This is a genomic window from uncultured Ruminococcus sp. (assembly GCF_937915125.1).
Classification (GTDB): Bacteria; Bacillota; Clostridia; order Oscillospirales; family Ruminococcaceae; genus Ruminococcus_C.
The window spans coordinates 1-41,368 of sequence record NZ_CALDMP010000095.1; the positions used below are offsets into that span (position 1 = coordinate 1).

At 47.3% G+C, this 41,368-nt stretch carries 36 protein-coding genes; 14 read left to right on the plus strand and 22 right to left on the minus strand.

From position 1 onward, the window contains the following. Nucleotides 1-97 precede the first annotated feature (97 nt). From ilvD to leuD, 3 genes are read left to right on the plus strand one after another with little or no spacing between them, the layout of a single operon-like run. Complete coding sequence (gene ilvD / locus Q0418_RS09650) at nt 98-1,765, plus strand: dihydroxy-acid dehydratase (RefSeq protein ID WP_298483925.1); 1,668 nt, start codon at nt 98-100, stop codon at nt 1,763-1,765. A 24-nt stretch (nt 1,766-1,789) separates the two neighbouring features. Beyond that, nucleotides 1,790-3,052: a 3-isopropylmalate dehydratase large subunit gene (gene leuC, locus Q0418_RS09655; RefSeq protein WP_298483926.1), complete on the plus strand. Its 1,263-nt coding sequence runs from the start codon at nt 1,790-1,792 to the stop codon at nt 3,050-3,052. A gap of 1 nt (nt 3,053) precedes the next feature. Then, the gene (gene leuD / locus Q0418_RS09660) at nt 3,054-3,548 is read left to right on the plus strand and encodes a 3-isopropylmalate dehydratase small subunit (RefSeq protein ID WP_298483927.1); all 495 of its coding nucleotides are present in this window, start codon (nt 3,054-3,056) and stop codon (nt 3,546-3,548) included. 109 nt (nt 3,549-3,657) lie between these two features. Here the strand turns inward: leuD and Q0418_RS09665 are convergent, their stop codons facing one another. After that, the gene (locus Q0418_RS09665; RefSeq protein ID WP_298483928.1) at nt 3,658-4,014 is read right to left on the minus strand and encodes a TIGR04076 family protein; all 357 of its coding nucleotides are present in this window, start codon (nt 4,012-4,014) and stop codon (nt 3,658-3,660) included. A gap of 173 nt (nt 4,015-4,187) precedes the next feature. Further along, the gene (locus Q0418_RS09670) at nt 4,188-4,424 is read right to left on the minus strand and encodes a hypothetical protein (RefSeq protein ID WP_298483929.1); all 237 of its coding nucleotides are present in this window, start codon (nt 4,422-4,424) and stop codon (nt 4,188-4,190) included. Nucleotides 4,425-4,652: 228 nt separating this feature from the next. On the opposite strand from Q0418_RS09670, the gene leuB reads away from it, so the two are divergent. The 4 genes from leuB (at nt 4,653) to Q0418_RS09690 (ending at nt 8,682) form a co-directional block, all read left to right on the plus strand. Further along, nucleotides 4,653-5,735 (plus strand): 3-isopropylmalate dehydrogenase, encoded by a 1,083-nt coding sequence (gene leuB, locus Q0418_RS09675; protein ID WP_298483930.1) that lies wholly within the window; start codon nt 4,653-4,655, stop codon nt 5,733-5,735. A gap of 47 nt (nt 5,736-5,782) precedes the next feature. Then, nucleotides 5,783-6,970 (plus strand): ATP-binding protein, encoded by a 1,188-nt coding sequence (locus Q0418_RS09680; RefSeq protein WP_298483931.1) that lies wholly within the window; start codon nt 5,783-5,785, stop codon nt 6,968-6,970. 28 nt (nt 6,971-6,998) lie between these two features. After that, nucleotides 6,999-8,195, plus strand: coding sequence for a threonine ammonia-lyase (gene ilvA / locus Q0418_RS09685; protein ID WP_298483932.1), 1,197 nt, complete (start codon nt 6,999-7,001; stop codon nt 8,193-8,195). 109 nt (nt 8,196-8,304) lie between these two features. Further along, the gene (locus Q0418_RS09690; RefSeq protein WP_298483933.1) at nt 8,305-8,682 is read left to right on the plus strand and encodes a RidA family protein; all 378 of its coding nucleotides are present in this window, start codon (nt 8,305-8,307) and stop codon (nt 8,680-8,682) included. 166 nt (nt 8,683-8,848) lie between these two features. Here the strand turns inward: Q0418_RS09690 and Q0418_RS09695 are convergent, their stop codons facing one another. Further along, on the minus strand, nt 8,849-10,453 hold the full coding sequence (locus Q0418_RS09695) for a hypothetical protein (protein ID WP_298483934.1): 1,605 nt from the start codon (nt 10,451-10,453) through the stop codon (nt 8,849-8,851). Between the two features lie 39 nt (nt 10,454-10,492). Beyond that, the gene (locus Q0418_RS09700; RefSeq protein ID WP_298483935.1) at nt 10,493-11,845 is read right to left on the minus strand and encodes an MATE family efflux transporter; all 1,353 of its coding nucleotides are present in this window, start codon (nt 11,843-11,845) and stop codon (nt 10,493-10,495) included. A gap of 348 nt (nt 11,846-12,193) precedes the next feature. Between Q0418_RS09700 and Q0418_RS09705 the strand changes: the two genes are divergently transcribed. Continuing rightward, nucleotides 12,194-12,556, plus strand: coding sequence for a hypothetical protein (locus tag Q0418_RS09705; RefSeq protein ID WP_298483936.1), 363 nt, complete (start codon nt 12,194-12,196; stop codon nt 12,554-12,556). On the opposite strand, the gene Q0418_RS09710 is transcribed toward Q0418_RS09705, so the two are convergent. From Q0418_RS09710 to Q0418_RS09735, 6 genes are all read right to left on the minus strand, one after another. Then, entirely contained in the window at nt 12,520-13,794 is a 1,275-nt protein-coding gene (locus Q0418_RS09710; RefSeq protein WP_298483960.1) for a replication-associated recombination protein A, read from the minus strand. The two genes, Q0418_RS09705 and Q0418_RS09710, sit on opposite strands and share 37 nt — an antisense overlap. A gap of 3 nt (nt 13,795-13,797) precedes the next feature. Further along, on the minus strand, nt 13,798-15,054 hold the full coding sequence (gene glyA, locus Q0418_RS09715; protein WP_298483937.1) for a serine hydroxymethyltransferase: 1,257 nt from the start codon (nt 15,052-15,054) through the stop codon (nt 13,798-13,800). Nucleotides 15,055-15,205: 151 nt separating this feature from the next. Then, nucleotides 15,206-16,279, minus strand: a complete 1,074-nt coding sequence (hemW, locus tag Q0418_RS09720) for a radical SAM family heme chaperone HemW (RefSeq protein ID WP_298483938.1) — start codon at nt 16,277-16,279, stop codon at nt 15,206-15,208. After that, a complete protein-coding gene (locus Q0418_RS09725) occupies nt 16,279-16,605 on the minus strand; it encodes a hypothetical protein (protein ID WP_298483939.1) in 327 nt (108 codons plus the stop codon). The genes hemW and Q0418_RS09725 overlap by 1 nt, the downstream gene beginning before the upstream one ends. A 141-nt stretch (nt 16,606-16,746) precedes the next feature. Beyond that, nucleotides 16,747-17,520, minus strand: coding sequence for a dockerin type I repeat-containing protein (locus Q0418_RS09730; protein ID WP_298483940.1), 774 nt, complete (start codon nt 17,518-17,520; stop codon nt 16,747-16,749). 313 nt (nt 17,521-17,833) lie between these two features. Beyond that, on the minus strand, nt 17,834-19,156 hold the full coding sequence (locus tag Q0418_RS09735) for an ammonium transporter (RefSeq protein WP_298483941.1): 1,323 nt from the start codon (nt 19,154-19,156) through the stop codon (nt 17,834-17,836). A 760-nt stretch (nt 19,157-19,916) separates the two neighbouring features. Here Q0418_RS09735 and Q0418_RS09740 point away from each other — a divergent pair. Beyond that, nucleotides 19,917-20,699, plus strand: a complete 783-nt coding sequence (locus Q0418_RS09740) for an A24 family peptidase (RefSeq protein WP_298483942.1) — start codon at nt 19,917-19,919, stop codon at nt 20,697-20,699. A 59-nt stretch (nt 20,700-20,758) separates the two neighbouring features. Here the strand turns inward: Q0418_RS09740 and Q0418_RS09745 are convergent, their stop codons facing one another. From Q0418_RS09745 to Q0418_RS09800, 12 genes are all read right to left on the minus strand, one after another. Continuing rightward, the gene (locus tag Q0418_RS09745; RefSeq protein ID WP_298483943.1) at nt 20,759-24,508 is read right to left on the minus strand and encodes a type II secretion system protein; all 3,750 of its coding nucleotides are present in this window, start codon (nt 24,506-24,508) and stop codon (nt 20,759-20,761) included. Nucleotides 24,509-24,549: 41 nt separating this feature from the next. Further along, nucleotides 24,550-25,599 carry a type IV pilus twitching motility protein PilT gene (locus tag Q0418_RS09750; RefSeq protein ID WP_298483944.1) on the minus strand — a complete coding sequence of 350 codons (1,050 nt, stop codon included), beginning with the start codon at nt 25,597-25,599 and terminating at the stop codon, nt 24,550-24,552. A gap of 19 nt (nt 25,600-25,618) precedes the next feature. After that, a complete protein-coding gene (locus Q0418_RS09755) occupies nt 25,619-27,304 on the minus strand; it encodes an ATPase, T2SS/T4P/T4SS family (protein ID WP_317336593.1) in 1,686 nt (561 codons plus the stop codon). A 15-nt stretch (nt 27,305-27,319) separates the two neighbouring features. Next, nucleotides 27,320-27,889: a PilW family protein gene (locus tag Q0418_RS09760; RefSeq protein ID WP_298483946.1), complete on the minus strand. Its 570-nt coding sequence runs from the start codon at nt 27,887-27,889 to the stop codon at nt 27,320-27,322. 14 nt (nt 27,890-27,903) lie between these two features. Further along, nucleotides 27,904-28,176: a hypothetical protein gene (locus Q0418_RS09765; protein WP_298483947.1), complete on the minus strand. Its 273-nt coding sequence runs from the start codon at nt 28,174-28,176 to the stop codon at nt 27,904-27,906. Between the two features lie 15 nt (nt 28,177-28,191). Then, nucleotides 28,192-28,701: a hypothetical protein gene (locus Q0418_RS09770; RefSeq protein WP_298483948.1), complete on the minus strand. Its 510-nt coding sequence runs from the start codon at nt 28,699-28,701 to the stop codon at nt 28,192-28,194. A 12-nt stretch (nt 28,702-28,713) separates the two neighbouring features. Continuing rightward, the gene (locus tag Q0418_RS09775) at nt 28,714-29,499 is read right to left on the minus strand and encodes a hypothetical protein (protein WP_298483949.1); all 786 of its coding nucleotides are present in this window, start codon (nt 29,497-29,499) and stop codon (nt 28,714-28,716) included. Further along, the gene (locus Q0418_RS09780) at nt 29,496-30,134 is read right to left on the minus strand and encodes a hypothetical protein (protein WP_298483950.1); all 639 of its coding nucleotides are present in this window, start codon (nt 30,132-30,134) and stop codon (nt 29,496-29,498) included. The genes Q0418_RS09775 and Q0418_RS09780 overlap by 4 nt, the downstream gene beginning before the upstream one ends. 18 nt (nt 30,135-30,152) lie before the next feature. Beyond that, complete coding sequence (pilM, locus tag Q0418_RS09785) at nt 30,153-31,058, minus strand: type IV pilus biogenesis protein PilM (RefSeq protein ID WP_298483951.1); 906 nt, start codon at nt 31,056-31,058, stop codon at nt 30,153-30,155. A gap of 6 nt (nt 31,059-31,064) precedes the next feature. Continuing rightward, nucleotides 31,065-32,309, minus strand: a complete 1,245-nt coding sequence (locus tag Q0418_RS09790) for a type II secretion system F family protein (RefSeq protein WP_298483952.1) — start codon at nt 32,307-32,309, stop codon at nt 31,065-31,067. 292 nt (nt 32,310-32,601) lie between these two features. Then, nucleotides 32,602-32,985: an endonuclease domain-containing protein gene (locus Q0418_RS09795; RefSeq protein WP_298483953.1), complete on the minus strand. Its 384-nt coding sequence runs from the start codon at nt 32,983-32,985 to the stop codon at nt 32,602-32,604. Nucleotides 32,986-33,203: 218 nt separating this feature from the next. Next, nucleotides 33,204-33,716 carry a prepilin-type N-terminal cleavage/methylation domain-containing protein gene (locus tag Q0418_RS09800; protein ID WP_298483954.1) on the minus strand — a complete coding sequence of 171 codons (513 nt, stop codon included), beginning with the start codon at nt 33,714-33,716 and terminating at the stop codon, nt 33,204-33,206. Nucleotides 33,717-34,773: 1,057 nt separating this feature from the next. Here Q0418_RS09800 and Q0418_RS09805 point away from each other — a divergent pair. The 5 genes from Q0418_RS09805 to mnmA all read left to right on the plus strand — a co-directional run bounded on the left by Q0418_RS09805 (nt 34,774) and on the right by mnmA (nt 41,090). Next, complete coding sequence (locus Q0418_RS09805; protein ID WP_298483955.1) at nt 34,774-35,856, plus strand: GGDEF domain-containing protein; 1,083 nt, start codon at nt 34,774-34,776, stop codon at nt 35,854-35,856. Between the two features lie 133 nt (nt 35,857-35,989). Continuing rightward, entirely contained in the window at nt 35,990-36,571 is a 582-nt protein-coding gene (gene pduL, locus Q0418_RS09810) for a phosphate propanoyltransferase (protein WP_298483956.1), read from the plus strand. Nucleotides 36,572-36,664: 93 nt separating this feature from the next. Then, nucleotides 36,665-38,806 (plus strand): cellulase family glycosylhydrolase, encoded by a 2,142-nt coding sequence (locus Q0418_RS09815; protein ID WP_298483957.1) that lies wholly within the window; start codon nt 36,665-36,667, stop codon nt 38,804-38,806. A 155-nt stretch (nt 38,807-38,961) separates the two neighbouring features. After that, on the plus strand, nt 38,962-39,579 hold the full coding sequence (locus Q0418_RS09820) for an AAA family ATPase (protein WP_298483958.1): 618 nt from the start codon (nt 38,962-38,964) through the stop codon (nt 39,577-39,579). Nucleotides 39,580-40,010: 431 nt separating this feature from the next. After that, nucleotides 40,011-41,090, plus strand: a complete 1,080-nt coding sequence (mnmA, locus tag Q0418_RS09825; RefSeq protein ID WP_298483959.1) for a tRNA 2-thiouridine(34) synthase MnmA — start codon at nt 40,011-40,013, stop codon at nt 41,088-41,090. Nucleotides 41,091-41,368: the final 278 nt, after the last annotated feature.

The following is a 41,368-nucleotide window of genomic DNA, read 5'->3' on the forward strand; positions in this document are numbered from 1 at the left end:
CTGACGAAAAATCTGACGGCGCATCTGACGTACAATCTTTGTGCGGTATTGCCTAAAACAAAATAAATCTGAAATCCAACTATAAGAGGTAATCAAAATGGATCATAATTTTTACTGTGACGGCGTGGACAAAGCGCCGCAACGTTCCCTGTTCAACGCACTGGGAATGACCAAGGAAGAAATGGAACGTCCTCTGGTAGGCATCGTTTCTTCCTATAACGAGATCGTACCGGGTCATATGAACATTGACAAGATCGTAGATGCGGTCAAAATGGGGGTCGCTATGGCTGGCGGTACGCCGGTAGTATTCCCGGCAATCGCAGTTTGTGACGGCATTGCTATGGGTCACGTGGGCATGAAATATTCCCTGGTCACACGTGATCTCATTGCCGATTCCACAGAGTGTATGGCACTGGCACACCACTTTGACGCACTGGTCATGATCCCCAACTGCGACAAGAATGTACCGGGTCTGCTCATGGCTGCGGCAAGAGTCAATGTCCCCACTGTCTTTGTCAGCGGCGGCCCCATGCTTGCCGGTCATGTCAAGGGCAGCAAGACCAGTCTGTCCAGCATGTTTGAAGCTGTGGGCTCCTATGCTGCCGGCAAGTTCACTCTGGAAGATGTTGAGGAATTCGAAAACAAGGCTTGCCCCACCTGCGGTTCCTGCTCCGGCATGTACACTGCAAACTCCATGAACTGTCTGACAGAAGTGCTGGGCATGGGTCTCAAGGGCAATGGCACCATTCCGGCAGTTTATTCCGAGAGAATCAAGCTGGCAAAGCAGGCTGGTATGGCTGTTATGGAACTGTACCGCAAAAATATCCGCCCCAGAGATATCCTGACAGCTGAGGCATTTGAGAATGCTCTGACCGCAGATATGGCACTGGGCTGTTCTACCAACAGCATGCTGCACATTCCGGCAATTGCCAACGAATGCGGCATCAAGATCGATCTGGACATGGTCAATGAGATCAGCGCAAGAACTCCGAATATCTGCCATCTGGCTCCAGCAGGTCATGCTTATATGGAAGACCTCAACGAAGCCGGCGGCGTATATGCCGTTCTGAATGAACTGACCAAGAAAAACCTGATCCACACAGATGTGATGACGGTTACCGGCAAAACGCTGGGCGAGAATATCCAGGGATGTCTCAACAAAAACCATGATATCATCCGTCCCATTGACCAGCCGTACAGCGAAACCGGCGGCATTGCTGTCCTCAAGGGCAATCTTGCTCCAAACAGATGCGTGGTCAAGAGAAGTGCCGTTGCACCGGAAATGCTGGTACACAGCGGCCCTGCAAAGGTATTCAACAGCGAGGAAGAGGCTATTGTCGCGATCAAGGGCGGCAAGATCGTCAAGGGCGATGTGGTTGTCATCCGCTATGAAGGTCCTGCCGGCGGCCCGGGTATGCGTGAAATGCTCTCCCCCACCTCGGCAATTGCCGGCATGGGTCTGGACAAGGATGTGGCACTGATCACAGACGGCCGCTTCTCCGGTGCAACACGTGGTGCAGCGATCGGTCACGTTTCCCCGGAAGCTGTCAACGGCGGTACCATTGCCTATGTCCAGGACGGCGATATTATCTCCATTGACATCCCGAATTACAGCATTACACTGGAAGTTTCCGATGCGGAACTGGCAGAGCGCAAAAAGACTACTAAGATCCAGACCAAGGAGAATCTCACTGGTTATCTGAAGCGGTATTCCAAGATGGTTTCGTCTGCGGATAAGGGTGCGATTATCAATCAGATGGATTAAGATGAATAAGGAGGAATTTTACCCATGGGTATGACAATGACACAGAAGATCCTTGCGGCACATGCCGGACTGGATTGCGTCGAAGCCGGTCAATTGATCCTGGTGAATTTAGACCGGGTTCTGGGCAACGATATCACTTCCCCAGTAGCCATCCGGGAATTCAACAAGCTGGGCACTGACAAAGTGTTCGACAAGGAAAAGGTGACCATGGTTATGGATCACTTTGCCCCCAACAAAGACATCAAAGCTGCGACACAGTGCAAAATGTGCCGTGATTTCTGCGGCGAACAGGAAATCACTCACTTCTACGATGTAGGACAGATGGGCATCGAGCATGCCCTGCTTCCGGAAAAAGGATTGGTTGTCTCCGGTGATGTAGTGATCGGCGCTGACTCCCACACCTGTACATACGGCGCACTGGGCGCATTCTCTACCGGTGTCGGCTCCACCGATATGGCATGCGGCATGGCAATCGGCAAGGCATGGTTCAAGGTGCCGTCAGCAATCAAATTTGTTCTGAAAGGCGAGCTGAATCCGTACATCTCCGGCAAGGATGTCATCCTCCACATTATCGGCAAAATCGGCGTAGACGGTGCACTCTATCGTTCTATGGAATTCACAGGTCCGGGCGTGGCTTCGCTAACCATGAGCGACCGTCTCACAATGACCAACATGGCAATTGAAGCCGGTGCAAAGAATGGTATCTTTGAAGTAGACGAGCAGACACTTGCTTTCGTGGCAGAGCACAGCGACCGCAAGCCTGTTATCTACAAAGCAGACGAGGACGCAGTCTATGACGAGGTCATCGAAATCGACCTGTCTGAGATCAAGTCCACCGTTGCATTCCCCCATCTGCCAGGCAACACACGTACCATTGATGAAGTGGGCGATGTGAAGATCGACCAGGTAGTCATCGGCTCCTGCACCAACGGTTTCTACAAGGATATCGAGGAAGCTGCTTCTATCATCCGGGGCAAGAAGGTGGCAAAAAATGTCCGTGCCATTATCATTCCGGCAACACAGGCAATCTACCTCAAGGCAATGGAAAATGGTCTGCTGAAAGATTTCATTGAGGCAGGCTGCGTCGTCTCCACACCTACCTGCGGTCCGTGCCTGGGCGGTCATATGGGCATTCTGGCTGCCGGAGAGCGTGCTGTTTCCACCACAAACCGGAACTTTGTGGGACGTATGGGACATCCGGAATCGGAAGTATATCTGGCTAGTCCTGCGGTAGCTGCAGCAAGTGCCATTGCCGGCAAGATCGTTTCCCCGAAGGAGGTACTGTAACATGCAATTGAACGGAACTGTTATCAAATACGGCGACAACGTGGACACGGATGTTATTATCCCGGCACGTTATCTGAACACCATCGACAAGAAAGAGCTTGCCTCCCACTGCATGGAGGATCTGGATACCACATTCACCAGCCGTGTGAAGCCCGGCGATATCATGGTGGGCGGCGAGAATTTCGGCTGCGGTTCCTCCCGGGAACATGCACCCATTGCCATTAAGGAAAGCGGCATTGCACTGGTTATCGCCAAAAGCTTTGCAAGAATTTTCTACCGCAACTCCATCAATATCGGGCTTGCCATTGTGGAGTGCCCGGAGGCTGTGGATGCCATCAACGAGGGCGACACTGTGGAAGCTGATCTGGACAACGGCGTGATCCGTGACGTGACAAACGGAAAGGAATTCCACGTGGCACCCTTCCCGGCGTTTATTCAGACGATTATTGCAAATGGTGGACTGATTGAGTCTATCAAGAGTGGTGCGGTGAAGTAAAACAATAAAAGGAAAGCTGCTATTGGTATAAATTTAAAAAAAAGGAGCTGCTGCACCAACACTATCACGGTGCAGCAGCTCTTTTGCTGTTATATTGCAAATTCAGAATTTATTCCGGTTCTTTCCAATAGCCGCCCTTGTGGAAATTTTCGTTTCCAAGAGGCGTTGCGGTCAGACGAAACATGACACAGCCATCAGGACATACAATATTCTTGCTGTATTTTCCATCACCGCCGAGGTTTTCCAGATCGCCGCCGCTTCTGATCGCTTCCATAAGAGGATACAATAGCATCATTGTTTTACTGCAAATACCATATCCACTATCGTTTACAGGACAGCCATAAGTACAGTGGTACTTGTCCCCGATTTCTTCACCATTACGGCAGTAGCGCTCTGTATGGTCACCACGCAGAAAACCTACCACCTCAATTTCAAATTCATATTCTTCATCATACCATTTTTTCATGGATATCCTCCTCATCCATTGTTATTTGCAATTGAATTCAAAGATGTGATCGTCGATACTTTTGGGTAAACCTCCGTAATTGGTCATTCCATTCGTTTCACGAAAAGCGCTCTTAATTGCGACTTCAATCATTGAACATTTCTTCGTCAAAATTTCAGGCAGTTCAACATGGACTACTGGAGCATTTCCGTATAGAATATCAGGTTCAGGGATATAAAACTCAAATAAATGACCTTTGAAACACATATGAAAAAAACAGGAGTTTCTATTCCGTGCTTGCCGATACAAACTATAAAAATGTCATTATTTCGATCAACACACCATTTTGATAAACCCTCAAAATAGGAATGTCCAGCAATCTTTTTATATAATTCTTTATCTTTTGGGGTAACTTCTTCAACAATAAACATAACGCTTTCACCTATTTATTCCGATTTGTATCATGCTAATTATACCATACCACCCGAAATCTGTCAATTTCTCAGCAAATACCCCAACAACGAAAATCGGAGAATATTTTGTTTACCAGATTTTTTATCAAAAACCTTGTAATTCCCTTTGATTTGATGTATAATAAAGAAGTATTTGCGGAACAAACGCTTTTTCTCCGCTAATCTGAACACAAAGGAGCAATTCTCATGAATTTTAACATTGCATTACTCCGCGGCGATGGCATCGGCCCGGAGATCGTAGACAGCGCAGTTGCTGTTCTCCAGAAGATCGGCGAAAAGTTCGGCCATACCTTCCACTGCACACCCTATCTCATCGGCGGCTGTGCCATTGATGCCACAGGTGTTCCCCTGCCCCAGGAAACCATTGACGGCTGTCTCGCAAGCGACAGCGTTCTGCTGGGCGCTGTGGGCGGTGCTGTTGGTCACAACAAGTGGGATTCCATGCCGCCCCACCTGCGTCCGGAAAAGGCGCTGCTGGGCATCCGGGAAGCATTGGGACTGTTTACCAACCTGCGCCCGGCAAAGCTGTATCCGGCTCTGAAAGGCGACTGCCCGCTTCGGGAAGATATCGTGGCAAAGGGCTTCGATATCATGATGGTGCGTGAACTGACCGGCGGTATTTATTTCGGCGAACGCGGCAGACGGGAAGGCAAGTACGGCGAAGAAGCCTATGACACCGAGTGCTACAGCAGAATGGAGATCGAGCGCATTGCACGTGTTGCCTTTGAGACGGCACAAAAGCGCAATCAGAATGTGATCAGCATCGACAAGGCAAATGTGCTGGAAAGCTCCCGCCTGTGGCGTGAAGTGGTTCACGAGGTTGCAAAGGAGTATCCCGATGTTACCCTGACGGATATGCTAGTGGACAATGCGGCAATGCAGCTGGTAAAGAATCCGAGACAGTTCGACGTAGTAGTTACTTCTAACATGTTCGGCGACATCCTGTCCGACGAGGCATCGCAGATCACCGGCTCTATCGGTATGTTGCCGTCTGCTTCCCTGGGTTCCACCAAGCGTGGTATGTATGAGCCGATCCACGGCTCTGCACCGGATATTGCCGGACAGAACAAGGCGAACCCCATTGCAACCATTCTCTCTGCGGCTATGATGCTGCGGTATTCCTTCGACCTCATGGACGAAGCACAGGCAATTGAAGACGCTGTAGACGCTTATCTGAACGCTGGCTACCGTACTGCTGATCTGGCTGGCGAGGGTGTCACACCCCTATCCTGCACAGAATGTACTGAAAAGATCATCGAACTGTTGTAATAAAACGCCATACAGCCAATTTATAAATTACGAAAGAGATGACCCTTATGACTCCAAGAGAAGAAATCGGATATGGACTAGACGCCCTTGTGATCTTTCGCAGTCTTCAGCACGATCCGGTGATTCGTGCACTGATGCAGTTCTGTCACACAGATTCCGGCAATACACCGGCGCAGATCCGATTTTACAGCGCCATGACTGCGGCACTGTACGAACAGCAGGACGACCTGACAAGCTATCTGGAACAGATCGTCCTGGAGCATGAAAATGTCTATGTACAGCGTGCCGGTGCCGGCGAACCTATTTCCCCCAATATGGAGGCTTGTCTCCACACGGAACTGAAACTGCTGGGCAGAATTGCCATGCTCTCCCCAGCACAGATGCAGGCGGAAATGCAGACCAACATTCCCCTGCCCAGCTGGCAGACGCACAAGACGGATCTGGATGCCATGTACTCCAAGCGTGTGGCGAATATCGAACGCCATGGCTATGGCATTTATGCACGTCATCATATGTTTACCGTGGGTGTAGGCGGCGATCTGATTCCGGTACAGTATCCCGATCCCATCTCCCTGGATAACATGGTGGGCTACGAACGGGAGCGCAGCATCGTGGTGGAAAATACAAAGGCGCTGCTGGATGGAAAATATGCCTCCAACGTACTCCTCTCCGGAGATGCCGGAACGGGAAAATCTGCCACAGTCAAGGCAATTGCCAATGCATTCAAGAATGATGGCCTGCGGCTGATTGAACTGAACAAGGATCAGCTGTGCTACATTCCCCAGATCATGGATCATCTGTGCAAAAATCCGCTGAAATTCATCCTGTTCATTGACGACTTGACATTCTCAGAGGACGACCCGAACTTCGGCACGCTGAAAGCTACGCTGGAGGGCAGCATTGCTGCACGGATGAAAAACACGGTCATCTATGCCACCAGCAACCGCCGCCATCTGGTAAAGGAAACCTTCGACGACGGCAGCGACAAACATTCCAATGATACTGTTCAGGAACGCATTTCCCTGTCGGAACGGTTCGGCATTACCATTACCTACAGCCGTCCCCAGAAAGATCTGTACCTGGAAATCGTCCACGCACTGGCACAGCAGGCAGGTCTCCATATGAGCCAGCAGGAACTGGATGCCCGGGCAGAACAGTTTGTACTACAAAAAAGCGGCAGAAGTGCCCGTGCGGCAAGACAGCTGGTAGACCAGCTGCTGACACAGTACAAATGATATTGTAAAACGAAAGGAAGTCTTATCCATGTTGACTCTGGATAAAATCTATCAGGCAAGCCATGTGCTGCGCAGTGTTATCCGCAAAACGGATCTGATCCAAGCGCCGAAGCTCTGCCCGGACAGTGAGCTTTATCTGAAAACTGAAAATTTACAGGTCACCGGTTCCTTTAAGGTACGCGGTGCTTATTACATGATGTCCCAGCTGACGCCGGAGGAAAAGGAACGTGGCGTTATTGCTTGTTCCGCCGGTAACCACGCCCAGGGTGTGGCACTGGCTGCTGCCAAGAACAATATGAAAGCACTCATCTGTCTGCCGGACGGTGCACCTATTTCCAAGGTAGAGGCTACGAAAAGCTACGGCGCAGAGGTTTGCATGGTCAAGGGCGTTTACGACGACGCCTTCAACAAGGCAGTGGAACTGCAAAAGGAGCACAACTATACCTTTGTGCACCCCTTTGACAACGAAAATGTCATTGCCGGTCAGGGCACCATTGGACTGGAGATCCTCGACCAGATGCCGGATATTGACGCAGTTATCGTACCCATCGGCGGCGGCGGTCTGATCTCTGGCGTGGCATTTGCCATCAAGAATCTGAACCCCAATATCAAGGTATACGGTGTACAGGCAAGCGGTGCGCCCAGCATGTACAAGTCTATCCACGACGACAAGATCACCTGTCTGGACTCCGTTTCCACCATTGCAGACGGCATTGCCGTAAAGGAACCGGGACCTCATACCTTCGAGTATGTTAAGCAGTATGTGGACGAGATTGTCACAGTCACAGACGATGAGATTTCCGCTGCCATCCTGGCACTTATCGAAAAGCAGAAGCTCATTGCTGAGGGTGCCGGTGCGGCATCCGTAGCGGCGGCAATGTTCCACAAAGTACCGGTGGAAGGCAAAAAAGTGGTCTGCTTGGTCTCCGGTGGTAACATTGACGTGACCATTCTTTCCCGTGTCATTAAGCGCGGTCTGCTCATGTCCGGCAGAACTTGTATGCTGAACATTGAACTTCTGGACAAGCCGGGACAGCTCCGGGATGTTTCCCGGATCATCGCAGATATGGGCGGTAATGTTATCTCCATCCACCACGAACGTGCCAACGAGGGCAGCGATGTCAACGGCTGTTTCCTGCGTATTACCATGGAGACGAGAGATTATGCCCATATTCAGGAGATCCGCAGCGCACTGATGAAAGAGGGATTTCATCTCGTAGACTAATCCTTAAAACATTAGCAGAATCCCTCCACCATTGCTGTGCTATGGTTCCCCTCCCCTTTCAGGGGAGGCTTCTACCAATACTTTTATTCCACGAAAGGAAGTCTTTACTATGGAAACCATTTACACCAAAAATGCACCGGATGCCATCGGTCCCTATTCTCAGGCTGTTAAGATCGGCAACATGCTCTACACCTCTGGTCAGATTGCCATTAACCCGGCAACTGGTACCGTAGAAGCCACTGACATCGTCGGTCAGTCCAAGCAGGTCATGGAAAATCTGAAAGCTGTTCTGAAAGCTGCCGGAACAAGCTTTGACAAGGTCGTTAAGACTACCTGTTTTCTCAAGAATGTAGCACGGGATTTCGGTGCATTCAACGAAGTCTATGCAGAAGCTCTGGGTGATGCAAAGCCCGCAAGAAGCTGCGTTGGTGTGGCCGATCTGCCCAAGGGCGTTCTGGTTGAAGTTGAGGTTATTGCTGCACTGTAATTGCAAGTAAACCATTTGCTATATCATACAAATCCTCCCGGCTGCTGTTCGTACAGTTCCGGGAGGATTTTTTATGAGGTCTGAACTGCTGTTAAAAAAACGCAAGATAAAAACGCAGACATTACACAAAAAATGCCTGCGTTTTTCTTTTATTTGATTCTGAAACTTACTTTATGAATTTATCCCATGCAATGCTGCCGCCGACAGATTCAGTTGCATAATACATCAGAATGTGATATGCATCATCGCCGTTTACCGTACAGGAATCCGTTGCCCCTATCTTAGAGCACGTATCAATATCCGCCAGGAAGAAGGTCAGATCTTCCATATGAGGATCTGTGGATGTACCGTTGTACAGCTTTGCGCCTGCACCAACTGAACACTTTGCATAGTAGAGCAGCGCCTCATAGGCATCAGATGCATCTACATTGCCGTCATAGTTGAGATCGCCTTTTTTACCTATCATAATATTCTGAGTGACAGAGTTTCCGGTATCTTTCCATGTCAGCACTTTTCCGTTGAAGTAAAGTGGCGCATTGGGAGAGGAATAATATCCGTTCTGTGCCTGACTGTCAAAAAGCTGTTTCGGTGTTACACCGTAGCAGTCCACCAAACGAGTGATGTCCACATTCGCTTCCGTCTTCTGCGCACCAGTGGTCTCATCGATTTCCGAATAGGTCACATCAGCGAGGATAGAATCCGAAAAGTCCGTAGCCCGAATGTCATGTACATCATAGGAAGTGTAAAATACCGCTTCATCTTGTTCTGCACTAGTAACACTTGCACTTTCCACACCAACGGCAATGGAAGTCCCCAGCTTTTCCAAAGGATAATTCTTCTGTGTGGCACTGGTCAGCTGACAGGGCACGCCAGTTGTCGGATCTACCACATCATTAAAGTCGATGTTATAAATGCCGCAGGGTGTGCCTTGTTCAATGACAATGTCCACCTGGAACAGCGGGAATTCATCAGACGTATCGCCGAAGAAAGATGCACCGCTGGAAAGCTGTGAAGTACCAGCAAGCCACAATACACTATTGCAGGAATCAGGGATCAAGGACCCTTCCGGCAGTGTGGCATCATAGCGAGGAATCGTCGCCGACATTTGTAAGGTCAAAAAGCTTTTCTGATCAATGTACTCAAAGGAATATGTGCCGCTTCCGTCTGCATTCTGCGTAACCGGACACACAAAAGTATTGCTGACCTTTCCCTTTTCTTCGTCTCGCTCCAGAATACCATCGCCGTCTTTGTCAATTCCCTCATAATAGGAAGCACTGAATTTTACGCTGCCGTCACCGGTACTGTACAATGTGGAGCCAAAAATGGGATCACACGCAAATTCCCGGGTGGTAAAAGTCGGACTTCCGCTGGAATAACGGTTGTTCTTTCCCTGAAGCGAACCGAAACAGTACGGAACCAGATCAGTGGTAAAGCTCCCCTGGCTGCTCTCATAGGTCTTTTCTTCGTCCAGACGGCTGCCGTTATCACCGGTCACCATGTTCTGAAAATAAACATGCCTGCTGTCGCTGTCAAATTTCACAGTTGCTGCGCCAAAAGTATTGGCAGTGCTGCCAGTGATATAGACAGAAGCGGTAATGACAACATCGCCGTTTGCTACTTCTTCTGCGGAAACAAAATTTCGTTCTGGCACAAACCGCAGGGTATACGGCAGTGTATCCATTGTACCGGCAGCAGAAGCGGTCAGAGACTGGGGCAAAAACATGGCTGCGGTAAGGGCAAATGCACTTACCATGGAAATCAATTTCTTCATAACTGTTGTCCTTTCTTAAAGGGAAGGGTTGCTGATCGGTTAAACCGGATGTACCGGAACAAGCCGACGTTTTAATTTACGCATATCCAGGAAGTATACAGAGATCAGCAGCGCATCTGCGAAAAGCCACGCCACCGGACTTGCCATTGCCGCTGCCGTATAGCCAAAGACCGGCACAAACAAAAAGCACACCAGTGTGCGTGCAGCCAATTCGCTGACGCCTGCCATCATTGGCATCAGGCTGTATCCCATACCCTGGAGAGAATTCCGCAGGATGAAGAGCAGCCCCAGCACCGGGAAGAACATGGCATTCAGGCGCATATACCGCACCGCCAACCCGATGACTTCTGTTTCTGACGGATCGAGAAACAGATATGCCGTATACTTTCCAAGAAAACAAAGAAACAAAATAGAGAAAACACAGTACACCATAGAAACACGCAAACTGATACGGATGCCGTCGCGGATACGATAGAACTGACCGGCGCCGAGATTCTGACCGCAATAGGTTGCCATGGTGATACCCAGGGACTCCAGAGGTCCCATCACAATGGAGGCAATCTTCTGCGCAGCAGTCACGCTGGTTACTGCAACAGAGCCCAGTGTATTCACGGAAGTTTGCAGAATAATAGAGCCAATGGCGGTAATGGAAAACTGCAGCGCCATGGGCAGACCGATGGAAAGCAGCCGCCCACACCGCTTCAGTTCCAGTTTCATTTCACCGGGCTGAAAGCGCATGACCTCAAATTTCCGATACAGATAAAACAGGCAGAGAATGCCAGAGATCCCCTGGGAGATGACAGTTGCATAGCCTGCGCCGGCAACGCCGGTTTTCAGGACGATGAGAAAAATCAGATCCAGAATAATATTCAGAATAGACGCCACTGCCAGAAACAGAATGGGAGACTTGCTGTCGCCCACTGCGCGCAGCATTGCCGCCAGCAGATTGTAAATAACAGAGGTGATAATACCCCCGAAGATCACAATAATATAGTCATAGGCGTACTGGTAGATATCAGACGGCGTTTTCATCCAGTGCAGAATAGCACCTGTGGCAAACATAGTCACAATGGTAAGCAGCACTGCAATGATTCCGCTGAGATAATATGCGTTTGCAATATATTTGCGCATACTTCTATGGTCACCGGCACCGAATGCCTGCGCCACTGGAATGGAGAGTCCGGTACAGATGCCCATGGCGAATCCAATCACCAGAAAGCTGATGGCACCAGTTGCGCCGACACCTGCCAGGGCATTGGAGCCAAGATAACGTCCGACAATTACCGTATCTACCATGCTGTACAGCTGCTGCAAAATATTGCCAAACACCATGGGACCACAGAAGCGGAGGATCAGACCAAGGGGTCTGCCCACTGTCATATCTTTCGTCATAGAGAAACTCCTTTCGAAGCGTATCCGTCGGAGCTTCTCTGTCCGTCTGCGGCGTACGTTTCACTGAAATTCATGTTTCTCTATTATAACAACATCCCAAGGTTTCGTCTAGTCGCATTTCCGCCAAAGATTTCTGTATGAAACCATCACGGAATCGGCAAAATCACAAGAGCCTTGTCGTTTTTTAACGTATTAAGGCACATTTATGAAGCAGATTCCTTTCTTCGTGGAAAAGCATGGAATCCAGACAAAATACGTGGTTTTTCAGTCTTTTCATTTTGCTGAAAATATGCTATGCTTATCTTATCTCATCGAAACATATAGAATCATTTATAGAAAGGGGTTTCAATGATGATGAAGACAAAACGACAGCAAGCTCGCCGCCCAGAAAATGCCATTGTGTACATGGAGGTCTATGGCAGCAACCGTGTGATCTATCGTGTCACTGCCGGAAGTGTTGTACAGGGAAAGACAGAAACACCAACATATGGTGTTATGCTGGAGGACATGCGCAGCGGCGAAATACAAGACATCGCGGACTTTTCCGAAAACCTGGAGCAGACCATTGTCTTTGCAAATGATCTGGTAGGGAGAGAGACACGTCCTACCGGGCTATACGATGTGGCACTGGAATATCTGTGTGCCAACCTGATGCGGCAGGCAGCGCCATCCTGTCAAGTCTCGTCCTCCCGCAGGATCTTTTCCCGATAAGCCGCCGCAGCCTGTTCCTGCCGGTTGTCGCCAAATTTGTAATACACCTTATCTTTCAGGATATCAGGCAGATACTGTTGCTTGACATAGTGGTTGGGATAATCATGGGGATAGCGATAGTGCTGTCCGCGTACAGACGCTTCAGCACCATCGAAGTGTTTATTTTGCAAATGCCTTGGAAAATCTGGTGCGCCGTATTCTTCCACGTCCGCCATAGCCTGATTGATGGCTTCGTAGGCACTATTGGACTTTGGCGACGTGGCAAGGAGCACAACGGCTTCCCCGATGGGAATACGTGCTTCGGGCAACCCCAACTGCAAAGCGCTGTCCACACAGGCTTTTGTAATCACAATCGCCTGAGGATAGGCAAGTCCCACATCCTCTGCGGCAATGACAAGGAGCCGCCGGCAGACCGACAGTAGGTCATCGGCTTTCAGAAGCCGTGCCGCATAGTGCAGTGCAGCATTTTCATCAGAACCGCGAATGGATTTTTGCAGTGCAGACAGCAGGTCATAGTGCTGGTCATTGTCCCTGTCATAGCGCATATTGCTGCGCTGGGTCAGTTCCTTTGCCAGTTCTTCGGAAACCACGATTCCGCTGTCCGTATGTTCTCCGGAAAGCACAATGAGTTCCACAGTGTTCATGGCTTTGCGCACATCACCGCCGCAGCCTCGTGCAATCCAGCCGCAGACACCCTCTGCCAGGTGAATTTCTTCCCCCAGCTGCTCTTCCATACAGTGAAAGCCTCTCGCCACGGCACGTTCCAGTTCTTCCGGCGGCACCGACTTGAACTCAAACACCGTCGAACGGCTGATGAGGGCATTATATACGGCAAAATAGGGATTTTCTGTGGTAGATGCAATAAGGGTGATCTGCCCGTTTTCCATATATTCCAGCAGAAGCTGCTGCTGCTTTTTGTTGAAATACTGAATTTCATCCAGATAGAGCAGTATGCCATTCATGCCGGAAAAAGTCCCCACTTCTGCCACGACATCACGAATATCTGCCGTAGAAGCAGACGTACCGTTGAGCTTATGGAGCGTCATAGAAGTACTGTCCGCAATGATCCGGGCAACGGTGGTTTTCCCTACGCCGGATGGTCCGTAAAAGATCATATTGGGCACTTTTCCGCTTTCAATGATCCGCCGCAGGGGTTTTCCCGGTGCCAGCAACTGGCGTTGTCCCACAACGTCATCCAGCGTATGAGGACGAATGGCATCGGCAAGAGGGGTATGCATCACTTACTGATACAGCGGATATTTCTCGCACAGTGCGTTGACGCTTGCACGAATCTCGTCCGCCTTATTCTCAAAGTCAGAAGCAGCCAGATACATTGCCTCAGCGATCACTTCCATATCATCCGGCTTCAGACCACGAGTGGTAACTGCCGGTGTACCTACACGGATACCGCTGGTAACAAACGGCTTCTGGGGATCGTTAGGGATAGCGTTCTTATTGACAGTGATGAACACTTCGTCCAGACGGTGCTCGAATTCCTTACCGGTCAGATCGCCGAAGGGACGCAGATCTACCAGCATGAGGTGGTTGTCCGTACCACCGGAAACAAGACGGAATCCACGCTTTACCAGACCGTCTGCCAATGCAGCGGCATTGGCAACAACAGTTTCGCCGTAGGTTTTGAACTCCGGTTTCAGAGCCTCGCCGAAGCAGACTGCCTTTGCAGCGATTACGTGCATGAGCGGACCGCCCTGTGTGCCCGGGAACACTGCCTTGTTGATTTTCTTTGCCAGTTCTTCGTCATTGGTCAGGATCAGACCGCCTCTCGGACCACGGAGGGTCTTATGGGTGGTGGTAGTAGTAATGTCCGCATAGGGAACTGGAGAGGGATGTACACCAGCTGCAACCAGACCGGCAATGTGTGCCATATCTACCATGAGATAAGCACCTACAGACTTTGCGATCTTGGACAGACGCTCGAAATCAATGATACGGGGATATGCACTTGCGCCGGCAACGATCAGCTTCGGCTTTACTTCCTCTGCCAGTGCCTGTGCTCTGTCATAGTCGATGAATTCATCGTCACCCAGTTCATAGGGTACGAAGTTGAAATACTTACCGGAAATGTTCACAGGAGAACCGTGGGTCAGGTGACCGCCGTGTGCCAAGCTCATGCCCATAACGGTATCGCCCGGCTGGAGCAGTGCAAAGTATACCGCAGTATTTGCCTGTGCGCCGGAGTGGGGCTGTACATTGGCAAAGTTTGCACCGAACAGCTTCTTGGCACGGTCAATGGCGATTTCTTCCACCACGTCCACATACTCACAACCACCGTAATACCGCTTGTGCGGCAGACCTTCGGCGTACTTGTTGGTGAGTACCGATCCCATAGCCGCCATCACTGCCGGAGAAACCAGGTTTTCGCTGGCGATCAGCTCCAGATTGCGGCGCTGACGTCCCAGTTCTTCCTGCATCACTGCACCGATCTCCGGGTCAGCCTGTGAAACAAATCCAATGGTGTCCATCATATTCTGATACATAATCGTGAAAACTCCTTTTCAAATCAATATATACTTTCATTATACTATATTTTTCAGGGAATTACAAGCTTTTTTGAAAAAAATCTTCTGAATGTGACTTACTAAACAACAAAACGGGCGAACAAAGTTCGCCCCTACTATACAGCAGATACTACAATAGTTCCGCCAGAATCGTATTGGATACCAGAAAACCCTTTGGCGTAAAGGCAATGCATTCTCCCCTTTTCCATAAAAATCCCATCTGGCAGAATCGTTCTGCCAATGGCATCTTTTCCCCCAGCCATGCCGCCGGAACGCCCTCTGTCAGGCGCATCCCCAGCATGATCTGTTCCTCCGGGGTACAAGGCTGGGCATCCTCCAACTCTGTCTCCTGCACAGGTGCCTGCAAAAATGCCTCCACCGACGGCGGCACGGAAAATCTGGTGCCATTCCAGCAGGAATGCGCCGAAGGACCAATACCCAGATACGGTTCACAATGCCAGTATTTACAGTTATGCCGACTTTCAAAACCCGGCTTCGCAAAATTGGAGATCTCGTACTGCAAGAAGCCTGCCTGTTCCAGCAGCGCCACAGTTTGCAGATAGAGATCCGCCGCCGTGTCCTCATCGGGGCAGCTTTCCGCCACGTGCTGCAAGGCAAAGGGCGTGCCAGGTTCTATCTTTAATAAATACGCCGACACATGGACAATGGGCAATGCCGTCAGCTGCCGGATGGTCTGTTCTAGTTCTGCCGCTGTCTGTCCCGGCAGCGCCAGCATCAGGTCACAGGAAATATTCTCAAACCCAGCTGCCGCCGCTTGTGCCACCGTTTCTATGGCATTCTGTGCCGTGTGCAATCGTCCTAGGCGCTGTAACTGCCCGGCATCCAGTGATTGTACACCCAAAGAAAGCCGATTGACGCCCTGCCGCCGCAGTTGTTGCAGCTGTTCCCCTGTGACAGTGGCAGGATTTGCCTCCAGAGTCACTTCCGCATGTGCAGACAGGGAAAACTGTTCTGCTGCCGTATCCAGAATACGCCCGATTTGTTCCGGGGACAGCAGGGACGGTGTACCGCCGCCAAAATATATCGTATCTATGGCAACATCAGTCCCATAAGCACGCAGATTGCGGCAGACAGCTTCGGTATAAGCCGCCAGCAGTTCCGGTTTTGCCGGTACGGAATAGAAATTACAATAGGGACATTTCCGCAGGCAAAAGGGCACATGCACATACAATCCGGCTTGCATCAGCTCAGCACGTCATTCCGGATGGGTTTCACCAGCGGTCCAAAAAAAGCATCGAAAAGCCGTGAAATCACATAAGCTGCCGCAACTGCACCCAGCATAAAGGCATAGTCCCAGATGGAATTTCCCTTAAAGTAAACGTACAGCACAACGATCAGGGCAGCAATGTACACCACTGCAGAAAAAACCATCGAAGCAGTTCCGTTGACGCAGTGCTGACCGCAGTTCAGACAGACCTTTCCCTTGGTATGCAGCCCCCCGGCAAATGCTTTTTTCCAGGGATTGAAAGATTTTGCGCCGCAGTGCGGACAAGTATAAATGGATTTCATGGAAGATCCTCCTTTGAGCATGTTCATTTTTGTTCATTATACCGGATTCTCACGGGAATGTCAATACAGAAACGCCGGCATCCGAAGATACCGGCGTCTGTTATATCATACACAAATGTCCTGCCGTGTCATAGATATGTTTTACTCTTCTACGTACATTCCTTCTTGTTGGTCAGCTGCAGCCCAATCTGCATCCAGGTCGTAGCGACCCTCTTCAAAGAACTTACTATATCCCACCTGTGTTCTCGCATAGGAAACAAGAGATGCAAAGGCATCATCCGGGTCAATTTTGCCATCGCCATTGCTGTCAATGAGATTATAGTTCAATTCGCTGATAGAATCCGTATATACACTGAATTTGACAATATTCCAGAAATCCGGATTGTCATATTCCTCCGGCTTATCGTAATTAATCAACAAGTAGCCCTTGGAAGAATACTTCTCCAATTCTTCTTTTTGCTCCTCATAATCCCCGGTATAGAGCTTATAGCCTTTTTCCAGTTCCGGGTGCAGTCCGGGAGAATCTTCCTTAACAATTTCGACCGGCTTCCCAACCGATGCCCTTGCATAATAACAAAGTGCCACATAAGATGCATAAACATCTGTACGGCTGTCGCCAACCTTGAATATATCTGCAATCCCATAAACTTCGTTTTCATGAATCCATTCCAGATCGGTCTGGTCTACTACGCCGTCCGCATTAACATCAGCAAGCTTCGCCTGTTCCTCTGTCAGCATATCCGGATCAACGTTCAGCATCCGGGAAACCATAGCAGAATCGTGACCAGTAATGATCCCATCCATGTCCACGTCACCCAGTGCAAACTCCCCCTCAGCACTGACAGCAGACATCGGTAATGCAGCCATTGCCATGACTGCGGCGGTCAAAAATGAGAATACCTTTCTTTTCTTCATAAGAATTCCTCCTTCACTTGATTTGTCATTTCTGTAAAAAATGATTCCCATTCGATGAGATTTCCTCACCTCATCTTGCTTTTATTTTACCACTTCATAGATGAATTGTCAACCATTTTATGAAATAACAGCAAATGAAAAGTCATCTGTCGAATCTCATTTCAAATTACAATGGTTAGCAAAAAAATTAAATCGGACTCTATATATAATTATCTTATGAAAACAGAGAAACCCCGCCTGTATTTACTGGATACAGACGGGGTCTCCCGAATTGCTTTTATCATGGATTTTGGAATTGTCAGATCAAATGACTTTATGCAGTCACGCCCTGCGCAACACCTTGATGCTCATGGGTTGCTTCCTCATAGTTTTCTTCCAGATAATCATAAGCATAGGTATTATGCTCGCTGATATCCATACCCAGAAGCTGATCTTCATCGGAAACACGCACGCCAATGGTGTGCTTCAGAATGACACAAGCCAGACCGATTACTGCAAAGACAAAGGCAAAGACGCAAACCTCACCCAACAGCTGGATGCCGAATTGCTTGAAGCCAGCCGTTGCGCCGAAGATACCAGGGGCAAGGACACCAAAGATACCGCTGATGAAGTGCAGGGAACCTGCGCCGCAGGCATCGTCGATGTGCAGCTTCTGATCCACAAGCTTTGCTGCGAAATAAACCACACATGCTGCCACGATGGCAATGATCGCAGTTGACCAGGGTGCCTGGGTATTTGCTGTAGTACAAATTGCAACCAGACCGGCAAGCATACCATTATAGGCTGCATCGACACTGGGTTTCTTATCCACAATCCAGGAGCAGAACAGACCTGCAAGACCGCCCACACCGCCGGCAATGGTAGAAGTAATGGCTGCATATGCAGCTGCATCATCGAAGCCCAGTTCAGAGCCCGGGTTGAAGCCATACCAGCCGAACCACAGGAAGATCGCACCCAGACCAAACAGGGATTCGTTATGGCCCTTGATAACGTTAGACGAACCGTCCTTGTTGTATTTGCCGATACGCGGACCAACCATTGCGGCGCAAACCAGTGCGGCAATACCGCCGATACCGTGAACTGCCAGTGTGCCGGCAAAGTCAACAAAGCCCAGGCTGGACAGCCAGCCGCCGCCCCAGATCCAGTGGCTTGCAATAGGATAGGCAATACCTGTCATGCATGCCGAAATGATCAGATAGCTGTTGAACTTGAAACGCTCTGCAACTGCACCGGAAATGATGGTTGCAGTAGCACCGCAGAATGCCAGCTGGAAGAAGAAATATACATAGGGATTGATCATGAGATCTACGCAGCTGGACCAGATGCCCATTTCTGCATTAAAAGGATTCAGGAAACCATTCGCGCCGAACAGTCCATGGAAATCATCACCGTACTGCAAGCCAAAGCCCAGCAGGAAGTAAACGGCAACACCCACGCAAAAATCCATCAGATTTTTCAGCCAAATATTCGACGTGTTTTTCGAACGGGTCATACCAGTCTCCAGCATGGCGAAGCCTGCCTGCATACTGAACACCAGTACTGCACATAAAAAGATAAATATGGAATTGCTGATATATGTCACTTTATCAGCTGCACCCAGGTTGCTCAAAGTTTCCATTGCTTGTGAAGCTGTCATAACAAACTCCTCCTCATCTTTAGTCACCAATTTTAACCACATTGCTATGAAACTCCCATGACTTCACGCAGTTTCATATGGTTCACAGAGATATCAGACAATCTGAATCTATACTTCTGAAACAGATCCACAAGTAATACAATTTTCTGTTGACCGGTCTGAACAGAAAGTCATATTCTTTTGTCCTTCCCTCTTGTGTGATAACATTATAAACCATAAAGCTGCTTTATAGTCAATAGAATGCAGCAACAACCGTGTAATTTAAGGTTTTTTCTTTTTTCAGCATCCATTGCAAAGTAAAAATTGAAAATTTGAGCTTCAAATTAACTGCACACGCTTTCCGGGCATTTTGTCACGATTAAAATCGCACTTTTTCTTTTAATAGCAAAGCAAAATAGTAGGTTTTTAATTCAAGTAGATAGACGCACTTTTGATTATTAAGAAAATGTGCCTCCTCCATGACAAACATGGAACAATATCGAAAACATTTCTGATTCATACGAATCTCTGATCAGTTCCATGAAAAGATTTGCCGACAGACATTCGCTGATCAAAGAAAACGTCCGCAGACTGGCTGGCTGTCGCCTGGCAAGGGCGTTTGACGACGAGCAGCGAGTGGATGGCGGTGAAGATTTTCATGGGTTTGGTCAGAGATTCGTATCAGGAAAAGGCTATGGTACAACAAAAACAGCACCATTCTTGACAAAAGAATTCAAAATATGCTACAATAAAAATGACAAATCATCTGGAGGAACAGAACATGTATTACTATTGCTATGTCATATTATACTGTGTCATATTTGCATTCGGCGCCGCCATCGGCAGTTTTCTGAATGTATGCATCTACCGTCTGCCAAAAGAAGAATCGCTCTGGAAGCAGAATTCCCACTGTATGACCTGCGGTACGCCCATTCAGAAGCGGGATTTGATCCCCATTTTCAGCTGGTGCAGGCTTCGCGGAAAATGCCGCAGCTGCGGTGCAAAGATTCCTTTTCGCTATACGCTGGTGGAAAGTCTGAATGCTGTGCTGTACGTCTTGGTCTTTGCCTGGTTTGATCCATTCGAACAGCCCATTCTGGCGATTCTGGTGTGTCTGTTGTTCTCGGCGCTGCTGGTGGTTTTTTTCATGGATCTGGACACGCAGCTCATTAACTTATATGTCATTGGTTTCATCGGGCTGTTGGGTATCGGCATTACCATTTACGATGTGATCACCGGCAGGGGCACATGGCTTTCCCACGGAATCGGTGCTGTTATCACATTTGTACCGCTGATCGCACTGGTGCTTCTCTCCGACGAACGTGCTATGGGACGTGGGGATGCATATCTGATGCTTGCGGCTGGTTTATTTCTCGGCGCAAAAGCGGTGGTAATTGCATTGTTCCTGGGACTGATCCTGGGCTGTATTTTTGGCATGGCACACAAAATGCGCACAGGCGATTCTAAATTCGCCTTTGGGCCGTATCTCTCCCTGGGCATTGCAGCAGCGGTGTTCTGCGGCGAGCCCCTTGCAGATCTGTACCTGCGAGTGTGCGGATTCTGATAAAAGTTACATAAAAATCCCGTTCCACGGTGCGATTCCGGGAACGGGATTTTTTTGCGTTATGATGCAGTATCGGCGGTAACGCCGTCTACATGAATGGTATAGTCTGTGAGTCCGCTGGACTTCCAGAAGTACCACTGATCGGATTTTGTGGAATAGTTACCGGCGCGTTGCAGCTTAACGGTACCGACTTTCACGGTGTAATTCTCAGACAGTGTGTAGCCTTCCTTCGGAGTAATGGTAAAGTAGCACACACCGCTGTCATTGAACAATGGAGAGGCGAAAGTGATGGTACACATCTCGGCGCTTTCTGCGTCAAGTCCTACGTTGAAGCCGTTTTCGCTGGCGGCGACGGGGTTGGCTGTTGTAGTTGTCGTTGTGGTGGTAGTAGTCGTGGTTATAATCCTTGTTGTTGTAGTTGTTAGGGTTGTCACTGCTGCATTTGGCTTTGTCCCATTCGACTTAATTGGACCAATAAAATCTGTAGACGTATATACTGTAACATCTGAATCCTGGAGCATCATAGTATCCATCGAAACATCATATACAAATCGAACAGATTCAATTTTGATGTTATTCCACACATCGCTAGCATAATAATTGTAGAATTTTATTTTGGCATCAGCAAAGGAAATTATATGATTAACATCATTGTCTGTAGAAAGTACAAAAGAAATTGTTGCTATATCTGCATTATTGTCACTTGTAAAATAAGTTTTAAAGTCTCCAGTGCTATTCCAACTATGGTATTCACTGTATCGGCAATTGAATGAACCACTTATCAACATATAGAAGTTAAATCCAGTATTCATATCTGTTGCATCTGAAACAGTAACCTCAATCTTGCTGGGAATTCGTGATTCATTTTCATTTGCATAGAAATAAGGAGAGATATCATACTCCTGATTAAATGAAAAGTTTTCAATGGTCAGCACTGCTGAATTCACATCTGTTATACTTTCAGTTGTTGTAGATGTCGTTTCAATCGTCGTGATTGTAGTCGTTGTTTCTGTTGTTGTCGCTGTGGATGTTGTCTCAGTGGTAGTTGTTGTGGTAGTGGTAGAAGTGGTAGTAGTTGTTTCAATAGCAGATGTCGATGTCGTATCGCTTGTTGTTTCTTCAACTGGAACAATACCTTCAACGTGAAGAGAAACATTCTCACTTAATGTGACATACCATCCATCAGATACACTTCCAGGACACGGATACTGTTTTCCATACTTATCATAGTTTGCATAAACCGTGACAGAATCATCAAATTTATAACCTGAAAGCGGCTCAATAGTGAAATAATAAGCACTTCCACTTACCTTATCAGGAATCAATCGGCAAACCTTTGCGCTTTCTTCATCCAAGGAAACAGTATATGTTGTCTCCTCAGTCGTAGATTCTTCCGTTTCAGAAGTACTGAGCGTTGTTTCAACAGTCTCTGCTGTTGTTTCTTCTGTCAGGCTCGATTCCGTTACATCTGGCACAACAACACTGGATTCCGTTGTGACAGTAGAAACTGTGGTAACCTCAGAAGTTTCAGACGAAACGAAGGAGGATTCTGTTGTGGAACTGGTTTCGGTAACAGGAACTGCAGTGGTAGTGGTTGTCGTTGTTGGTGTGGTGGTTACAGTTGTTGTTTCAGCTGTTTCCGGCGGTTCTGGCGCATTCAAAATCTCACAGATCACATCGTTTGCATTAACGCCCTCGCAGTACAAATGAATCAGTCTGTCCTGGTTGACAATACCATCAGTGCCATCCCAGCCATCGCAGTATGTTAAATAAAACTCTTGTGTGTTAGAGGAAAGACCGTTATATTTGACAATCTTGTAATCTTTGTCATAGACCACATAGTTCAAAGCCTTATTAAAATTAATGCCCATTCCGTAAGTTACGTCTTTTTCTTTTATGTTTGAAGCACTGATATAGTCACACTTTGTCCAGTCTAATGTGATATTTGTGTAATTATTGTTGCCGTTGATGGTGAGCATGGGAAGGTAGGATTCTGTTATCAATGTAGAGGTAATATTAGAGGTTCGATTCAGATTAATGGAAATTGTTGCACCCAGCTCGCCCAATGCTCCACCATAACTAAGTCGCATAAAAGGGTACAAATCCCAACTTAATTCAAAAACTACTTGAACTGTATTATCGTCTATTTTATTGTATGTATAATCTGGATATTGAAAACTACTGGTGTCATTATTGGCTTTTGCTGTATTGGAGACAGCATAATATACCCATGCATATTCTGGTTTCTTAAAATTGCTAATAACTGCATCTGCATCTACATTACTTAAAGTAATCGCCAATTCATCTCCAACAGAATAACCGCATTTCTCAAAATCCAAATACAAAACCTGTCGATATAATTTCTCACCTGGTTTTGCACCGGTAAGCCATTCAGAGTCCATCCAGTTGAAAACTTCATGCTTATATAATATTGTTGACAAATCAGAAGGAACAGTTCCGTTGTCCACATATATGGAGACGCTATCCTCTTCAGGATATGCTACTTGCAAATTATCCCCTGCATTCCAACCAGTAACAACAATCCAACCTCTACTTGAATCTTTTGAACCATTCTTTAATATAACACGATATGTTATCTCTGTATTATTCGACAAAGTTCCATCATCAGCCACAGAAATCACGTTATCATATTTTTCTTTAAAAGCTTCAACAGCTTTCGCCCCATCTGAATTAGGGTCACTATACTCCTGAAATGTTCCGTCAGCATCGGAAAAGATTACACTATACTTAATCCATCCATGTGCCGCCATGTCAATATCATTATCATAGACTTCATCACCATATGCATCATAACTAATGTAATTCAGGCAATCCTTATCAGTATTATCGCCAATGTAGATGTATACATTATGAGGATTATAACTGTCTTTTGCTTTTGAAGCGTCATATTGTTCACCTGTCCCCAAGCCATCATTTACATCCACATTTGGGAAAGCATAGTTTCCTTTTGCAATTTGTTTCCAACAATTTTTTTCCTCATCCCAGTTACCTTCGCCGTAGAGATTCTCTGTCCAAAGTTTACAGTAATAATCCAATCGAAATTGAATAAATTTAACACTATTGCATGCGTAATCAGTTGTATTGATAACAATTGTGCTATCAACTTTATAATGATCCGGAAACGTTGCATCATATCTAAAATCATTATCACTATTATCAGGATCAGCAAGCCAACCTTCCCAATCAGAATAAGACTTTACTCTCTCCTCCAGACCCTTCCATCCATTAATTTCTGTCGAGGTTACTGTCTGTGTGATAAGCGGATAATCCGCCGAATCCGCATAATTCGTCTTCAACAACACATCACAAGTCTCATCAGCTGTAACCGCATTATATCCATCACAATTCGCCGAGATTTTCACTTCCTGACTAGTGCCAGAAGAAACATTTTCATATTCCAGTGTGAAGTAATACACAATATTCGAATCCGTACTTGCATTGGTGATTTCATAAATTTTCTGATTTGCTGCTGCGCCCATTTCGGTACTAACATCTTTTACCCCCCGCGCCGCATCCGACCGCAGAATCGCCTCGGCATTCTCCTGCACTTCCTGCCAGTTCCAATACCGGCTCTGGGGGAGCTGGGTCTGCACCTCGCCCACCAGATTATCCAGCGCAGTCTGATAGTTCTGTATTTTTGCAGCCTGAACGTATGCGGCAATATTCGGTGCACAAAGCGCCGCAATAATCGCCATGATCGTCAGCACAACAATGAGCTCCACAAGAGAAAAACCCCGAATGAGCTTCGCCAAAGAAACGCCTCTTTTTCCTTTTTTCTTCCCTTTCATTGCTCTCACCTCTCAGAATGCCGAACCCGAAGCGGTTCGAATCAGCTTAACAAATCCAAAATTTCGTTCTTATTGTTCGATACCCGGATGGCATCATCCCGGCGAATGGTGCCAGCTCTGACCAGCCGTGCCAGGTCAGCATTCAACGTATGCATTCCCAGTGCTGCGCTGGACTGCATTACTGTGGACAGCTGGAAGCACTTGTTGTCACGGATCAGACTGCCTACCGCATCCGTTCCCACCAGAATCTCCGTTGCTGCAACACGTCCGCCTCCTGCTGCAAGGGGGATCAGCGCCTGGGTAATGACTCCTTTCAGGATCGTGGACAGCTGTGTCCGGATCTGGTTCTGGGCGTGAGGCGGACAGCTGTCGATGATACGATCCAGAGTTTGCGCCGCACCTGTGGTGTGCAGAGTGGACATAACCAAGTGACCTGTTTCTGCCGCAGTTACTGCCGCGGAGATTGTCTCATAGTCACGCATTTCTCCCACGAGAATTACATCCGGGTCTTCACGAAGAGAAGAACGCAGGGATGCTGCAAAACTCTTGGAATCCACACCGATCTCACGCTGGTGAATCACGGACATACCAGAATCGTAAACATATTCCACCGGGTCCTCGATAGTAATGATATGTTCCGCACGGTTCTTGTTGATGTAATCGATCATTGCCGAAAGCGTCGTGGACTTACCGCTTCCCGTAGGACCGGTCACCAGGATCAGACCACGGGGCTGGTCTGCCAGATCACGCAGTACCTTGGGCATTTTCAACTGTTCCAGGGTAGGAATTGTATTGTTCAGCAGACGAATTGTCGCTGCAATTTTCTTCATCTGGCGGAACACGTTAACACGCTGGCGGCAATAATCCGGTGTTTCGATGGCAAAGTCTGCATCATCACCGTTTTCCAGCTGTGCGATCTGCTCCTCGTTCATCATGGACAGGATCATTTCCCGAGTTTCGCTTGCTGGGAACGAAAAACCGCTGTCCACCAGTTGTCCGTGAATGCGGAACGAAACCGGCATTCCCTCGCTGATATGGATATCGGAGCACTTGCGCTCCCGGGCATTCATAATTAATTCATTCATTGTCATGGTGTTGTTCTTCCTTTCATTAGTCAGAATAATACGCGATCTTCATAACTTCTTCCGGCGTGGTAACGCCTTCTTTTACCAATTCAATGGCGCTTTCCATCAGATTTCTCATGCCTTGTGATTCTCTCGCATACTGTGTCATTTCCTCGCTGTCCGCGCCGTTTGCGATCATACGCTTGAGCTTTTTATCAATATAAACCATTTCATGTATGGAAATACGTCCTTTATAGCCGGTGTTATTGCACACCTTGCAGCCCTTGCCACGTGTGATCATGGGAATTCCCTCTCCCACAATGGCAATATCATCGGCAGTTGCCGGGGCTTCATATTTGCAGAACTGGCAGACTTTTCGTACCAGACGCTGGGCTACAACGCCCACAAGGGAATTGGAGATCAGATATGGTGCAACGCCCATATCCGCCAGACGGACAATGGACGAAATCGCATCGTTGGTATGCAGCGTGGAAACAACCAAGTGACCAGTGATTGCAGAACGAACGGAAATTTCAGCTGTTTCTGCGTCACGGGTCTCACCGATCATGATAATATCCGGGTCCTGACGGAGCAGCGCACGCAGACCAACTGCAAAGGTCATACCGGCAGCCACATTGACCGAAGTCTGAGTAATGCCAGGGAGATCTTTTTCCACCGGATCCTCGATGGTGGAGATATTCACCGGGCGCTGTGCCAGGTGCTGCAAAACCATGTACAGGGTGGTAGTTTTACCGGAACCCGTAGGACCGGTAATATAAATAATGCCGTTCGGTGCAGACATCATTTTCATGAGCATATTATAGGAATGGTCATTCATACCAAAGTGCCCGGCATGATCGATCTTTGTATCAGATACCAGATAACGCATAACGATTTTTTCGCCCTGGGTCGTGGGCAACACGGAGATACGCATACTGATATCAATGCCCTCCAGTACAGCATGAAAATTTCCATCCTGGGGAATTCGCTTTTCCGCAATATTCAGGTTGCTCATAATTTTAATACGGGCAACTATAGAGTTGTGCAGCGCTTTTTCCAGGGTGAGATACTGCACCATCTCGCCGTCAATACGCATACGAACCTGTGTAAAGTCCTTAAAAGGTTCAATGTGAATATCACTGGCATTTGTACTGTAACCCCGTACCAGCAGGGAGTTAATAAGCTTGATGATGGGCACATCGTCATCGGCATCATCAGCTGTCAGCTGCGGTACTTCGATATCTTCCGCAGAAATATTTGCCTTCTTCGCCGCCTGTTTGGTGCTGATCTCGGCATAGTAATATTCAATGGCTTTTCTGATTTTTCCCTCTTCACACAGAAATACTTCCAGAGGCATATCCACGATCTGCCGGATATCCTCCTGGGCATAAAAGTTCAGAGGGTCAGACATCACCAGCTGCAATCTGCCGTCAATTTCCGAAACCGGAATGACGCAGTATTTTTCGGCGATCTGCTTTGGAACTTTGGCAACGGTGTCCACGTTGACCTCGTACTCCTCCAGATTCACCATTTGCAGATCCAGTTTTTTCCCCAGCGCTTCCAGCACCTGGGTCTCTGTTACGAAACCCATTTCTTTCAGCAGTGCGCCAAACCGCATCTTTTTGCCGGTCTGCGATTTCTGATATTGCAGTGCCTGGTCAATTTGTTCCTGTGTAATATAGCCATATTCTTTCAGGACTTCACCAATTGGTAAATTCTGCAATGCTCTCACCTTTTTTCATTTGATTTATTCTAATCCTTCGATACATAAGCTTCCATCAGTTGCAACTTTGCTGTCATAATTTAGCCCTGATATATTTGGAGAATTTTTCAGTTCAATAATCCTCGAATCGGAATAATACACAGTACCGTTTCGTTCGATTTTAAGATTCACTTTAACTCGGTTTACGCCGCTTTCTTCCACAGTATAGCTTGCTTTATACGTTCCAAGTTTACAAACTTGATTTTCCGCAGTATGTCCTGTATCCGTATTGGAATATTTTAAAGTGGTTTCTGCATTCAAGTACTGTTTTCCTTCATCTTCTTTTAGAGATAATTGTACTTGATATGGATATGTTATCGTATAAGATTCTGAACTTTTGTAGATTTTTGTTGCATACTCCAGATTTCTCTCCAGCTGTTCCATTACCGCAATTCCTTTTTCCTGTGCTGTAAGAGTAATGACATTGCGACAGAAGATGCGCATGGCGTGCATGAGGATGCCAGATGATGTTGCAACCAGAACACCGATCAACACAACAGTAACAACTTCTTCCGCCAGCGTGAAGCCCTTTTGATTTTTGGAAAATTTCCTCATTGCGTCTCACTTCCTTACGACTGCGGACGATACTGCACAAAATCCTCAGAATATTGCTTTACTACGGTAAACGTTTCCGTGGAACCTTCAATTGCCACTGTCAAACCTGTCTCTGTACTTGTCATTTCCACAACAGCATTACTCCGTGCATGCTTCATTCTTGCACCGGAGTTCAAAAAGCTTGCACCGGTTGCGATGCCAGCCATGCCAATGGCAAAAGATGTGGAGATCATTGCAAATGCAACCACCACTTCTACCACCGTCATGCCCTTTTTGTTCGTTTTCACATCGCATCCCTCCGTTTATAAGTTGTAATATACCGCAGGCGTCCATGTTTCAGTTTCCGTGGGATTCGTCATTTTTGCACAAACCTCAGCCAATTCCAGAGCGTTGCCGCCAGGTGTATGCCGTGTCACTTTGGCAGTCAGATAAATCTCCCCGCTTATTCTGGCAGATGCCTCTGTGGAAGTATCTACCACAGAATGACTGATTGTAACAGTGCAAGTCCAGTTTTCTGCATTCGGGAACATAATCTTTACAGTTTCTGTAGAGTTGGATGTGCTGACATAGGGACTTTGGTATGATGTTCCATCTTCCAACACATCGCCTTCTCTTTGAATATCAGCCGAGATCAGTTCAATTGCTGATTCTGCATAGAGCTTCGCCTGATAGCGGTTGCTCTCCTCCTGCTCCCGGACATAATAGACCCTGCTGATGAAAATGATACCAGCAGAGATCAGAGAGATCATCAGCATCACCAGGACAGCCCAAAGCATTGCAGTACCTTTGAAACTGACACGTTTCTTTTTCATGTGCATCACCTGTTAAGCGCTTGCCGCAGCACCGGATTCACTTTCCGTTCCGGCGTCTTCTGCGGATTCCTCCTCAGAAACTTCCGCATCCGTCTGGAGCGGGCTCTCATACATATAAGCAGTAATGGTCATTGTAAAGCTGTAATAATCTGCAAATTTCTTCTCATCCTGGGGATTGGATTCATCGATCACTGCATTGGGGTCATCTATATTATTGAATGAATAGCTCGTGATTCCCAGGAAAGACACACGGTTGACAAAATTCAGCATCTGCACCATGTCCTCATAGTTTCCCTCCATGGAATACGTAAAATCACAGCGATACTCGCCGGTAGCTGTATAAGATGCCGCAGCAGCATCGCCCTCAGCCGCCGCACCAGGATTCTCCGCCGCCGATGCAACGGTATCCGGATTCGCCGTAATCAGATTGCCTTCCCCGTCTACGAAATATTCCATTGTCTCACCAATGGAGAGACTTGTCACCTTTACGCCGCACTCATTCATCACAAAGTTCAAAAACCGATCGATACGTTCACAGTCACTAAGGGGAAACAACCGCACAGTTTCTTCGCTGTTCTTTTTCTTCCACTCCTCAAGAGACTGCACATTCTGATCGTAGCTCTGACTCTGCTGCACCAACGCTTCGTATTGCTGTGTCAGCGTCTCGATCTGTTCCTTGGTTTCCGATGCTGTAGTAAGCATCGGACGAATCAGAAACTGGACAAAGCAGATGACCACCAATACAACACCCAGCACCGATAGCATAATCGCTTGTTTTCTGGTAATTTCCGTTGTCATTGTGCCACCTCCGTCGCCGGTTCCGTTGTTTCTTCATAAACATGTTCCACAAACACCGCGCTTATGGTATAGGTATACTCTGTATCTGAAAGCACATAGCCGGAATAGGAAATATCCGAAAAAATACCCAGCCGTGTGAGATTTGTCACAAAAAAAGAAACATACGTGCTGTTCGTTGAATTTGCCGTTATAGAAAGCACTACACCGTCATAAGAAAGTCCGGTAATCGTTGCCACCGTGATATCCTCCTGCGCTGTACTGTAAGTCTCACAGCTCAAAAGCTTTTCCGTCAGATCGTCAGAAAAATCATCGCAATAGGAACGGGAATGGTCGATCTCTTTGCGCACCTCTGCATAAGCATTCCCTGCTGTCCGCAGGGTACCGATATCAGCAGCCACAGCATTGGCGTTTGCAATTTTTTCCATCAATTCCGTGTCATTTGCCTTTTCCTGCAATGCGGCAACAATTTTGTCCTGTGTATGAACATAGATTTTTACACCGGCATAACTGCCGCCCAGAAGCAGCACTGCCACAATACCAATCACCGTGATCAATGCGCCTTTCTTTACAGTTTTTGCTTTTGGCGCAACCACGAGCGTATATAAGTTAATATCCTTTTTTGGCGTTTTCGCCATAGTCCTTCCCTCCCGTCCTTACTCTGAATAGCGGATCAGGCTACCCAGCAGAATCATAAAGTCAGCCGGGTTCATATGCTGCGGCAGAACAAGCTCTGTGGGGAGAAAATCCGGAAACGCACGAACCTGAACAGCGAAATTCTCCGAATACCGCGGAAACAGCTCTTCTGTTCCCGCCGGAAAACCGCAAAGGTAAATCTCGGTAATATCCGAGCCGGTCTGTTCCGACTTATTGAACTGAATGATGCTGTTGATATTTTGCCCCACTTCACGCTCAAAGCCGGGATCGGACGGGTCTGCCAGAATACGGCTGCGGCGCGTCATGATAAAGTCGTTGTTGGAGAACAAGCACTGCATGAGCATATTGCCATCCATAATAAATACGGTAAATGTCTTATCCTGAAGCGATTTCAGCCGCTTCATCATTTTAATGAGACAGTTCTGCACCAGATCAATGACCGAAAGCTCGATCTTTGCCTCTCTGAACAGTTCAATGTAACTGGTGATGAATTCTTTCGTGGAGAGCACCGCAAAGATACTACAGGAGCCGTCAGGATTCCGCGGATTGATGACGGAATAATCTACCAGTAAGTTCTGGATATTTTCCATTTCCCGGAACTCTGTTTTAATAAGACCCGGCACATTTTTAGGCGGTGTCTGGGGAATTTTCATGGGCTTTGTGACAATTGAGCTTCCATTTACCACCAGAGACACGGATTTGGAAGGCAAACTGTATTTTTTCCACATTTCCGACAGGGTGTTCTGGAGCGAATAGCTGTTCATGATAATGCCGTTGAGGATGCAGCCCTCCTCCAGTTCCTCCTGGTAGAAATTCTGCACCTGTATTTTATTTTTCGCATAGACGCCAGTAATCACCTGTATTTGATGATTGGAAATATATACATGAATGGAAACATCTTTCATGTGTTCTCATCTCCTTATCCAGTCCAGAATATGGGGCAGAATCGCCCGGATTGCCACGGTGTTTTCATCGATGTTGCCATACATAGAGTACATGGGCACAAGCACCGAGACCATAACGCCTGCAACGACAACGCCGAGAATACAGATCATCACCGGTTCGATGACAGACATCATGGATTTGATTGCCGCACTGGACTCATATTCATAGTCATCCGCTGTGGAAAGCAGCATGGAATCCAGCTTACCGGTCTCCTCCCCGACCTTAATTGTATCTCCCAGCTTGCTGTCGAAGCCGTCCATTGCCTTCACGGAATCCGAAAGGGGGTTACCGATGCGTATGCTTTTGATGCAGTCATCAAACTGGGAACGGAGATAGCTGTTGTTCACCGTATCCCGTGAGATCTGGAGTGCATTCAAAATGGAAAGACCACTGGTATAAAGTGACGCCAGCGTCCGGGAAAAACTTGCCGTATAGACAATGCGCACCAGACCGCCGATTTTCGGAAGGTGAACGATCATCCTATCGATTACGAGCCGAGATGCGGGATTGCGCATGATCATGATAAACAAAAAGACAAGGACAGCCACAGCGATAATGACAACATACCAGTAGTGGATCAGGAAATTACTCATGCCCATCATGATCCTTGTCATGAGGGGCAGTTCTGTGTCTGTGAACATATCGCCGAACATGGGGAGAATGACCGTGAACATAAGGATAATCACTGCAACCAAAAGAACCATCAGCACGATAGGATACGCAAGAGCACCCTTTACCTGAGACTTGATGCGCTGCTGTTTCTGGAAATGTTCCCCCATATTCATAAAGGTTTCGCCGATCTTACCGCTTGCCTCACCGGCACGAACCATACTGATGAGCAGTTCCGGAAAGACTTTTCCCTGGTCTGCCATAGCTTCGGAGAGTGCTTTTCCGTGCTTCAAATCTGTTGTCATTTCCGCAAAGCATTTTTTTGCAAATTTCGAAATACTGTCACGATTGGAAATGATGTTAAAGGATTGAATGACAGAGACGCCGGCTTCTAGCAGACTTCCCAGCTGACGGCAGAAGTCTGTCAGTTCCTTGGCTTTCAGCTTCGAGCCAAAAGATGTTTTGGAAGTCTGGGTATAATCCAGCAGAAAGAGATCTTTTTTCTTAAGTTCGTTCAGCAGTGCTTCTGGATCACTTGCGGTCATAACACCTCTAACAGTTTTTCCGCTGAGTGCTGTGGCACGGTATTTATAGTTTGGCAATGGTTTCTCACTCCCATGTTCAAGTTTTTGGATACCCCTCCACCGCCTGGCGGCGGTCCCCCTCCCCTTTCAGGGGAGGCTTTTGTGGAAGAGGATTTCGACTCCTCCACCGCCTGGCGGCGGTCCCCCTCCCCTTTCAGGGGAGGCTTTTGTGGAAGAGGATTTCGACTCCTCCACCGCCTGGCGGCGGTCCCCCTCTCCTTTCAGGGGAGGCTTTTGTGGAAGAAGATATCGACCCCTCCACCGCCTGGCGGCGGTCCCCCTCCCCCTTTAGGGGAGCTTTTTTAGACGATTACCTGTTTAATCTCGACATTATTTTTTCCTCAATTGCACGGCAAACACCTTCAAAATTTCGGTCGACCTCTACATTAGGAAAACGAAGCACTTCTAACTGATACTGTTCCAAAATTTCAGTGCGAATTTCATCATACTCTTCGCCGTCTTCAGTATAGTGCTGTGAGCCGTCCAGTTCAATGATCAGATGCGCCGCATGACAATAAAAATCTACAATATAACGTCCAATTACTCTTTGCTTATACCATTTTATTGGACAGGTTCGCAGGAAGTCATACCATAGATGTTTTTCCTGCTTTGTCATATTTTTTCGAAGTATGCGTGCATTTTCTTTTAGTTTTGCATTGTATCCGGTGTAATGATAATTTTTTTCAGATTCCATTGTTTTTACTTTCTCCGGGTTTACCCCTCCACCGCCTGGCGGCGGTCCCCCTCCCCTTTCAGGGGAGGCTTATTCAGCAAATTCGTGCCCCCAGAGCCTCCCCTGAAAGGGGAGGGGGACCATTGCGAAGCAATGGTGGAGGGGTTCCAGATACGCAACAAAGCACTCAGCACCCAATTGTGCTGAATGCTTTGTAAAATTTTCTTAACTGGTTAAGCTTAGCTTACAGAATATGTAGAGCCATTATAGGTAACAGTAGTGCCATCACTTACATAAGTTAATCCAGTAACTTTACCGCCTGCAATTGTTAAAGAAGTAACATCACCCGGAACTTCTGCAAGCAGTTCAATGGTATCAGCAATACCTTTCGCATCATTTGAAGTCGCTGTATGTCCTGTGCTACTAATTGAAGCAGCTGTATAGGCTTCAGGATTAGAATCTGTATAAATTGTAAGAGTTACAGCACTTCCAGTTGCTTTGCTGACATATTGACCATTTGGATCAGCAAAAGCAGAAGAAGCAATGGTCTGAGCAGCAGAAACAGCAGAAGATGCCTCATTCTTTATATTAGACTCTTTCGTCTGCTTGATATAACCAATCAAAGTCGGAACCAAAGCCGCAGCCAGAATCGCCATAATAACCAGTACAACGATCAGCTCAACGAGTGAGAAGCCCTTGCGGTTCTTCTTCTTTTTCTTCATGCTTGTCAAAACGTTCATCGGGGTTTTCATATAAAACTCCACCTTTCATAATAAATATAGTTTTAGTAAAATAGAATAAGTAAGATTCCAGAAGCACCCGCTTCTGCTGAAAAGCCGGCATCGCATCGGCGGGCTTCTGGAGAAGTACGGAAGAACTTATCAACGCTCTCTTCCGTGATTGCATATTTATTATAACATGCCAAAATTGTTTTGTCAATGGCTTTTGTACAGAATTTATGATTTACACAACATTGTTGCACTGATTTTGTGCATTTTTACTCTTGACAGGAAAACCTCTCTAAATTGCGTGATTTTTTCATTCCTGTTTTTTCTTTTTTTCGTCGATCTCAGCGAAAATGTGCTGGCTTTCAGAAGAATATGTCTTTTTTTCTTCCCTTTCCAAAAATAATTTCGTGTATCACAGAAGCATTTTAAAACGGCGGTGGATTTTTCTGGAAATTTATCGAGTGTACGAAAGCAATATCTTCCCCGACAAGTGCTTTTCCACTGCTTGACAAATATCGACAAAGCTGGTACAATATATCAGAACACACCGAATGCGGATAACGTATCAGGCGGTCGAATCCACGCTCCCGGAAGGGAGTGAATGCGCATGAATCTGGATGTTCTCTCCAAACTCATCAGCATTGTTTGTGATGTCTTTGTGGCATATCTTGCTTACTTAACGCACAATAAACGGAAATAACCGCCCCCAGAGCTCCAATCTTAGGACGGTTATTTCTTAACTATCTTTTATTTGGGAGCAGACCGCCTTTCGGTGTGTTCTGCTTTTCTATATTATACCCGATTTCGGCGGCGTTGTCAAGACTTCTTCCCATTGTTTTTCATGCCAATGTGGTGCAAAAAAATTTCTAAAAATATCCTGTGCTACGCTATTATGAGAATTGACAAAGCTCAAATTGCGTGATATAATATAAAATAGAACGACCGCAGAAAAACGAAGATTTCCGGGCGTGATTTTGTACACAAACGATGTAAAAATATATGATAACCCTTCGTGGAACGGTGTTCCCTGAAACCAACCCTTTGGAAGCCGAAAATGTTGCAGTAAAAAAGGAGAAATAGCATGGTGCGATGGTTTGTTGAATTGAATTTCCCTGCACTGATAATGCTTGGCTTTATGTCAGCCTTTCTGATGATGAACTCGATTTTTCAGAAAAAGATAAACAGGACTTTCGGACTGAGTCTTATCATAACCGTTATTGAAATGATCGTCTATTTCGCCGAACTCTGGGAGGTAGAATACGGCAGTTCCGCAGCTCTATGCATATTGTATTGTGCAGTGGGCTATGCAGTCCGACCGTTGATCATATACCTCTTTGTAAAGCTGTCGCTCCGCAATGATAACACCAGCCGTTTGTTCAGATTTCTGATACTGATCCCTATGTTCCTGAATGCGCTGGCTGCTTTTTCTGCATTTTTTACAGATATTGTCTATACATACAACGATGCAAATGAATTTGTAAGAGGCCCCTTGGGTTATTTTACGCACATCGTATGTATTTTTTACATGATATTGCTGCTGTTACTGACGGTGACCCGATTCTGCCGCAAAGACTATTCCGAAGGGCTTATCATATTTTTGATCGTGACTGTAAACATTATCGCAATGGTAATGGAATCATTCATGGGAATGTATGGTTCAAGCAGAACCGCATATGCCCTTTCCATCGTGTTCTATTACATGTTTTTCAGCGTGGAAAGCTTTAAACGCGATCCCCTGACGAATACGCTAAACCGCCGCTGCTTTTACATTGATTCGGAAAAGCATAAAGAAGATCTTACTGCTGTGGTTTCCATCGACCTCAATAATCTGAAAAAGATAAACGATACAGAAGGCCATGCAAAGGGGGATGAAGCCATCTGTGCGACCGTAAACGCCGTAGAAAAAGCGGTCCCCAAAGGATGCATGCTTTATCGCACAGGCGGCGATGAATTCATGATTTTGTGCATAAAAACAAAACAAAGCATTGTGCAAAAAATGCTGACAGATATCTGCATAGAAATGAAAAAAACACCTTACACTTGCGCTCTGGGCGCCGCATATACAAATGGGGAAGATTTTGACAGCTTATGTGCCAAAGCCGATTCCGAAATGTACAAGGATAAACAGAGGTATAAAGAGAAACAAAGATGTAAAACCGCATAACACAAAACCGCTGCTTTGCCCAGGCAGCGGTTTTTGTTGTATCGCAGTGAAAATCTTGGAAAGCCACTTGACGAATCCGGAAAAAAGTAGTACAATAAGAAAAGTAACATATATATTATTGGAGGTTATTGTCATGTCTGAGAAATTTATCGTGGAAACATCTGCGAGACACGTACATCTGACAGCGGAGGCTTTTGCAGTGCTGTTCGGCGAGGGTAAGGAACTGACAGTGAAGAAAATGCTGTCCCAGCCGGGTCAGTTCGCAAGTGAAGAGCGTGTGACCATCGTTGGCCCGAAGAAGGAACTGCCTAACGTTTCTATCCTTGGTCCGTTCCGCAGCGCAAACCAGGTCGAGCTGTCTGCAACAGATGCACGTTCCATCGGCATTGCTGCTCCCATCCGGGAATCCGGCGATGTGGCTGGTTCCGGCGCATGTAAGATCGTTGGACCGGCAGGCGAACTGGAGATCTCTGAGGGCGTGATCGTGGCAAAGCGTCACATTCATTTCACTCCTGAAGATGCTGAAAAGTTCGGTGTCAAGGATAAGGACGTTGTCTGGGTAAAGGTAGACACCGACGGCAGAAAGGCAATTCTGGGTGATGTGGTTTGCCGTGTTTCCCCGAGTTATGCAACTGCAATGCATATTGATACTGACGAATCTAATGCTATTAGTGCACCGCGTGACCTGATGGGCGAGATCGTTACAGTAGACTAAGCGTTTTTATGGAAAATAACGGCGGCTGCTATGGGGTGTATGCAGATGCTCCGGCAGCTGCCGTTTTTCTGTCAATGAAGGGAGATATCAAATATGAAGCATTGGAAAAAACTTGCAGCACTTCTGCTTGCCGGTGTTATGAGCGCATCGGTTTTCACAGGCTGCGGCAGCCAGAATAACGGCAGCAGTTCCCAGAAGGAAGAATCCTCCGCAGCAGAGACATCTGCCGAGGATTCTCAGGAAACAGAAGCACCGGAGACAACGGTCGAGACAACCACGGTGCATGTCAGCCCAGTGGAAACTGTTTCCTCCACCCTGGGAACGGAGATCACGGATATCAATGCCATTCTCGACCGGAGCAATGAGGATGCCAATAACTATAAAGCAAAGCTCAGTAACTTCATAGAAGAGGGCGATGTGGTACAGTCCTTTACCTTTATTGTGTATGCGGCAGACGGTTCTTCCAATCTGGGGAATTATAAAGGCGGCTATGGCGTTTCTGTTTCCAGCGACTGCGCCAGCGCTACAGACGAGGGCTGGTATCAGGCAACTGACTTTGAGCAGTCCCTGAACAGTTCCTATGCGGAGTTTACCTGGAATGTTCCCACGGAGATCCAGTCCTATATTGACCCCAACGGAGAGGTATTGTTCGGCCATTGGTGGAGCAATGTACAGCAAGTGAAGCTGTCAAGCATTGTCTGCACCTACACGCGCACCAAGGAAGTACCGGTGGATGGCACCAATTCCGTCAGCCCGGCGGCTACACTGAACTATAATAATGAAGCAGCCAAAACAGCAAAGATCCCCCTTTCTGATCTGATTGGCGAGGAAGATACGCTCCAGACTGTAACCTTTGATATCAGTGGCGGCGGTTCGCTGGGGAAATTCACTGGCGCATTTGGTGTGTCGGTGGATGAAAGTGCGGACTGCGCCACAGATAAGGGCTGGTATCAGAGCAAAAATGTCTGCATTTTTACGGATGCGTCCAGTCTGTCCCTGACATGGATTGTACCGGATGATGTGAAGGAAAGCATCGACAACGGCGGCGATATCATGCTTGGCTTCTGGTGGAGCGATCAGGCAAGCATTACCCTGAACAATGTCAGTGTACGTTACAGCAACAGCACGGGTACAACAACCCAGACAAAGCCGAAAACCGATGCCGCAGAAGCTTCCGGCAGTGCAGTACCATCTGTCTCCGGAGAAACGCCTACCAGTGAAGAAGTCAACGCTATGACCTCAGCGCAGATCGTAGAAAATATCAAGGTGGGCTGGAATCTGGGGAATACCCTGGACAGCTATAATACCAATTCCAGCGATACAGAGACCGGCTGGGGCAATCCGAAAACGACAAAGGCAATGTTCGAAGCAGTACAGGATGCCGGCTTCAATGCTGTGCGAATCCCTGTAACCTGGGGTGAACATATGGCCGCTGATGGTACCATTGAAGCGGACTGGATGGCTCGTGTCAAGGAGGTCGTGGATTATGCCTATGACTGCGGTCTGTACGTCATTCTGAATGTGCACCACGACGATTACCTCTGGCTGACGCCTACCAATGATAAGCTGGAAAATGACAAGGCAGTCCTGACGAATATCTGGAAACAGATCTGTGCAGAATTCCAGGATTATGACCACCGCCTGATTTTCGAGGGTATGAACGAACCTCGTGTGGTTGGCTCTGCGGAAGAATGGACTGGCGGTACGCAGGAATCCTATGATGTTATCAACCAGCTGTTCCAGGCATTTGTGGATACCGTCCGGGCATCCGGCGGCGCCAATACAGACCGTACCGTTATTGTGACAACCTACGCTCAGTCTGTGGAGAAAAAAGCTGTCAGTGGTTTGAAAGTACCTAATGATGACCATGTCATCGTCTCTCTGCACATTTATACGCCGTGGAAATTCTGCGGTCCGGAGGATAATCGTGCAGACTGGGGTTCCGATGCGGACAAGTCCGAGTTGGATACCACATTCCAGTACCTGGACGACACCTTTGTCAGCAAGGGTATTCCGGTGATTATTGACGAATGCGGTGCGGTCAATAAAAACGAAAACACCGCTGCACGTGCTGCATGGTACGGCTATTATATCAGCGCTGCCAAGAAACACGGCATCAAATGTTTCCTCTGGGATAACGGCGAAAAGGCAGACGGTTTCGCACTCTTCGACCGGAAAAATTGCACCTGGTACTACCCGGAGATCATTCAGGCAATTATGAATGCCGCTTCTTGATGTTGTGAAAGTTAACAAAAATAATTCGTAATATATGTGGAAAACGTAGAATTTCGCTAACAGGAGAAAAAATCGCTCTGGAAACGTGCAAAAAATCGTAAAGTATGCTATAATGGAAGAAAGCATTTTTTGAACCAAGAATGGAGGCATTTTAGATGAGTCATCGAATCATTACAATTGAAAGAGAATATGCAAGCGGCGGCCGTGAAATCGGCGAACTGGTGGCGCAGCGCCTGGGAATCCCGTGCTATAACCGGGAAATCCTGAAAATGGCATCGGAGCGCTGCAACGTTTCTATGGAATATCTGGAGACAGCAGAAGAGGCTGCACCGAAGAGCTTTTTGTATACACTGATGCTGACTTCCAGCCCCACACGCACCATTGAGGAAAATCTGCCCTTGTCAGATAAGGTATATATCATTGAAACGAATATCATCCGGGAACTGGCAGAAAAAGGTGACTGCGTCATTGTGGGCCGCTGTGCTAGCTATATCCTGCGTGATCTGGAGAACCTGTTCAATGTGTTTATCTATGCGGACACAAAGTCCCGCTCAGAGCGTGCTGTGAAGGAATATCAGGTCGACCCGCGCCGGGTGGAGGCAATGCTCCGCAAGACCGACAAGCGCCGTGAAACGTTTTACAGCATCAATACCGGCGGCAATTGGTACGACAAATCCAATTATGACCTGTGCCTGAACAGTGGTGCCCTGGGACTGGAACTGTGTGCAGAACTGATCGTGGACACGGTGAAGAAAACGATTTATCAGCAGTGAGAGACTTTATAATGCGAAATCCGGAAGCTCTGCTAAAATTCAGTCTTATATAAAGGAAAAGAGTATACCGGTAGACGTTTCTTGCTCCTATATAAATTATAAATCTAGTTAAGGCAATACCGCACAAAGATTGTGCGTCAAATGCGCCGTCAGATTTTTCGTCAGATGAAACAAAAAGCGCAGTGAATACTTTGTGTATTCACGAGCATTTTTGTGAAATATGACGGAAAATATGCAAGCATATGACGTGCAAAGCCGCCAGGCGCTCTTTGTGCGGTGTTGCCTTAAAATAACCGCCCTAAGCGAGTCGCTCAAGGCGGTTATTTTCGTTTCTTTCGTGCACCCTTGACAATCTGCGTGAACTTCGGTATACTTGTATTTGAGCAATAAAAGAATCACTGAAATAAATGACACTGTACAAGGAGGAACGTATGAAAAAAGCATTGATTGCCATGAGCGGCGGCGTAGACAGTTCTGTTGCAGCACTGCTCATGCAGCAAAAAGGCTATGACTGCGTAGGCGCAACCATGAAACTGTTTGAAAACGAACAGGCAGGTGTCAAGCGGGAAAAAACCTGCTGTTCTCTGGATGACGTAGAGGACGCCCGGAGCGTGGCATATGGTCTGCATATGCCCTATTATGTTTTCAACTTCACCGCTAATTTCGAAAAAGAAGTCATGGATCGGTTTGTCTCCGCATACCAGCGGGGCTGGACACCCAATCCCTGCATTGACTGCAATCGATATCTGAAATTTGAAAAGCTGTTCCTCCGCATGAAAGAAATGCAGATGGATACCATTGTCACCGGGCATTATGCAAGGGTGGCATATGACGAAGCAATCGGACGATATTTGCTCAAAAAAGGACTAGATCACAGCAAAGATCAGAGCTATGTCTTGTATAACCTAACCCAAGAGCAGCTGGCACATACACAATTCCCCGTAGGCGAACTGACCAAGCAGCAGGTACGGGAAATCGCAGAGGAAAACGGTTTTCTCAACGCCGACAAGCCTGACAGCCAGGACATCTGCTTTGTGCCGGACGGCGACTATGCCGCTTTCATTGAACGGTATACGGGAACAGTGCCCCAGCCGGGAAAGTTTCTGAATACTGCCGGAGAAACCATTGGCACTCACCGGGGCGTGATACACTACACCATCGGTCAGCGGCGTGGACTGGGAATCTCTGCAGCACATCCTCTGTATGTCTGCCGCATTTGTCCGGAAGAAAATACCGTCACCCTGGGCGGCAGCGAGGACTTGTTCACTCAGACACTGACGGCAGTTGATGTCAATCTCATCTCCTGCGATTCCCTGCCCCATCCCATCCAGGTACAGGCAAAGATACGCTACCGTCAGCCGGCACAACCTGCTACAGCCTGGCAGACCGAAGATGGCATCCTGCACGTGGAATTTGATGCGCCTCAGCGTGCCATTACCTGCGGACAGGCAGTGGTACTCTACGATGGGGATATCGTCATCGGCGGCGGAAGAATTGCTTCCACAAAATAAAACAAAGCCATATTCCGATGCATGAATCAAAAAAAGTCGGAATATGGCTTTTTGTACATAGAATGTATGTCGTGACACATTGATTTTGAAGAAAAATTATGCTATACTGGTATTAGCTTTTGAATAAGAATGAGGAATATCGGTATTGCCTGCGGCGATGGATTCAGATTAAATAATACATTGATTTATAATCTGCGAGCGAAGCGAACACCACCATTTCTATGGCAACACCGCACAAAGAGCGCCTTCCGGCTTTGCACGTCATATGCTTGCATCTT

What these genes read in the sequence shown, in the direction of transcription:
- ilvD (WP_298483925.1), top strand. Translation starts at nt 98, where the DNA reads ATGGATCATAATTTTTACTGTGACGGCGTGGACAAAGCGCCGCAACGT.
- leuC (WP_298483926.1), top strand. Translation starts at nt 1,790, where the DNA reads ATGGGTATGACAATGACACAGAAGATCCTTGCGGCACATGCCGGACTG.
- leuD (WP_298483927.1), top strand. Translation starts at nt 3,054, where the DNA reads ATGCAATTGAACGGAACTGTTATCAAATACGGCGACAACGTGGACACG.
- Q0418_RS09665 (WP_298483928.1), bottom strand. Translation starts at nt 4,014, where the DNA reads ATGAAAAAATGGTATGATGAAGAATATGAATTTGAAATTGAGGTGGTA.
- Q0418_RS09670 (WP_298483929.1), bottom strand. Translation starts at nt 4,424, where the DNA reads ATGTTTATTGTTGAAGAAGTTACCCCAAAAGATAAAGAATTATATAAA.
- leuB (WP_298483930.1), top strand. Translation starts at nt 4,653, where the DNA reads ATGAATTTTAACATTGCATTACTCCGCGGCGATGGCATCGGCCCGGAG.
- Q0418_RS09680 (WP_298483931.1), top strand. Translation starts at nt 5,783, where the DNA reads ATGACTCCAAGAGAAGAAATCGGATATGGACTAGACGCCCTTGTGATC.
- ilvA (WP_298483932.1), top strand. Translation starts at nt 6,999, where the DNA reads ATGTTGACTCTGGATAAAATCTATCAGGCAAGCCATGTGCTGCGCAGT.
- Q0418_RS09690 (WP_298483933.1), top strand. Translation starts at nt 8,305, where the DNA reads ATGGAAACCATTTACACCAAAAATGCACCGGATGCCATCGGTCCCTAT.
- Q0418_RS09695 (WP_298483934.1), bottom strand. Translation starts at nt 10,453, where the DNA reads ATGAAGAAATTGATTTCCATGGTAAGTGCATTTGCCCTTACCGCAGCC.
- Q0418_RS09700 (WP_298483935.1), bottom strand. Translation starts at nt 11,845, where the DNA reads ATGACGAAAGATATGACAGTGGGCAGACCCCTTGGTCTGATCCTCCGC.
- Q0418_RS09705 (WP_298483936.1), top strand. Translation starts at nt 12,194, where the DNA reads ATGATGATGAAGACAAAACGACAGCAAGCTCGCCGCCCAGAAAATGCC.
- Q0418_RS09710 (WP_298483960.1), bottom strand. Translation starts at nt 13,794, where the DNA reads ATGCATACCCCTCTTGCCGATGCCATTCGTCCTCATACGCTGGATGAC.
- glyA (WP_298483937.1), bottom strand. Translation starts at nt 15,054, where the DNA reads ATGTATCAGAATATGATGGACACCATTGGATTTGTTTCACAGGCTGAC.
- hemW (WP_298483938.1), bottom strand. Translation starts at nt 16,279, where the DNA reads ATGCAAGCCGGATTGTATGTGCATGTGCCCTTTTGCCTGCGGAAATGT.
- Q0418_RS09725 (WP_298483939.1), bottom strand. Translation starts at nt 16,605, where the DNA reads ATGAAATCCATTTATACTTGTCCGCACTGCGGCGCAAAATCTTTCAAT.
- Q0418_RS09730 (WP_298483940.1), bottom strand. Translation starts at nt 17,520, where the DNA reads ATGAAGAAAAGAAAGGTATTCTCATTTTTGACCGCCGCAGTCATGGCA.
- Q0418_RS09735 (WP_298483941.1), bottom strand. Translation starts at nt 19,156, where the DNA reads ATGACAGCTTCACAAGCAATGGAAACTTTGAGCAACCTGGGTGCAGCT.
- Q0418_RS09740 (WP_298483942.1), top strand. Translation starts at nt 19,917, where the DNA reads ATGTATTACTATTGCTATGTCATATTATACTGTGTCATATTTGCATTC.
- Q0418_RS09745 (WP_298483943.1), bottom strand. Translation starts at nt 24,508, where the DNA reads ATGAAAGGGAAGAAAAAAGGAAAAAGAGGCGTTTCTTTGGCGAAGCTC.
- Q0418_RS09750 (WP_298483944.1), bottom strand. Translation starts at nt 25,599, where the DNA reads ATGACAATGAATGAATTAATTATGAATGCCCGGGAGCGCAAGTGCTCC.
- Q0418_RS09760 (WP_298483946.1), bottom strand. Translation starts at nt 27,889, where the DNA reads ATGAGGAAATTTTCCAAAAATCAAAAGGGCTTCACGCTGGCGGAAGAA.
- Q0418_RS09770 (WP_298483948.1), bottom strand. Translation starts at nt 28,701, where the DNA reads ATGAAAAAGAAACGTGTCAGTTTCAAAGGTACTGCAATGCTTTGGGCT.
- Q0418_RS09775 (WP_298483949.1), bottom strand. Translation starts at nt 29,499, where the DNA reads ATGACAACGGAAATTACCAGAAAACAAGCGATTATGCTATCGGTGCTG.
- Q0418_RS09780 (WP_298483950.1), bottom strand. Translation starts at nt 30,134, where the DNA reads ATGGCGAAAACGCCAAAAAAGGATATTAACTTATATACGCTCGTGGTT.
- pilM (WP_298483951.1), bottom strand. Translation starts at nt 31,058, where the DNA reads ATGAAAGATGTTTCCATTCATGTATATATTTCCAATCATCAAATACAG.
- Q0418_RS09795 (WP_298483953.1), bottom strand. Translation starts at nt 32,985, where the DNA reads ATGGAATCTGAAAAAAATTATCATTACACCGGATACAATGCAAAACTA.
- Q0418_RS09800 (WP_298483954.1), bottom strand. Translation starts at nt 33,716, where the DNA reads ATGAAAACCCCGATGAACGTTTTGACAAGCATGAAGAAAAAGAAGAAG.
- Q0418_RS09805 (WP_298483955.1), top strand. Translation starts at nt 34,774, where the DNA reads ATGGTGCGATGGTTTGTTGAATTGAATTTCCCTGCACTGATAATGCTT.
- pduL (WP_298483956.1), top strand. Translation starts at nt 35,990, where the DNA reads ATGTCTGAGAAATTTATCGTGGAAACATCTGCGAGACACGTACATCTG.
- Q0418_RS09815 (WP_298483957.1), top strand. Translation starts at nt 36,665, where the DNA reads ATGAAGCATTGGAAAAAACTTGCAGCACTTCTGCTTGCCGGTGTTATG.
- Q0418_RS09820 (WP_298483958.1), top strand. Translation starts at nt 38,962, where the DNA reads ATGAGTCATCGAATCATTACAATTGAAAGAGAATATGCAAGCGGCGGC.
- mnmA (WP_298483959.1), top strand. Translation starts at nt 40,011, where the DNA reads ATGAAAAAAGCATTGATTGCCATGAGCGGCGGCGTAGACAGTTCTGTT.